This is a genomic window from Streptomyces sp. NPDC030991, from assembly GCF_055571235.1.
The window spans coordinates 56738-112569 of the sequence record NZ_JBVIFR010000024.1; the positions used below are offsets into that span (position 1 = coordinate 56738).

Annotated in this window: 53 protein-coding genes and 1 riboswitch (2 of these 54 running past the window's edge); of the genes, 21 read left to right on the top strand and 32 right to left on the bottom strand. The window is 72.0% G+C overall.

Going from position 1 to position 55832, the window contains the following annotated elements:
- From ACZ45E_RS33240 to rsmH, 4 genes are all read right to left on the bottom strand, one after another.
- Positions 1-101: the 5' portion of a UDP-N-acetylmuramoyl-L-alanyl-D-glutamate--2,6-diaminopimelate ligase gene (locus ACZ45E_RS33240; protein WP_468228127.1), read on the bottom strand. The gene continues 1639 nt to the left of window position 1, outside the view; the window shows 101 of its 1740 coding nt (coding positions 1-101); the start codon lies at positions 99-101; its stop codon lies beyond the left edge, outside the window.
- A 69-nt stretch (positions 102-170) separates the two neighbouring features.
- Positions 171-2135, bottom strand: coding sequence for a peptidoglycan D,D-transpeptidase FtsI family protein (locus tag ACZ45E_RS33245; RefSeq protein ID WP_468228130.1), 1965 nt, complete (start codon positions 2133-2135; stop codon positions 171-173).
- Entirely contained in the window at positions 2132-2764 is a 633-nt protein-coding gene (ftsL, locus tag ACZ45E_RS33250; RefSeq protein ID WP_468228131.1) for a cell division protein FtsL, read from the bottom strand. The genes ACZ45E_RS33245 and ftsL overlap by 4 nt, the downstream gene beginning before the upstream one ends.
- A gap of 25 nt (positions 2765-2789) precedes the next feature.
- A complete protein-coding gene (gene rsmH / locus ACZ45E_RS33255) occupies positions 2790-3746 on the bottom strand; it encodes a 16S rRNA (cytosine(1402)-N(4))-methyltransferase RsmH (RefSeq protein WP_468228133.1) in 957 nt (318 codons plus the stop codon).
- A gap of 344 nt (positions 3747-4090) precedes the next feature.
- Between rsmH and ACZ45E_RS33260 the strand changes: the two genes are divergently transcribed.
- The 4 genes from ACZ45E_RS33260 (at position 4091) to ACZ45E_RS33275 (ending at position 9774) form a co-directional block, all read left to right on the top strand.
- A complete protein-coding gene (locus ACZ45E_RS33260) occupies positions 4091-4696 on the top strand; it encodes a beta-class carbonic anhydrase (protein ID WP_468228136.1) in 606 nt (201 codons plus the stop codon).
- Positions 4697-4922: 226 nt separating this feature from the next.
- Positions 4923-5963: an AAA family ATPase gene (locus ACZ45E_RS33265; protein ID WP_468228139.1), complete on the top strand. Its 1041-nt coding sequence runs from the start codon at positions 4923-4925 to the stop codon at positions 5961-5963.
- The gene (locus tag ACZ45E_RS33270; protein ID WP_468228142.1) at positions 5963-7357 is read left to right on the top strand and encodes a DUF58 domain-containing protein; all 1395 of its coding nucleotides are present in this window, start codon (positions 5963-5965) and stop codon (positions 7355-7357) included. The genes ACZ45E_RS33265 and ACZ45E_RS33270 overlap by 1 nt, the downstream gene beginning before the upstream one ends.
- The gene (locus ACZ45E_RS33275) at positions 7354-9774 is read left to right on the top strand and encodes a transglutaminase TgpA family protein (RefSeq protein ID WP_468228144.1); all 2421 of its coding nucleotides are present in this window, start codon (positions 7354-7356) and stop codon (positions 9772-9774) included. Before ACZ45E_RS33270 ends, ACZ45E_RS33275 begins: the two co-directional genes overlap by 4 nt.
- A 140-nt stretch (positions 9775-9914) precedes the next feature.
- On the opposite strand, the gene ACZ45E_RS33280 is transcribed toward ACZ45E_RS33275, so the two are convergent.
- The 3 genes from ACZ45E_RS33280 to ACZ45E_RS33290 all read right to left on the bottom strand — a co-directional run bounded on the left by ACZ45E_RS33280 (position 9915) and on the right by ACZ45E_RS33290 (position 12155).
- Positions 9915-10319 (bottom strand): DUF3040 domain-containing protein, encoded by a 405-nt coding sequence (locus ACZ45E_RS33280; RefSeq protein ID WP_324768364.1) that lies wholly within the window; start codon positions 10317-10319, stop codon positions 9915-9917.
- Between the two features lie 276 nt (positions 10320-10595).
- The gene (locus tag ACZ45E_RS33285; RefSeq protein ID WP_468228301.1) at positions 10596-11405 is read right to left on the bottom strand and encodes a class I SAM-dependent methyltransferase; all 810 of its coding nucleotides are present in this window, start codon (positions 11403-11405) and stop codon (positions 10596-10598) included.
- Between the two features lie 195 nt (positions 11406-11600).
- A complete protein-coding gene (locus ACZ45E_RS33290; RefSeq protein ID WP_468228148.1) occupies positions 11601-12155 on the bottom strand; it encodes an SAV_6107 family HEPN domain-containing protein in 555 nt (184 codons plus the stop codon).
- 184 nt (positions 12156-12339) lie between these two features.
- Between ACZ45E_RS33290 and ACZ45E_RS33295 the strand changes: the two genes are divergently transcribed.
- From ACZ45E_RS33295 to ACZ45E_RS33315, 5 genes are all read left to right on the top strand, one after another.
- On the top strand, positions 12340-13119 hold the full coding sequence (locus ACZ45E_RS33295) for an ATP-binding cassette domain-containing protein (protein ID WP_468228151.1): 780 nt from the start codon (positions 12340-12342) through the stop codon (positions 13117-13119).
- Positions 13091-15175: a YhgE/Pip family protein gene (locus ACZ45E_RS33300; protein ID WP_468228154.1), complete on the top strand. Its 2085-nt coding sequence runs from the start codon at positions 13091-13093 to the stop codon at positions 15173-15175. The genes ACZ45E_RS33295 and ACZ45E_RS33300 overlap by 29 nt, the downstream gene beginning before the upstream one ends.
- A gap of 35 nt (positions 15176-15210) precedes the next feature.
- Positions 15211-15837, top strand: coding sequence for a TetR/AcrR family transcriptional regulator (locus tag ACZ45E_RS33305; protein WP_468228157.1), 627 nt, complete (start codon positions 15211-15213; stop codon positions 15835-15837).
- A gap of 304 nt (positions 15838-16141) precedes the next feature.
- Positions 16142-16753 (top strand): DUF4126 domain-containing protein, encoded by a 612-nt coding sequence (locus tag ACZ45E_RS33310; RefSeq protein ID WP_468228159.1) that lies wholly within the window; start codon positions 16142-16144, stop codon positions 16751-16753.
- 43 nt (positions 16754-16796) lie between these two features.
- Positions 16797-18293 (top strand): phytoene desaturase family protein, encoded by a 1497-nt coding sequence (locus ACZ45E_RS33315; protein WP_468228161.1) that lies wholly within the window; start codon positions 16797-16799, stop codon positions 18291-18293.
- 31 nt (positions 18294-18324) lie between these two features.
- On the opposite strand, the gene ACZ45E_RS33320 is transcribed toward ACZ45E_RS33315, so the two are convergent.
- The 5 genes from ACZ45E_RS33320 to ACZ45E_RS33340 all read right to left on the bottom strand — a co-directional run bounded on the left by ACZ45E_RS33320 (position 18325) and on the right by ACZ45E_RS33340 (position 22686).
- Complete coding sequence (locus tag ACZ45E_RS33320) at positions 18325-19218, bottom strand: hypothetical protein (RefSeq protein WP_468228163.1); 894 nt, start codon at positions 19216-19218, stop codon at positions 18325-18327.
- Positions 19219-19263: 45 nt separating this feature from the next.
- A complete protein-coding gene (gene metF / locus ACZ45E_RS33325; RefSeq protein ID WP_468228165.1) occupies positions 19264-20184 on the bottom strand; it encodes a methylenetetrahydrofolate reductase [NAD(P)H] in 921 nt (306 codons plus the stop codon).
- A gap of 97 nt (positions 20185-20281) precedes the next feature.
- The gene (gene thiE / locus ACZ45E_RS33330; RefSeq protein WP_468228166.1) at positions 20282-20929 is read right to left on the bottom strand and encodes a thiamine phosphate synthase; all 648 of its coding nucleotides are present in this window, start codon (positions 20927-20929) and stop codon (positions 20282-20284) included.
- 72 nt (positions 20930-21001) lie between these two features.
- On the bottom strand, positions 21002-21367 hold the full coding sequence (locus ACZ45E_RS33335) for an Rv2175c family DNA-binding protein (protein WP_468228169.1): 366 nt from the start codon (positions 21365-21367) through the stop codon (positions 21002-21004).
- An 86-nt stretch (positions 21368-21453) separates the two neighbouring features.
- The gene (locus ACZ45E_RS33340; protein WP_468228171.1) at positions 21454-22686 is read right to left on the bottom strand and encodes an NAD(P)/FAD-dependent oxidoreductase; all 1233 of its coding nucleotides are present in this window, start codon (positions 22684-22686) and stop codon (positions 21454-21456) included.
- A gap of 172 nt (positions 22687-22858) precedes the next feature.
- Positions 22859-22971: riboswitch (TPP riboswitch) on the top strand.
- Between ACZ45E_RS33340 and thiO the strand changes: the two genes are divergently transcribed.
- The 5 genes from thiO (at position 22969) to ACZ45E_RS33365 (ending at position 28382) form a co-directional block, all read left to right on the top strand.
- Positions 22969-24174: a glycine oxidase ThiO gene (gene thiO / locus ACZ45E_RS33345; RefSeq protein ID WP_468228174.1), complete on the top strand. Its 1206-nt coding sequence runs from the start codon at positions 22969-22971 to the stop codon at positions 24172-24174. (Overlaps the previous riboswitch by 3 nt.)
- Positions 24171-24371: a sulfur carrier protein ThiS gene (gene thiS / locus ACZ45E_RS33350; RefSeq protein WP_468228176.1), complete on the top strand. Its 201-nt coding sequence runs from the start codon at positions 24171-24173 to the stop codon at positions 24369-24371. The genes thiO and thiS overlap by 4 nt, the downstream gene beginning before the upstream one ends.
- A gap of 6 nt (positions 24372-24377) precedes the next feature.
- Positions 24378-25172 carry a thiazole synthase gene (locus tag ACZ45E_RS33355; protein ID WP_468228179.1) on the top strand — a complete coding sequence of 265 codons (795 nt, stop codon included), beginning with the start codon at positions 24378-24380 and terminating at the stop codon, positions 25170-25172.
- Between the two features lie 83 nt (positions 25173-25255).
- Entirely contained in the window at positions 25256-27169 is a 1914-nt protein-coding gene (gene pknB, locus ACZ45E_RS33360; RefSeq protein WP_468228182.1) for a Stk1 family PASTA domain-containing Ser/Thr kinase, read from the top strand.
- Positions 27170-27494: 325 nt separating this feature from the next.
- Positions 27495-28382, top strand: coding sequence for a deoxyribonuclease IV (locus tag ACZ45E_RS33365; RefSeq protein WP_468228185.1), 888 nt, complete (start codon positions 27495-27497; stop codon positions 28380-28382).
- Between the two features lie 93 nt (positions 28383-28475).
- On the opposite strand, the gene ACZ45E_RS33370 is transcribed toward ACZ45E_RS33365, so the two are convergent.
- Entirely contained in the window at positions 28476-29108 is a 633-nt protein-coding gene (locus ACZ45E_RS33370; RefSeq protein ID WP_468228188.1) for a sulfite oxidase-like oxidoreductase, read from the bottom strand.
- A 175-nt stretch (positions 29109-29283) separates the two neighbouring features.
- Between ACZ45E_RS33370 and bfr the strand changes: the two genes are divergently transcribed.
- Complete coding sequence (gene bfr / locus ACZ45E_RS33375) at positions 29284-29763, top strand: bacterioferritin (protein WP_324768392.1); 480 nt, start codon at positions 29284-29286, stop codon at positions 29761-29763.
- On the opposite strand, the gene ACZ45E_RS33380 is transcribed toward bfr, so the two are convergent.
- Positions 29760-29996, bottom strand: coding sequence for a (2Fe-2S)-binding protein (locus ACZ45E_RS33380; RefSeq protein WP_468228192.1), 237 nt, complete (start codon positions 29994-29996; stop codon positions 29760-29762). The two genes, bfr and ACZ45E_RS33380, sit on opposite strands and share 4 nt — an antisense overlap.
- Before the next feature lie 174 nt (positions 29997-30170).
- Positions 30171-31523, bottom strand: coding sequence for a class II 3-deoxy-7-phosphoheptulonate synthase (locus ACZ45E_RS33385; protein WP_468228195.1), 1353 nt, complete (start codon positions 31521-31523; stop codon positions 30171-30173).
- 295 nt (positions 31524-31818) lie between these two features.
- Between ACZ45E_RS33385 and ACZ45E_RS33390 the strand changes: the two genes are divergently transcribed.
- Positions 31819-33711: an anthranilate synthase family protein gene (locus ACZ45E_RS33390; RefSeq protein WP_468228196.1), complete on the top strand. Its 1893-nt coding sequence runs from the start codon at positions 31819-31821 to the stop codon at positions 33709-33711.
- Here the strand turns inward: ACZ45E_RS33390 and ACZ45E_RS33395 are convergent.
- The 5 genes from ACZ45E_RS33395 to ACZ45E_RS33415 all read right to left on the bottom strand — a co-directional run bounded on the left by ACZ45E_RS33395 (position 33660) and on the right by ACZ45E_RS33415 (position 38576).
- Complete coding sequence (locus tag ACZ45E_RS33395) at positions 33660-34658, bottom strand: 2-hydroxyacid dehydrogenase (RefSeq protein ID WP_468228199.1); 999 nt, start codon at positions 34656-34658, stop codon at positions 33660-33662. The two genes, ACZ45E_RS33390 and ACZ45E_RS33395, sit on opposite strands and share 52 nt — an antisense overlap.
- 80 nt (positions 34659-34738) lie before the next feature.
- Positions 34739-35767 carry a 6-phosphofructokinase gene (locus tag ACZ45E_RS33400; RefSeq protein ID WP_468228202.1) on the bottom strand — a complete coding sequence of 343 codons (1029 nt, stop codon included), beginning with the start codon at positions 35765-35767 and terminating at the stop codon, positions 34739-34741.
- Between the two features lie 52 nt (positions 35768-35819).
- Positions 35820-36530, bottom strand: a complete 711-nt coding sequence (locus ACZ45E_RS33405; RefSeq protein ID WP_468228303.1) for a response regulator — start codon at positions 36528-36530, stop codon at positions 35820-35822.
- Between the two features lie 64 nt (positions 36531-36594).
- On the bottom strand, positions 36595-37806 hold the full coding sequence (gene macS / locus ACZ45E_RS33410) for a MacS family sensor histidine kinase (protein WP_468228204.1): 1212 nt from the start codon (positions 37804-37806) through the stop codon (positions 36595-36597).
- A gap of 44 nt (positions 37807-37850) precedes the next feature.
- Positions 37851-38576, bottom strand: a complete 726-nt coding sequence (locus ACZ45E_RS33415) for a lysophospholipid acyltransferase family protein (protein ID WP_468228305.1) — start codon at positions 38574-38576, stop codon at positions 37851-37853.
- 200 nt (positions 38577-38776) lie between these two features.
- Between ACZ45E_RS33415 and ACZ45E_RS33420 the strand changes: the two genes are divergently transcribed.
- The gene (locus ACZ45E_RS33420; protein WP_468228207.1) at positions 38777-39595 is read left to right on the top strand and encodes an alpha/beta hydrolase; all 819 of its coding nucleotides are present in this window, start codon (positions 38777-38779) and stop codon (positions 39593-39595) included.
- Positions 39588-40316, top strand: a complete 729-nt coding sequence (locus ACZ45E_RS33425; RefSeq protein WP_468228209.1) for a hypothetical protein — start codon at positions 39588-39590, stop codon at positions 40314-40316. The genes ACZ45E_RS33420 and ACZ45E_RS33425 overlap by 8 nt, the downstream gene beginning before the upstream one ends.
- A 9-nt stretch (positions 40317-40325) precedes the next feature.
- Here the strand turns inward: ACZ45E_RS33425 and ACZ45E_RS33430 are convergent, their stop codons facing one another.
- The 6 genes from ACZ45E_RS33430 to ACZ45E_RS33455 all read right to left on the bottom strand — a co-directional run bounded on the left by ACZ45E_RS33430 (position 40326) and on the right by ACZ45E_RS33455 (position 45170).
- Complete coding sequence (locus tag ACZ45E_RS33430) at positions 40326-41072, bottom strand: endonuclease/exonuclease/phosphatase family protein (protein ID WP_468228211.1); 747 nt, start codon at positions 41070-41072, stop codon at positions 40326-40328.
- 82 nt (positions 41073-41154) lie between these two features.
- Entirely contained in the window at positions 41155-42108 is a 954-nt protein-coding gene (locus ACZ45E_RS33435; protein WP_468228214.1) for an ROK family glucokinase, read from the bottom strand.
- A gap of 53 nt (positions 42109-42161) precedes the next feature.
- The gene (locus ACZ45E_RS33440; protein ID WP_468228217.1) at positions 42162-42608 is read right to left on the bottom strand and encodes a DUF5304 domain-containing protein; all 447 of its coding nucleotides are present in this window, start codon (positions 42606-42608) and stop codon (positions 42162-42164) included.
- A 79-nt stretch (positions 42609-42687) separates the two neighbouring features.
- On the bottom strand, positions 42688-43818 hold the full coding sequence (locus ACZ45E_RS33445; protein ID WP_468228220.1) for an ArsA family ATPase: 1131 nt from the start codon (positions 43816-43818) through the stop codon (positions 42688-42690).
- Between the two features lie 54 nt (positions 43819-43872).
- Positions 43873-44328, bottom strand: coding sequence for an SRPBCC family protein (locus ACZ45E_RS33450; RefSeq protein ID WP_468228222.1), 456 nt, complete (start codon positions 44326-44328; stop codon positions 43873-43875).
- Positions 44329-44408: 80 nt separating this feature from the next.
- Positions 44409-45170 carry a metallophosphoesterase family protein gene (locus ACZ45E_RS33455; RefSeq protein WP_468228225.1) on the bottom strand — a complete coding sequence of 254 codons (762 nt, stop codon included), beginning with the start codon at positions 45168-45170 and terminating at the stop codon, positions 44409-44411.
- A gap of 302 nt (positions 45171-45472) precedes the next feature.
- On the opposite strand from ACZ45E_RS33455, the gene ACZ45E_RS33460 reads away from it, so the two are divergent.
- The gene (locus ACZ45E_RS33460; protein ID WP_468228228.1) at positions 45473-47269 is read left to right on the top strand and encodes an AMP-dependent synthetase/ligase; all 1797 of its coding nucleotides are present in this window, start codon (positions 45473-45475) and stop codon (positions 47267-47269) included.
- Positions 47270-47490: 221 nt separating this feature from the next.
- Here the strand turns inward: ACZ45E_RS33460 and ACZ45E_RS33465 are convergent, their stop codons facing one another.
- Positions 47491-48642: a glycosyltransferase family 4 protein gene (locus tag ACZ45E_RS33465; RefSeq protein ID WP_468228231.1), complete on the bottom strand. Its 1152-nt coding sequence runs from the start codon at positions 48640-48642 to the stop codon at positions 47491-47493.
- Between the two features lie 79 nt (positions 48643-48721).
- On the opposite strand from ACZ45E_RS33465, the gene ACZ45E_RS33470 reads away from it, so the two are divergent.
- Positions 48722-49978, top strand: coding sequence for a glycosyltransferase 87 family protein (locus ACZ45E_RS33470; RefSeq protein ID WP_468228234.1), 1257 nt, complete (start codon positions 48722-48724; stop codon positions 49976-49978).
- Between the two features lie 5 nt (positions 49979-49983).
- Here the strand turns inward: ACZ45E_RS33470 and ACZ45E_RS33475 are convergent, their stop codons facing one another.
- The 5 genes from ACZ45E_RS33475 to ACZ45E_RS33495 form a co-directional block, all read right to left on the bottom strand.
- A complete protein-coding gene (locus ACZ45E_RS33475; RefSeq protein ID WP_468228237.1) occupies positions 49984-51186 on the bottom strand; it encodes a hypothetical protein in 1203 nt (400 codons plus the stop codon).
- Positions 51187-51221: 35 nt separating this feature from the next.
- A complete protein-coding gene (locus ACZ45E_RS33480; RefSeq protein WP_468228240.1) occupies positions 51222-52256 on the bottom strand; it encodes a C40 family peptidase in 1035 nt (344 codons plus the stop codon).
- Between the two features lie 246 nt (positions 52257-52502).
- Complete coding sequence (locus tag ACZ45E_RS33485) at positions 52503-53528, bottom strand: C40 family peptidase (RefSeq protein WP_468228243.1); 1026 nt, start codon at positions 53526-53528, stop codon at positions 52503-52505.
- 293 nt (positions 53529-53821) lie between these two features.
- Positions 53822-55180 (bottom strand): NYN domain-containing protein, encoded by a 1359-nt coding sequence (locus ACZ45E_RS33490; RefSeq protein WP_468228247.1) that lies wholly within the window; start codon positions 55178-55180, stop codon positions 53822-53824.
- A 33-nt stretch (positions 55181-55213) separates the two neighbouring features.
- On the bottom strand, positions 55214-55453 hold the full coding sequence (locus ACZ45E_RS33495) for a hypothetical protein (RefSeq protein WP_404211511.1): 240 nt from the start codon (positions 55451-55453) through the stop codon (positions 55214-55216).
- Positions 55454-55590: 137 nt separating this feature from the next.
- Here ACZ45E_RS33495 and ACZ45E_RS33500 point away from each other — a divergent pair, with 137 nt between their 5' ends.
- Positions 55591-55832, top strand: partial view of a rhomboid family intramembrane serine protease gene (locus tag ACZ45E_RS33500; RefSeq protein ID WP_468228248.1) — the 5' end (the start) only. 502 nt of this gene lie beyond the right edge of the window; the window shows 242 of its 744 coding nt (coding positions 1-242); its start codon is at positions 55591-55593; the stop codon falls past the right edge of the window.

The window sequence follows — 55832 nt, forward strand, 5'->3', positions numbered from 1 at the left end:
GCCCGACGCGGGGCGTCGTCGGCCGGGGGCGGTGACGGGCGGCGGGAAGGAGAGGCGCTTGACGGCCGCTGGTTCCCGGGGTCCGGGGTGATGGTTGTCACGAGCTCTTCACGGTGTCTTCAGTGGCTTCACTGAGTGGAGGTGATCATGGTCACGGCGCGGACCGGCCGTCATGGCTTGAACGTGACGGGCAGTTTCGCGGACTTGGTGCCCGTGGGCGGCACTTGGAGGGTCTTCAGGGCGAACTCCATGACCTGCTTGTAGATGGGGCCGCAGATCTGACCGCCGAAGTAGCTGCCCCTGGTGGCGTTCTGGATGGCGCAGTAGACGGTGATCCGCGGTTTGTCGGCGGGCGCGAACCCGGCGAAGGACGACGTGTACCCCTTGTAGCGGCCGGTAGCCGGGTCGACGCGGTTGGCGGTGCCCGTCTTGCCCGCGACGCGGTAGCCGGGGATCCGGGCCTTCGTACCGGTGCCTTCCTCGTCGTCGACGACGGACTCCAGCATCCGGGCGACCGACTTCGCCGTCTTCGCGCTGACGACCCGGGTCTCCTTGGGCCTGGGCGCGGGGGTGAAGCGGCCGTCGGGGCCCTTCTCCCCGCGCACGAACGTCGGTTCGATCCGGACGCCGTCGTTGGCGATGGTCGAGTACACGGACGCCGCCTGCATGGCGTTGATGGAGAAGCCCTGGCCGAAGGGGATCGTGTACTGCTGCGACGTCGACCACTTGTTCGCCGGCGCGAGGATGCCCGCGGTCTCGCCGGGGAAGCCGAGACCGCTCTGCCGTCCGATGCCGAACTTGTGCAGGTACGAGAAGAGAGTCCGGTTGGCCTGCGGTTGCGTCGCCCCGAGCTCGCCGGAGGCCAGGATCGTGCCGATGTTGCTGGACTTGGCGAGCACGCCGTTGAGGGTCAGGTTCCAGGTCGGGTGGTCGATGTCGTCCTGGAAGAGCCGGTCGCCGCGGTGCAGCCGGTTGGGGACGGTGACGTGGGTCAGCGGCGTGGCCGCGTTCTCCTCCAGGATGGCCGCCATCGACATGACCTTGGCGGTGGAGCCGGGCTCGTACGCGTCCTGGAGCGCGGCGTTGCCCAGGGCCGTCGCGTTGGCCTGCGACAGGTCGTTCGGGTCGAAGCCCGGCGCGTTCGCCATGGCCAGGACCTCGCCGGTCCGCGTGTCCTGCACTATCACGTAGCCGCGGTCGGCCCCGGACTTCGCCACCTGCTCGGTGATGGCGTCCTGCGCCGCCCACTGGATGTCACGATCGATGGTCAGCTCGATGTCGGAGCCGGCCACCGCGGGCTTCTCTGTACTGCCGGCCGTCGGCACCTGCTGGCCGCCGGACTGGGCGTACCGGATCTTGCCGTCCTTGCCCGCGAGATCCTTGTCGAGCTGCTGCTCGACACCGCCGCCGCCCTTGCCGTCGGCATTGACCCAGCCCAGTATCCCGGCGGCGAGGTCCCCGTTCGGGTACACGCGCTTGCTGCTGGGGTCGGCGAGCACCCCGGAGAGCACGCTCGCCTCGCGGCCCTCGGCGTTGGCCTTCTCGTTCAGCGTCGACCTGAGGTCCTTGATCTGCTTCCAGACCTGCGGCGTCTGCCGCGCGGCGATCCGCACGTACCGCGTGTTCCTCGTTCTGAGCTTCGTGGCCAGCTCGTCCGCGTCGACCCCGACGATCGGCGACAGCAGCGCCGCCGCCTGCTCGGGCGCGTCCGGCACCTTGGTGGCCTTCTCCGTGAAGAGCGTGGGGTCCGCGGTGATGTCGTACGCGTCCACGCTCGTCGCCAGCGAGACACCGCTGCGGTCGGTGATGCCGCCGCGCTCGGCGGCGATGGTGTGGCTGACGTACCGGTTCAGCTGGGCCTTCGCTGCGTACGCGCTCGCGTCGACGCCCTGCACCTGGAGGAGACGGACCACGAAGACCATGAGGACGAGCGTGAGGCCCAGGCTGACCATCCGCAGGCGGGGCCGGGGGCTGCCCAGGCGCAGTGGGGTGCGGTCCTTCGACGACGCGGGGCGCCGGCGCCGTGCGGCGGGGCGCGCGCCGGACCCCGAGCGCCGCTGCGGGGCGGGACGGGCCGTTCCGGCGGAGCGCGCGGGTCCTGGTACCCGGCGGCGCGGGGGCTCCCTGTCGGTCATGGCGTCACCTGCCGGAGTTGCTCGGTGGGGAGCGTCGTGGTGGGCGGCTGCGGCGCGTTCGGCGACGTGCTGACCATCTCCGGCGGCGGGGGCGCCGGCTGGTAGCCCGGCGCGGTCAGTGCGGCCGGGCTCGGCTTCCCGCGGACGGTGCCGTTCGGGGCGAGGAACGCGGGGTCGCCGCCCGTGACCATGCCGAGTTCGCGGGCGCGCCGCTGGAGGGCGTCGGGGGCCGAGTAGGAGTCGACGTCGCGCTGGAGCTGCTGCTCGTCGTCGGTGAGTTCGGTGGTCTGCTTCTTGAGCTTGCTGAGCTTGAACGATCCTTCGTTGAGCGACGAGTTCAGCAGCAGCAGCGTGATGAGGCCGCCGCCGAGCAGCAGCACGACGAGGAGGACGAACGGGGCCCGGGCGGCCTGGGCGCCGCCGGCCGGGGTGACCGGGAACAGCCGCGCCAGCCGGGCGGCGCTCCCCCGTGCGGGGCTCGCGGAGCCTGTGGACCTCTGCGCCCCGCCGGTCCCTCTGCTCCCTTTGGCAGCCTGGGAACCTCTGGCCTCCGCGGCCCCTTTGGCGCCGCCGACTCTTCTGGAGCCCTTGGGGTCCTTCGCGTCTTTCGAACCGCTCCTGGCGGTCATGACCACCCCTCCACGCGCGCGTGCCTCACTCGGCGACCTCCTCGCGGATGCGCTGCGCACCCCGCAGCCGTGCCGGCGCGGCCCGGCGGTTCTCGGCGACCTCTTCCTCCGTGGGGAGTTCGGCACCACGAGTGAGCAGCTTGAGCCGGGGCTGGTACTGCTCGGGGACGACGGGCAGACCGGGCGGCGCCGTGGTGGCGGCGCCGGCCGCGAACACCTGCTTGACCAGCCGGTCCTCCAGCGAGTGGTAGGACAGGACCGCGATCCGGCCGCCGACCGCGAGCGCCCGCACGGCGGCCGGGACGGCCCGCTCCAGGACGCTCAGCTCGCCGTTGACCTCGATGCGCAGGGCCTGGAAGGTGCGCTTGGCGGGGTTGCCGCCGGTCCGCTTGGCGGCCTGCGGCAGGGAGTCGCGGATCAGCTCGACGAGCCGGGCGCTGTTGCTGAACGGCTCCTTCTCGCGCTCGCGCACCACGGCCGAGACGATGCGCTTGGCCTGCTTCTCCTCGCCGTACTGGCGCAGGATGCGCACCAGCTCGCCCGGCGCGTACGTGTTGAGGACCTCGGCGGCGCTGACCCCGGTCGTCTGGTCCATGCGCATGTCGAGCGGCGCGTCCTGCGCGTAGGCGAACCCGCGGTCGGCCTCGTCGAGCTGCATGGAGGAGACGCCGAGGTCGAACAGGACGCCCTGGACGCGGGGGATCTCCAACCGGTCGAGGACCTCGGGCAGTTCGTCGTAGACGGCGTGCACGAGGGTGGCGCGGTCGCCGAAGCGGGCGAGCCGCTCACCGGAGAGCCGCAGCGCTTCCTTGTCGCGGTCGAGGGCGACGAGACGGCACGCGGGGAAGGTGGCGAGCAGGGCCTCACTGTGGCCGCCGAGACCGAGCGTGCAGTCGACGACGACCGCCCCCGGCTGGGCGAGCGCCGGGGCCAACAGGTCCAGGCAGCGCTGGAGCATCACCGGAACGTGTCGCTGACTCAAGAGGCCCTCTCAGGTCCGGCGGGCGGTCGCACGCACTGCCGGGTCCCCGCCCGCTCATGAAGGGGATGGTGGTCCGTCGGCGCCGGGGAAGTGACGCCGGCCGACCGGAGCGGGAGGAGGCCGAGCCGTACGTACGCGCCGCGCACGCGGGGAGCGTCCGGCAGCGCCGGGATCTCCGTGTTGCTTCGTTAATGGGGTTCGGCGTCACTTTAGTCCACGGCGCCCCTCGGTCAATCAACCGGCCTGCGCGTCGCGAGGCGCGTCGGCGGACACTCCACGCCCCGCGGATTCACTCGTTCGGTCGAAGAACTTCCACCCTGTGGATTAGCTCACACCAAGGTCCGATGACGTTCTTTGTCCCCTCCCGCAGCAGGCCAGGACCTGCTGCGGCGACTAACGTCAGCACTATGACGACTTCCGTTCCCCGCCCGTCCGAAGACGCCATATCCGTCGACGGCTCCGTGACCGACCGCTGTGTCGAGGCGAACGCGCGGTACGCCGACGCGTTCAGCGACCCCGGGATGAGCGCGCGCCCCGCGTTGCACGTCGCCGTCGTCACGTGCATGGACGCCCGCCTCGATCTGTACGCCGCCCTCGGCCTGGAGGTCGGCGACTGCCACACCCTGCGCAACGCGGGTGGCGTCGTCACCGACGACGTGCTCCGTTCGCTCACCATCAGCCAGCGGGCGCTCGGCACCCGCAGCGTGGTCCTCATCCACCACAGCGGCTGTGGCATGGAGGGGCTCGGCGACGAGTTCCGGCAGGAGCTGGAGCGGGAGGTCGGACAGCGCCCGAGCTGGGCCGTCGAAGGGTTCGGGGACGTCGAGCAGGACGTACGCCAGTCCATCGAGAAGGTGCGCACCTCCCCCTTCCTGCCGCACACCGACGACGTGCGCGGCTTCGTCCTCGACGTGAAGACGGGCCGGCTGCGGGAGATCCAGCCCCGCTGAACCGCCGGTCCGGCATGCCCGGCATACCCTCAAAAGGTCGTAAGACCCGACATATCGCGGCCAGTTATCCACAGGCGAGTGACACGAACCGGTAACGCCAACAAGAATGCGTAGGTGACACCCCGCGCGAGCGACGGAACTCTTCGCGCGTGGTGTCCGTGTTTCGGGGTGGGCCGGTCCGCATCGCAGAGCGTCGGCCCGGCAAAGTAAGGCCGAGGAGGGCCGGGTGACGACCTATGACGATCGAGCGAGCCTCACTGATCTGACCACCACCGCGGAGCGTGTCCGCAGGTCGGTGGAGAGTGTGATCGAGGGCAAGCCGGAGGTCGTACGGCTTTCGCTGACCGTGCTGCTCGCGGAGGGGCACCTGCTCATCGAGGATGTGCCGGGCGTCGGCAAGACGATGCTCGCCAAGGCGCTGGCGCGGTCCATCGACTGCTCGGTGCGCCGCATCCAGTTCACACCCGACCTGCTGCCGTCGGACATCACCGGGGTCTCCATCTGGGACCAGCAGCGTCGGGACTTCGAGTTCAAGCCGGGGGCGATCTTCGCGCAGATCGTGATCGGCGACGAGATCAACCGCGCCTCCCCGAAGACGCAGTCGGCGCTCCTGGAGTCCATGGAGGAGCGCCAGGTCACCATCGACGGGAAGACCTACGAACTGCCCAGCCCCTTCATGGTGGTGGCCACACAGAACCCGGTCGAGATGGAGGGCACGTACCCGCTGCCGGAAGCCCAGCGCGACCGCTTCATGGCCCGCGTCTCCATCGGCTATCCGAACGCGGAGGCCGAGCTTCAGATGCTGGACGTCCACGGGGGCGCCTCGCCCCTGGACGATCTGCAGCCGGTGGCGCACGCCCACGACATCGTGAAGCTGGTCGACGCCGTGCGCACGGTCCACGTCGCCGACGCCGTACGGCGCTACGCGGTCGACCTGGTGGCCGCCACGCGCACCCACCCGGACCTCAGACTCGGCGCGTCCCCGCGCGCGACGCTGCATCTGCTGCGGGCGGCCAAGGCCTCGGCGGCGCTCAGCGGCCGCGACTACGCGCTGCCGGACGACGTGCAGGCACTGGCCGTCGCGGTCCTGGCGCACCGTCTGCTGCCCACCGCGCAGGCCCAGTTGAACCGGCGCACCGCCGAGCAGGTCGTCCTCGACATCCTCCAGCGCATCCCGGTCCCGGCGGCCGACACGCGCGCGCACCAGAGCTACGACCCGGCTCCCCCGATCTACGGCCAGCAGCCGCCCGGCCCGCGGAGGCTCTGATGGCGGTGGGGGGGTACGACGCGGCGGACACCGGGGGCGGTTACACCGAGAGCGACGGCGCGACGAACGACAAGGGCGACAAGAGCGGTCTGCGCACCGCGCTCGCCGGACTGACCACACGCGGCCGCTCGTTCCTGGCGGCCGGGATCGCCGCGGCGATCTGCGCGTACGTCCTCGGCCAGAGCGATCTGCTCCGGGTCGGACTGCTCCTCGCGGTCCTGCCGCTGGTCTGCGCGGGCGTCCTGTACCGCACCCGCTACCGGGTCGCGGGCAGCCGCCGCCTCTCCCCCGCGCGCGTGTCCGCCGGTTCGGAGGCGCGCGTGCACCTGCGGATGGACAACATCTCGCGGCTGCCCACGGGTCTGCTGATGCTCCAGGACCGGGTGCCGTACGTGCTCGGGCCGCGGCCCCGCTTCGTCCTCGACCGCGTGGAGGCGGGCGGGCGCCGCGAGGTCTCCTACCGGGTCCGCTCGGACCTGCGCGGCCGCTATCCGCTGGGCCCGCTGCAACTGCGGCTCACCGACCCCTTCGGCATGTGCGAACTGACCCGCTCCTTCTCCACGTACGACGCCCTGACGGTGATCCCGCGCGTGGAGCCGCTGCCGCCGGTACGGCTCTCCGGTGAGGCCAAGGGGTACGGGGACGGGCGGCAGCGCTCGCTGGCGCTGGCCGGTGAGGACGACGTGATCCCGCGCGGGTACCGGTACGGCGACGATCTGCGCCGCGTCCACTGGCGCTCGACGGCGCGCTACGGCGAGCTGATGGTGCGCCGCGAGGAGCAGCCGCAGCGGGCCCGCTGCACGGTGCTGCTCGACACGCGCGGTGCGGCCTTTCGGGGCGCGGGCCCCGACTCGGCCTTCGAATGGGCGGTGTCCGGCACCGCCTCGGCCCTGGTGCACATGCTGGAACGCGGCTTCTCCGTCCGGCTGTTGACGGACACGGGCAGCACGGTGCCGGGTGAGGGGACGGACGGGTTCGCGGGCGCCGGCCAGGAGTCGGCGGACGCGGCCGGTCTGATGATGGACACCCTCGCCGTGGTCGACCACTCCGACGCGTACACGCTCTCCGCCGCGTACGACGTGCTGCGCGGCGGGAACGAAGGACTTCTGATCGCCTTCTTCGGCGACCTGGACGAGGCACAGGCTGCGGTGGTCGCCAAGATGCGTCAGCGCAGCGGCGGCGCGGTCGCCTTCCTGATGGACAGCTCCTCCTGGGCCCAGGGGCCGGGGGCTCCCCCCTCCCAGCAGTGCGCCGAGCGGTTGCGCATGCTGCGGGAGGCCGGCTGGAACGCGGTGGTCGTGCCGCCCGGCGCGTCGGTCGTGGACGTGTGGCGGCAGGCGGACCGGGAGCGTACGGGGGCATCGGCCCCGATCAGCACAGGGGGTTGGTCATGAGCGGCGGGGCGCGTCTGTCGGTCTGCGCGACGCTGGCCACGTTCCTGGCCGCGTGCGCGCTGCTGCCGCTGGTCGACAAGTCCACCTGGATCTTGCAGGCGGCGATCCTGCTGGTGATCCAGGCCGCGGTGGGCGCGGCGGCCCGCAGGGTCCCGCTCGCCCGGCCGCTGACGGTCGCGGCCCAGGCCCTGGTCTCCTTGCTGCTGCTCACGCTCGTCTTCGCGCGCGAGCAGGCGCTCGGCTCGATCGTCCCGGGTCCGGAGGCGTTCCGGCACTTCGGCCTGCTCCTGGAGGCCGGTGGCGACGACGTCGGCCGCTACATGATCCCGGCGCCGCTGTCCGACGGCATCCGGCTGATGCTGGTCGGCGGCGCCCTGGTCATAGGGCTCGCGGTGGACGCGCTCGCGGTGACGTTCCGCAGCGCGGCCCCGGCCGGACTCCCGCTACTCGCCCTGTACTCGGTCGCAGCGGGGCTCTCCGACGGCGGGGCGGACTGGCTCTGGTTCCTGTTCGCGGCCGGCGGCTACCTTCTGTTGCTGCTCGCCGAGAGCCGGGACCGGCTCTCGCAGTGGGGCCGGGTGTTCGGCGGCACCGCGCGCGTGCCCGCGGGGACACCGGGGCAGGGCAGTGGGGGCGGCGCGATCGCACCGGTGCGCACCGGTCGCCGCATCGGCGTCCTCGCACTGGGCATCGCGCTCGTCGTGCCGCTCGCCCTGCCCGCCCTCGACGGCGGCCTGCTCGGCCCGTCCGGCAGCGGTGTGGGCAACGGTGCGGGTGGCGGCGGCACCATCTCCGCGGTCAACCCCCTGGTCTCGCTGCAGAACAGCCTGAACCAGCCGGAGGACCGGACCGTGATGACGTACCGGACCAACGCCGAACAGACGTCCGACCTGTATCTGCGGATCGTCTCGCTCGACGAGTTCGACGGCACGACCTGGCGGCCCTCGGTGCGCAGCATCACCGATGTGCCGTCCCCGCTTCCGAGTCCGCCGGGGCTCGGCGCGGACATCGGCAGGACCGAGATCAAGACCCGGATCGCGGCAGCCGACCGGTACGCGCAGGACTGGCTGCCGATGCCGTACCCCGCGACACAGGTGTCGATCAACGGGCGCTGGCGGTTCGAGCAGGTCGGCCGGACCCTGGTGGGCGACCACGGGCAGACGACGCGCGGGAAGTCGTACAGCGTCGACAGCCTGATCGTGCGGCCGACGGCGGAACAGCTGGCCAACGCCGGGGCGCCGCCGGCGGATCTCGCGCGCGAGTTCACGAAGGTGCCCAGCTCGCTGCCGGACGTGGTGCGCACGACCGCCCTGCGGGTGACGCGGGGCGCGGCGGACAACTACGAGCGTGCGGTCAAGCTGCAGGACTACTTCGCCGTCAACGGCGGCTTCACGTACAACACCGAGGTGCAGGCGGGCAGCGGTTCCGCCGCCATCGCCCGCTTCCTGAAGCAGAAAGAGGGCTTCTGCGTCCACTTCTCCTTCTCGATGGCGGCGATGGCCCGGACGCTGGGCATCCCGGCCCGCGTCGCGGTCGGGTTCACGCCCGGCTCGCCCGCGGGTGACGGCAGCTACTCGGTGGGCCTGCGGGACGCGCACGCCTGGCCCGAGCTGTACTTCGAGGGCGTCGGCTGGACCCGCTTCGAGCCGACCCCGAACCGGGGCACGGTCCCGGAGTACACGCAGGACAACACCCCGGTGGGCGGCCCGAGCGATCCGGCGGCGCCGAGCGAGTCCGCCTCCTCGGCCCCCTCGGCCTCGCAGCCCTCGTCCTCGGAGAGCTGCTCGGCGGCCCAGCGCAAGGACGGCAGCTGTGGCAACACGGCCCCGGCGGTCGTGGGCGGCTCGACGGACGACGGCCCGCCGTTCGGCTCGATCCTGCTGGTGGCCCTGGCCGTCCTGCTGGTCCTCGTGGTGCCGCTGCTGCCGCTGCTGTGGCGCAGGCGGGTCAGGTCGCGGCGGCTCGGCTCCTTCGGCCGCACGGAAGCCGACGCCGCTACGCGGGCGCTGGCGGCCTGGCGCGAGGTGACGGACACCGCCTGGGACCACGGCATCGCGCCGGACGACGCGCACACCCCGCGGAAGGCGGCCGCGCGCATCGTGCGGATCGGGCAGCTCGATCCGGCGGCCGCCGAGGCCGTGCACCGGGTGGCGGCGGCGGTGGAGCAGGTGCTGTACGCGCCGCGGCCCGCGCCCGCCCCGGGCCTCGGTGAGGACGTGCGGCGGCTGGTCGAGGGGTTGCACGCGAAAGCGAGCCGTCCGGCGAGGCTGCGTGCGACGCTCGCGCCGCGCTCGGCCGTCCGGGTGGTGTGGGAGCTGTCGCGGCGCCGGGAGTCGTTCTCCGTGCGCCTGCGGACCCGATGGTCCTCGGTGCTCGCCCGGTCCTCCCGCTCCCGCCCCTCCGGCCAGGAGAGCTGAGCGCCCTCGGGGCCGACGCCTCGTCTCCGCCCGGGGCCGTTACGCGCAAAGGGTGACCGCCGGTCCGTTACGCGCAAAGGGTGACCGCCGAGGCGGTCACCCTTTCGTACGTGTCGAGAATCCGACGGCGGCCGAGCCGCTCAGCGGCCGCCCTGCTCGTCGCGGCGGCGCTGCCAGCGCTGCTCGATCCGGTCCATCATCGAGCGCTTCGGTTTGCTCTGCCGTCGGGCGGCCGGCGCGCCTGGCACCGCTCCCGCCGGCTGTTCGCCCGGCTTGGGCGCTTTGCGCCACCCCGTGACGGCGAGCACCGCACACCCCAGCATGACGAGGAACCCCACCACACTGATCCAGATCTGCTGCGCGACCATACCTGCCATGAGGAGCGCGATACCCACCAGGAAGCCCGCGACTGCCTGGTAGACCCGACGTCGGGTGTACGTACGCAGCCCGCTTCCCTCAAGCGCTGTCGCGAACTTGGGATCTTCGGCGTACAGCGCTCGCTCCATCTGCTCGAGCATTCGCTGCTCGTGCTCCGAGAGCGGCACGGAGTCCTCCTCATCGTGCAGTCGCCGGGGCGACCGGGGGTCCCCTTCAGGATAGGCAGGGAATCGCCCCCGTGAAACCCGCCCCTCTACGCCAACTTCACCATTGCGGACCGCGTCACGCCGCTCCGGCTCACCAAAGGCGTCATTCCCCGGTGTCCGGCCCGTCATGCCGGGCGGTCCACCCCGATCATACGGCGCGAGGAGCCCGATCGGGGGGCCTGTGGCGTACTCCATCTGCCGCTGCGCCGCTGATCAGCGGTGGGTCACCGCGGTCACTCAGCTCTCTTGCGTCGCCCGCTTCTCGCCCAGCACGTGCAGCTGGGTCGCCACGGCGTGGAAGGCGGGCAGCTCGGCGACGGCCGCCTCCAGCTCCAGCAGCTCCTGGAAGGCCCCGGGCTCGGTGTCCACGAGGACCCCCGGGACCAGGTCGGCGAAGACCCGCACGCCGTGCACCGCGCCGACGTCCACACCCGCGTCGCCGACGAGCCGGGAGAGCTGCTCGGCGGTGAAGCGCCTGGGTACCGGGTCGCCCTCGCCCCAGCGGCCCGCCGGGTCACCGAGCGCCTGCCTGGCCTCCTTGAAGTGACCGGCGAGGGCCCGCGCGAGTACGGCGCCGCCGAGACCCGCGGCGAGCAGGCTGAGCACGCCGCCGGAGCGCAGCGCGCCCACCGCGTTGCGGACGCCCTCCGCGGGTTCCTCGACGTACTCCAGGACCCCGTGGCACAGGACGGCGTCGTACGCGTCACGCTCGACGACGTCGAACAGGCCCGAGACGTCGCCCTGGACGCCGCGCACCCGGTCGGCCACGCCGGCCTCGGCGGCCCGGCGCTCGAGCGCGAACAGCGCGTTCGGGCTGGGGTCGACGACGGTGACGCGGTGGCCCATACGGGCGGCCGGCACCGCGAAGTTGCCGCTGCCGCCGCCGGTGTCGAGGACGTCCAGCGTCTGGCTTCCCGCGGCCTTGGCGCGGCGGTCGAGGGCGTCCTTGAGGACCTCCCGGACCACGGCGGTACGGAGCGAGGCTCGGGATCGCGAGGGGTCGGTGCGCGACGACGTCGTTCGAGGATGGGAGACGGGGGGGCGCATCGGGTCCGACACGGCAGCTGGCTCCTCGGCGTGAACAAGTTCGGGCGCCTCCACCCTAATGGGCGCGGGCCGACGGCCATGCCACGCGCGTACGTGGCCGCGGCTCCGCCCGGCGACGCGTGCGCGCGGCTGCGGTCCCGCCCGGCCGCGGCTCCGCCCGAGGCGTCCCGGGCCCCTCACCCCGTCCCGCGCCCCTCACCCCGCGTCGGGCACCTCCCGCCCCGGCGCCCGGGCGCCGCCCTCCTGGCGTGGCTGGGGCAGCACCGGTTGCAGGACGAGCATCCGCTCGACCAGCCGCAGGAACATCGCCACGTCGCGCAGCAGGTCATCGGCGTCGCGGGCGGTCGCCGCCCCGCGTATGCCCGCCTCCGCGCGCGCCCGGCGGGTGGCTCCGGCGGCGAACAGGGCGCCCCACTCGGACAGTTCGGGCGCTATCTCGGGGAGCACCTCCCAGGCGCTCCGTATCCTCGCGCGGCGCCTGGGCGTGGCCTCGGGCCGGCCTCGGGCCGCGAGCACGGCGGCGGCGGTGCGCAGGGCGGCGAGGTGGGCGGTGGCGTACCGCTCGTTGGGGGTCTCCAGCACGGCCGCCTCGTCGAGTCCGGCGCGGGCCTGGGCGAGCAGGTCGAGGGCGGCGGGCGGAGCGGTCGCGCGGCGCAGCACGGGGTGGACGTCGCTCGCCGGTCCGGTCAGTGAGGGGGCAGGGCCGGTGGTTGCGCGGCGGCGTGCGGCGGCTGCGGGATACCTGGCCATGACGAACCTCCTGTCGTCTGTGTGACGGCGCAGTGGCCGTATGTGCCCATGGTGCGACACACCACTGACAATCGGCGCTGACCAGGTCTTTTTGCTCCGGCAGGGGGTTCGGGCTAACTTTTGCACTGACTGGTCAGTACAAAGAGCTGGTCAGTACAGAAGAGTCGTCGAGGGGGACGTCGTCATGGACGGTCCGGACAGCCCGGAGGGCGGGGCCGCTGTCACCGCCGCGGGGTTCGGGGTGAAGGGCCCGCGCGGCTGGGCGTTCCGCGGTGTCGACATCGAGGCGGCGCCCGGCTCGCTCATCGCGGTCGAGGGGCCCTCCGGCAGCGGCCGGACCTGTCTGCTGCTCGCGCTGACGGGACGGATGCGCTCCGCCGAGGGGACGGCCCGCGTCGGCGAGCTGCGGCTGCCCCGGCAGATGACCGCCGTACGGCGCGTGAGCGCGCTCGCGCACGTGCCGGGGGTGACCGATCTCGATCCGGCGCTCACCGTGGCGGAGCATTTGCGGGAACGGGCGCTCCTGCAACGGCGGTTCGACGGCGCGCTGCGCGGGTTGCTGCGCCCGCGCTCCGAGCGCGTGAGCGAGGCGAAGCGGCGGATCGACACCGCCCTGTCCGGCGCGGGGCTGGACCTCGAAGCCCTGCCGAAGGGTGCCCGTACGGCCGTACGGGACCTGGAGCGCGTCGAGGCGCTGCGGCTCTCCCTGGCGCTCGCGCTCGTCGGCCGGCCACTGCTGATCGGCGTCGACGACATCGACCTGAAGCTCGCGGACGCCGAACGGGCGGAGGTCTGGGCCCAGTTGCGCGCCGTCTCGGCGGCGGGCACCACCGTCGTCGCCGTGTGCAGCGAGGCGCAGGAGAGCGCCGACGTCGTCGTCACCACCGCCCCCGCGCGGGCCACCACCCCGAACGACACCGACAAGGAGACGGCCGATGCGCTCGCCGAAGCTGGCCGCGCTTGAGCTCAGGCGCTTCGGCAGGGGAAAGCTGCCGCGCGCCGCGCTCGTCGCGCTTCTGCTGCTGCCCCTGCTCTACGGCGCGCTGTACCTGTGGTCCTTCTGGGACCCGTACGGGCGGCTGGACAAGATCCCCGTGGCACTCGTCAACGACGACCGAGGCGCGACCGCCGCCGGGAAGAGGATCACCGCGGGCGACGACATCACGAAGGGCCTGTTCGACAGCGACACCTTCCAATGGCACGAGGTCAGCGCGGCGCAGGCCGAACAGGGCGTGGAGGACGGCAGGTACTACCTGTCGCTGACGATGCCCGGCGACTTCAGCAAGCGGATCGCGTCCAGTTCCGGGGACGCTCCCGAGACCGGCGCCCTGCGGGTACGCACCAACGACGCGAACAACTACATCGTCGGGCAGATCTCCCGGACGGTCTTCTCCGAGGTGCGCTCAGCCGCGTCCACGAACGCGTCGCGGTCCTTCCTCGACAAGATCTTCATCTCGTTCTCCGACATCCATGACGCGACGCAGAAGGCGGCGAGGGGCGCGGACGACCTGAAGGGCGGCATCGGCAAGGCCAAGAAGGGCTCGAAGGACCTGGCCGACGGTCTGAAGGACGCCAAGAAGGGCAGCGGCGACCTGGCGAGCGGTCTGACGAAGCTCGACAAGGGCGCCGCCGACCTGGAGACGGGTTCCCGACAGGTCTCCGACGGCACCCAGTCCCTCGCGGACAAGGTCAACGGCGCCGCCGACAAGGTGCTGCCCTTCCTGAAGGGCAACAAGAAGCAGATCGGTGACGCGGCACGGCTCGTCGCCGACTCCGCGAAGGGCGTCCGGCAGAACCTCGACGACCTGGTCACCCTCGCGCCCGCCGCACGCAAGGGCGCCCACGCGGGATCCGACGTCCTTGCCGCGATCTACGAACGGCGCTGCGGGAAGGCGCTGCTCGACGACCCCGCCTGCCCGGACCTGAAGAAGGCGGCGTCGGCGGCGGCGGACGTCGCCACCGTCTCCGACGACCTGAACACGCTCATCCAGGACGAGCACGGCGACCTGGACCTCATGGACAGCCATCTGAAGACCCTCCAGACGCAGTCGGAGGCGCTCGCCGAGCGGGCCCCGACGCTCGACAAGGACGTCGAGGACGCGGTCGCCCAGATCAACAAGCTCAACAAGGGCGCGGGCCAGGTCGCCACGGGTGCGAAGAAGCTGCATACAGGTCTGGGCACGGCACAGACCGGCTCCACCGCACTCGACACCGGTGTGGGCAAGTTGAAGACCGGGGCGAACGACCTCAATGGCGGCATGTTCAAGCTGGCCGACGGCTCGGGGAAGCTGGCGGGCGGGCTGCACGACGGCGTCCGGAAGATCCCCGACTACGACAAGAAGGACCGCGATCAGCGCACCCAGGTGATGGCCGACCCGGTGCGGCTGGCCTCGCAGTCGCTGCACAAGGCGCCCAATTACGGGACGGGCTTCGCGCCGTACTTCATTCCGCTGTCCCTGTGGGTGGGCGCCATGGTCGCCTACATGCTGATCCAGCCGCTGAATCGGCGGGCCCTCGCCGTCGGCGCCTCCTCATGGCGCGTGACACTCGCGGGCTGGCTGCCGGTCGCCGCCCTCGGGCTGCTCCAGGTGGCGGCGCTGATGTCCGTACTGCACTGGGGGCTCGGGCTGCGGATGCTGCACGCGGCCGGGACGGTCGGCTTCCTGTTCCTGGTCACGGCGTGCTTCGCGGCCCTCGTGCAGTGGCTGAACGCGCGCTTCGGTGCGGCGGGCCGCATCCTCGTGCTCGCCCTCCTGATGCTGCAACTGACGTCGGCGGGCGGCACCTACCCGGTGCAGACGAGCCCGGGCTTCTTCAACGCGATCCACCCGTACCTCCCCATGAGCTACGTCGTCGAGGCGCTGCGCCGGCTGATCTCCGGCGGCGGGCTCGGGCCCGTGTGGCAGGCGTGCGCGGTGCTGGCCGGCTTCACGGCGGCCGCGCTCGCCCTCACCGCCCTGACGGCCCGACGCAAGCAGGTGTGGACCCTGGACCGGCTGCATCCGGAGCTGAGCCTGTGAGCGCCCCCGCGCGGCGGCCTGTGAGAATCAGGGGCATGGAAAGCAGCACACGGCGCCAGGCCACCCGGCAGAAGCTCTACGAGGCCGCTGTCACGCTCATCGCGGAGCAGGGGTTCTCCGCGACGACGGTCGACGAGATCGCCGAGCGCGCCGGCGTCGCGAAGGGCACCGTCTACTACAACTTCGCCAGTAAGTCGGTCCTCTTCGAGGAGCTGCTGCGACACGGCGTCGGGCTCTTGACCACCTCCTTGCGGGACGCGGCACAGAAGACGGACGAAGCAGGCGGCAGCAAGGTCGACGCCCTGGACGCGATGATCCGCGCCGGCCTCGTCTTCATCGACGAGTACCCGGCCTTCACCCAGCTCTACGTGGCCGAGCTGTGGCGCACCAACCGTGCCTGGCAGTCCACCCTCGCGGTGGTCCGCCAGGAGGCGGTGGCCGTCATCGAGGGCGTGCTGCGCGACGCGGTGGCCAACGGTGAACTGAGCGACGAGATCGACATCCCGCTGACGGCGGCCGCCCTGGTCGGCATGGTCCTGGTGGCCGCGCTCGACTGGCAGGCGTTCCAGCCGGAACGCTCCCTGGACGACGTGCACGCCGCGCTGTCGCTGCTGCTCCAGGGCCGCGTGGCGGGCGGCCCCGCGCCGACCCGCAAGGCGTGAAAGCGCCGGTCCGGCAAGGCCTGTGGTCTCACTCAGGCCTCACCGGACCGGCGTATCCCCCGATTCCCCCGTGCCTCGCTCCCACCCTCGCGGGCGAGAGGAGCGGCCAAGGGCGCCGCATCCGTTCCGCCGCCCCGTGTCGGCGGTACCGGAGCCGCGCCCCTCTCCGTGGCCCCCACTCTCCTCTCCACGCAGGTCGCGCCCCATCCGTGCACCTACTCATCTCCTCCCTTGAGTACGGATACTCAGCCGTGCGCGCTCATCCTCAGGCACGGAGAGTTCCTTACTGGTTACGATCTTTTCCGTGTCCGTACTCCCCCTGGTCTTCACCAGTGGCTGGGCGAGCGGCATCAACGCGTACGCGGTGGTCCTGCTGCTCGGCATCTTCGGCGCGACCGGGCTGACCGACGAGGTCCCCGAGTCGTTGCAGCGCCCGGACGTCCTGATCGTGGCCGGTGTGCTCTTCCTGTGCGAGGCCGTCGCCGACAAGATCCCTTACGTCGACTCGGTCTGGGACTCGGTGCACACCGTGATCCGGCCGGTGTCGGGCGCGGTCGTCGGGGCGCTGCTCGCCGGGCAGAGCGGTTCGCTGTCCGATCTGGCGGCGGGCGCGGTCGGCGGCTCCACGGCCCTGGCCAGTCACGCGGTGAAGGCCGGCACCCGGATGGCGGTCAACACCTCGCCCGAGCCGGTGTCGAACTTCGTGCTGAGCACCGCGGAGGACCTGGGCGTCGCGGGCATCGTGACGTTCGCGATGTTCCACCCCGAGGCGGCCGCGATCATCGCGGCGGTGCTGCTGGTCCTCGGTCTGCTGATGCTGTTCCTGCTCGTCCGGCGCATCCGCCGGTTCCTGCGCAGACGCGCCCAGCGGCGCGAGGAGAAGCGCCTCGCCCGTGCGGCGCCGCCGCCCCCCTGACCTGCGGGCGGCCTGGTCGGTGACGGCCGCTAGAGTCCCTGCCATGGCACGAATTGCGGTGATCGGCGCGGGGCTGGGCGCCATGGCGGCGGCCGCCCGGCTGGCCGTGGCGGGCCACCGGCCGGTGGTCTTCGAGCGCGCGTCGACGTACGGCGGCGCCGTCGGCCGGTTCGAGCGCGACGGCTTCGCGTTCGACACGGGGCCCGGGCTGCTCCCCCTGCCGGCGGTCTACCGCGACTTGTTCGTCAAGACGGGCAAGAAGCCCCTGGAGGACCTCGTCGGCCTCACCCAGGTGGAGCCCGCGGTGCGCCACGTCTTCGCGGACGGCACGACGACGGACCTGCCGAACGCGCGGCGTGCCGGGGTCGCCGAGGCGCTGGACGCGGTGGTCGGCGCGGGCGCGGGCGAGCGCTGGTCGGCGTTCATGAACCGGGCGCGGGAGGCCTGGGACCGTTCCCGGCGCCCCCTCCTCGAAGAGCCCCTGTGGCCGAACTGGGAGGTGCTCGCCGACCGCGAGCCGTACCCGGCCGTGCCCCGGCGGCGCCTGCTGCGCAAGGACCGCGGAGCGACGACGCTCGCCGAGATCGGCGCGTTCGAGCTGGGCGGGGAGCCGCGCCTGGTGGCACTTCTGGAGCAGTACGCGCTGGCGTACGGCCTCGATCCGCGTACGGCACCGGCGAGCGCGGCCGTGCTGCCGTACATGGAGCAGACGTTCGGCACGTGGGCGGTGAGCGGGGGCCTGCGGGCGCTCGCGGACGCGGTGTACGCGCGCTGTCTGGAGCGCAAGGTCGCGTTCGGGTTCGGGACGGCCGTCACCCGGATCGTGGTGAAGGACGGCCGCGCGGCCGGTGTCGAGCTGGCCGGGGGCTCCGTCGAGGACGCCGAGTTCGTGGTGGCCGGTGTCGCGCCGAGCGTGCTCGACGGGCTGCTGCCAGGACAGCCGGTGCGGGGCGCGGTACCGGCGCGGTCCGAGTCGGCGACGCCCAGCCGGCTCACGGTCCATCTGGCGCTGCGCGGGCCCCGGCCCGAGGGCACGCCGTACCGGACGGTGGTGCACGGGACGGACCGGGGCGCCGAGTTGGCGTGGCTGTTCGAGGGCGGTCCCCGGCCCGCGAGACCGACGGTCGCGGTGCTGCGGGCCGCGGAGCCGTCACAGGTCCCCGACGCCGACCACGAGGCGGTCACCGTGACCGTGACCGTGCCGCCGCACGCGCGCGTGGACGAGACCGATGTGGCAGCGGTCCTCGCGGCGGCCGAGCGCGCCGTGCCCGGTCTGCGTGACCGTCTTCTGTGGCACGAGATCCGTACGCCCCAGGACATCGCGGAGGCGACCGGAGCGGCGGGCGGGGCCGTGCCCGCACCCGCGCTGGCCGCCGCCGGGGGACGTCTGCTGCACCCGGCGAACGGGACGGAGCTGCCGGGCCTCTTCGCCGTGGGCGGCTGGTCGCACCCGGGCGGCGGGCTGCCGCACGCGGGCATGTCGGGAGCGCTGGTGGCGGGGCTGATCGTGGAGGGCCCGGAGTTCCGCGGCTCGCAGTGAACCGCGGCGGGCCGCCCCGGAGGACCGGCTGTCAGTACCGGTACTGCTGCTCGTTGTAGCCGTTGTCGTACCCGGGGTCCGGGTCGTGCTGCGGGTACGCCGGATAGGGCTGCTCGGGCGGCAGTTCTCCGCCGTAACCCTGCTGCTGCTCGTCACCGTTGCGCTGCTGCGGCACCCAGACGCCGCCGGGGGGCGTGTCCGTGCCGTACCCCGCGTCCGCCGCGTACGGGTCGCCGTACTGCTGCTGGCCGGTGGCGTACGGGTCGCCGTACTGCGGCTGCGCCGGATACGTCTGGGCCCCGATGTACGGGTCCGAGTAGGGCGCGGCGTACGGCTGCTGCCCGGCGTCGTAGCCGTAGTTCTGCTGCTCGTAGCCGTAGGCCCCGGTCTCGTAGCCGTACCCCTGGTGGTCCTGGTCGGCCTGTGTCGCCTGGGCGTACGCCGTGTCGCTGTAGACGCCGTACTGGCCGGTGTCGTCGGGCATCGGCTCGGTGGTGGCGTACACCGCGGTGGACTCGGCCGGGGTCTGAGGGGGTTGCGGGGTGTGCGCGTACTCCTGCGCCCCCTGCTCGTACTCCAGGTCGGAGACCTCGAGCGTCGGCTCCTGGCGCGCGGGGTCCTTCCGGCGGCGCTTGCTGCCGCCCCTGCTGCCGCTCTCGGCCCCGCCGGGGGCGTTCTTGAGGGCCCAGCCCGCCGCGAAGCCGCTGCGGAAGGAGAGCGTGACGTACGTCTGCCCGACCGCGAAGGCGATGGCCCCGGCGGCGATGACGAGCACCGAGGGCATCAGAACGCCGAGGACCACGCCGAGGAAGCCGCCGAAGGCGAGCAGGCGCCAGCGCAGTCGTGCCTTGTACTGCAGCAGCACCTCACCGAGGAGCCACAGCGCCACCAGTCCGAATGCCGCATAGAGGACCGCCCAGCCCATGTACGCCCCTCTCGTACGGCCGTCACCCCGTGCGGGTACGGCCGATCAGGCCCGCTGGTCGTGCAGGCCCAGGTTTTCGTAGATCTCCAGCGTCGCAGTGGAGTTGTTGAGCGTAATGAAGTGCAGACCCGGTACACCCTCGTCAAGCAGCTTCGCGCAGAACTCCGTGGCGAACTCGATGCCAATGGAGCGTACAGCGGCAGGATCGTCTTTCGCTGTGAGGATCCGCTCTTTCAGCGCCGGGGGGAAGTCCGCGTTGCTGAGCACCGGCAGACGTTCGAGCATGCGCACGCTCGTCACCGGCATGCATTCCGGGATGATGGGGGTGTCGCAGCCCGCCGCCGCGACCCGGTCGCGCAGTCGCAGGTACTCCTCCGGGTAGAAGAACATCTGCGTGATCGCGTAATCGGCGCCCGCCCGGCACTTGTCCACGAAGTGCCGCACGTCGTTGTCCCAGTCCGCGGAGCGCGGATGCATCGCGGGGAACGCGGCGACGCCGACGCAGAAGTCCCCCGACTCCTTGATCAGCTCGACGAGTTCGGCCGCGTACGTCAGCCCCTCGGGGTGCGAGACCCAGTCGGCCGTGGGGTCGCCCGGCGGGTCTCCGCGCACCGCGAGCATGTTGCGGATGCCGGCGTCGGCGTACTGGCCGATGATGTTGCGCAGTTCGGCGATCGAATGCTCGACGGCGGTGATGTGGGCGACCGGCGTCAGCGTCGTGTCCGCGACGATCTGCTCGGTCTCCCTGACCGTGCCCGCGCGCGTGGAGCCACCGGCGCCGTACGTCACGGAGACGAAGTCCGGCGAGACGGCCTCGACCCTGCGCAGCGCGTTCCACAGGTTGCGCTCGCCCTTCGCGGTTTTCGGCGCGGAGAACTCGAACGAGTACGTGGTCTTCCCGGCCGCGAGCATGTCGCGCACGGTGCGGGCTCGATCAGTCCTGGTGGAAGCGGTGCCAAAGGCCATACGGGCAGGTTACTGACGGAATCCGGTAGCCCCTAATCCCCGTCCACCTTGCGGACAGGTGCGCTCGACGCCGCTTCTCGGCGGCGTTTCCCAGGGGTCACATCGAACGCAGACGCTTGGCGAACTCGGCCGCCGCGGCGGCCGGATCGTCGGCCTCCGTGAGGGCGCGGACGACGACGACGCGCCGGGCGCCGGCCTCCAGGACCTCGTCCAGGTTCCCCAGGTCGATGCCGCCGATGGCGAACCAGGGGCGGTCGGTGCCGAGGCCCGCGGTGTGGCGCACCAGGTCGAGACCGGGGGCGGGCCGGCCGGGCTTGGTCGGGGTCGGCCAGCAGGGGCCGGTGCAGAAGTAGTCCACGCCCTCCTGGACGGCGGCCGCGGCGGCCTCCGTGTCGGCGTGCGTGGAGCGGCCCAGGAGGACGTCCTCGCCGAGGAGGGCGCGGGCCGCGGGGACGGGCAGGTCGCCCTGGCCCAGGTGGAGCACGTCCGAGCCGCTCGCGTGAGCGACGTCCGCCCGGTCGTTGACCGCGAAGAGCTTGCCGTGGCGGCGGGCCGCCTCGGCGAAGACGGCGAGGTGTTCCAGCTCCTCGCCGGCCTCCATGCCCTTGTCGCGCAGCTGGACGATGTCCACACCGCCGGCCAGCACGGCGTCGAGGAACTCCGGCAGGTCGCCTTGGCGCTTGCGGGCGTCGGTGCACAGGTAGAGCCGGGCATCGGCGAGCTGCGCGCGCTTCGGGTCGGCCATGGGACATCCCCCGTTGGTGTCGATGACGTGCGCACCACGAGGCCGTGGTGCGCACGCCGGACGGTTGTCAGGTCAGACGGCGAGCGCCTGGGCGCGACGCTTCACCTCCGTGCCGCGATTCTCGCTCAGGGCCTGCGCGGGCGTGCCCGGCAGGGTCGGGTCGGGGGTGAAGAGCCACTCCAGCATCTCCGCGTCGCTGAAGCCGTCGTCCCGCAGGAGCGTCAGGGTGCCGGTGAGGCCCTTGACGATCTTGTCGTCGTCGATGAAGGCGGCGGGCACGTGCAGCGCCCTGTTCTCACCACGGCGTACGGCGATCACCTGGCCCTCTTTCACCAGCTGTCGCACACGCGTCACCTCGATGCCGAATTGCTCGGCGATGTCGGGGAGGGTGAGCCAGTCGGGGACGAGAGCATCGATCTTTGCGTCAATCTCGGTCACGGGACAAGCGTGCCATCCCGGACTGACAGTCGGAAGCCGGGGCGGGCCGACCAGGTGTTCCAGCCCCGCGGTGGCGGCCCGACCGGTCAGGCCACGGCGGACTTCAGGGGTCGGGCCGGGTCGGCGAGCCGGTCCGGGTCCAGCACGGTGCCCGCGTCGATGAGTTTGCGGCCCTGCGCCAGGTCGCGGGGTTTGCCGACGGCCAGCACGGCCACCAGGGCGCCCTCGCGCAGCCAGCAGACCGACCAGGCCGCGCCGGTGGGGTCGCCGCGCCACACCGTCGTGTCGGCGGCGCCGTGATGGCCCGCGTACTGCACGAAGCGGCCGAACTGCTCGGACCAGAAGTAGGGCACCGGGTCGTACACCGCCGGTGTCTCACCGATGATGTTCGCCGCGACCGTGCGCGGCCCCTGGAGGGCGTTGTCCCAGTGGTGGACCAGCAGCCGCTCCCCGTAGCGCCCCGAGGGGAACGAGGCGCAGTCCCCGACGGCGTACACGTCGGGCAGGGACGTGCGCAGGCTCGCGTCCGCCAGTACCTCGCGGTGGGCACCCAGGCCGATGCCGGAACCGGCCAGCCAGCCGGTGGCCGGGCGGGCGCCGATGCCGACGACGACGGCCCCGGCGGGCAGCCGCGTCCCGTCGTCCAGGACCACGAAGCCCGGCTCGACGCGCTCCACGCGCGCGTGGGTACGCAACCGGGCTCCGGCGTCCGCGTACCAGGCCGCCATGGGCGCCGCCATCTCGGCGGGCAGCGCCCCGGCCAGCGGTCGCCCGGCGGCCTCCACGACGGTGACCCGGCAACCGGCCTCGCGGGCGGCGGTGGCGAACTCGGCACCGATCCACCCGGCGCCCACGACCACCACGTCGCGCTGTTCCGCCAGGACGGGCCGCAGCCGCTCCGCGTCGTCCAGGGTGCGCAGCAGATGGACGTCGGGGACGGCTTCGGTGCCCGGCAGCCGGACGGGTTCGGCGCCGGTGGCGACGACGAGCACGTCGTAGGGGACCGGCCCGGCGGCCGTGTCCAGCTCGTGGTCGCCGGGGCGCAGCCCGGTGACCACGCGGCCCACCTCAAGGGTGACGCCGAGCGCCTCGAAGTCCACGTCGAAGGCGGAACCGTCGGCCTTGCCGAGCAGGACGGCCTTGGAGAGCGGCGGCCGGTCGTAGGGCGGGTGGGGCTCGGCGCCGAGCAGCGTGACGGAGCCGGCGAAGCCCTGTTCTCGCAGGGCCACGGCCGTCTGCACGCCGGCCATGCCCGCGCCGACGACGACGACGCGCCGCTGTCCTGGAGGTGTTCCGTTGCCGCTCCGCTGCTCGCTCATCGGATCACCTTAAGCACCTGATCTTGCGTCAGTCAGCGGCGCGGGCCACTCCCGCGCCGTGACGTCCTGCACACGTGTCACCGGTTTAGCGATCAAGGGGCGCCGCGCCCACGGGTCACGGCCCGCAGGCTCCCTTACTGAGGGTCCTGCGCACGAGTTAGGGTGGCCGACGTAAAGCACTCGCGGGAGCCCGTACGCAGCGGGCTGAGAGGGAGGCTGGGCGGCCTCCGACCGTACGAACCTGATCCGGGTCATGCCGGCGAAGGGAGGGGCTGGACGCCCATGTCGCGCACTCCCACCGAAGCCACCGACGTACTGGTCGTCGGGGGCGGCATCATCGGTCTGGTCACCGCGTGGCGGGCCGCGCAGCGCGGTCTGTCCGTAGCGGTCGTGGACCCCGAACCGGGCGGCGGGGCCGCCCAGGTGGCGGCCGGCATGCTGGCCGCCGTCACCGAACTCCACTACGGCGAGCAGACCTTGCTCGCCCTGAACGTCGAGTCCGCGCGCCGCTACCCCGAGTTCGCGGCCGAGCTGTCCGAGGCCACCGGCCAGGAACTCGGCTACCGCGCGTGCGGCACGCTGGCGGTCGCGCTGGACGCGGACGACCGGGCGCACCTGCGTGAACTGCACGCGCTGCAGAGGAAGTCGGGGCTGGAGTCCGAGTGGCTGTCGGGCCGCGACTGCCGCCGGCTTGAGCCGATGCTCGCGCCGGGCGTACGCGGGGGCCTGCGGGTCGACGGTGACCACCAGATCGACCCGAGAAGGCTCGCGGGCGCCCTTGTGACGGCCTGCGAGCGTGCGGGCGTGGTCTTCCACCGGGTCCGGGCCGACCGGCTCCTGGTCGAACGGGACCGGGCGCGCGGTGTGCTGCTGGCCGACGGCACCGCGCGGGCGGCCGACCGGACGGTGCTCGCGGCGGGCAGCCGCAGCGGGCGGCTCGCGGGGCTCCCGGCCGAGGTGCTGCCCCCGGTCCGCCCGGTCAAGGGCCAGGTGCTGCGGCTGACGGTGCCCCCCTCGTACGCGCCGTTCCTCAGCCGTACGGTGCGCGCGGTCGTCCGCGGCAGCCACCTCTACCTCGTACCGCGCGTCAACGGCGAGCTCGTCGTGGGCGCCACCAGCGAGGAGCTCGGCTGGGACACGACGGTCACGGCGGGCGGGGTCTACGAACTGCTGCGCGACGCCCACGAGCTCGTCCCCGGCATCACGGAACTGCCCCTGACCGAGACCTGCGCGGGCCTGCGCCCCGGCTCGCCCGACAACGCCCCGCTCCTCGGCCCGACGGCCCTGCCCGGCCTCCTCCTCGCCACCGGCCACCACCGCAACGGCGTGCTGCTCACGCCGATCACCGGGGACGTCATGGCCGAGGTCCTGACCACCGGTGAACTCCCGGAGGAGGCCCGCCCGTTCACCCCGGGGCGCTTTACCGGCCAGGGCCCCGGGGGCTCGGGCGACCGCACCAGTGACGCCTCCTTGGAGCAGCCCGCATGAACGTGTCCGTCAACGGTGAACAGCGCGCGGTGAGCGCCGGCACCACTCTCGAAGCCCTCGTCACCACCCTCACCACAGCACACTCCGGCGTCGCCGCCGCTCTCAACGAGACCGTCGTGCCGCGCACCCGGTGGTCCGCGACCGCGCTCTCCGACGGGGACCGCGTCGAAGTCCTCACAGCCGTACAAGGAGGCTGACTCGCCATGGCCGACGACGCTTTCGTCCTCGGAGGCACCACGTACTCCTCGCGCCTGATCATGGGCACGGGAGGCGCCCCGAGCCTCGACGTCCTGGAACGCTCCCTGACCGCCTCCGGCACCGAACTCACCACGGTGGCGATGCGCCGCGTGAACGCGACGGTGCACGGCTCGGTCCTCTCCGTCCTGGAAAAACTCGGCATTCAGGTGCTCCCGAACACGGCAGGCTGCTTCACAGCGGGCGAAGCCGTACTCACGGCCCGCCTCGCGCGCGAGGCCCTGGGCACGAACCTGGTCAAACTGGAAGTGATCGCGGACGAGCGCACCCTGCTGCCCGACCCGATCGAGCTCCTGGACGCCGCCGAGACCCTGGTCGACGACGGGTTCACGGTCCTGCCCTACACCAATGACGACCCGGTCATGGCCCGCAAGCTGGAGGACGTGGGGTGCGCGGCGATCATGCCGCTCGGCTCCCCCATCGGCTCCGGGCTCGGCATCCGCAACCCGCACAACTTCCAGCTGATCGTCGAGCACGCGCGCGTGCCGGTGATCCTGGACGCGGGCGCGGGCACGGCCTCCGACGTGGCCCTCGCCATGGAGCTCGGGTGCGCGGGTGTGATGCTCGCCTCCGCGGTGACCCGCGCCCAGGAACCGGTGCTCATGGCCGAGGGCATGCGGCACGCGGTGGAGGCGGGCCGGCTCGCGTACCGGGCGGGCCGCATCCCCAGGCGGCACTTCGCCGAAGCCTCCTCGCCCACCGCGGGCCTGGCCCGTCTCGACCCCGAGCGCCCCGCCTTCTGAGAGGGTCACAGCTCTGCTGCAGTACGGGCCCGGTCCCGCAGCGGGCCCGGGCCCTGTCAGTCACTCCTCGTACACTCGCCTGCGTGGACACGACCCTTCAGGACCCGTTGCTCGGGCACGTGCTCGACGGCCGGTACCGCGTCGACGCACGCATCGCGGTCGGCGGGATGGCCACGGTCTACCGGGCCGTGGACACTCGCCTCGACCGTGTGCTCGCGCTCAAGGTGATGCACCCCTCGCTGGCGGCCGACGTGACGTTCGTCGAGCGTTTCATCCGCGAGGCCAAGTCGGTGGCCCGCCTCTCGCACCCGAACGTCGTGGGCGTCTTCGACCAGGGCGCCGAGGGCGCGTACGTCTACCTGGCGATGGAGTACATCGCGGGCTGCACTCTCCGTGACGTCCTGCGCGACCGCGGAGCGCTCCGGCCCCGGGCGGCGCTCGACATCCTGGAGCCGGTGCTCGCCGCGCTCGGGGCGGCGCACCGCGCGGGCTTCGTGCACCGCGACATGAAGCCGGAGAACGTCCTGATAGGGGACGACGGCCGGGTGAAGGTCGCGGACTTCGGTCTGGTCCGCTCCGTGGACACCGTCACGACCACCACGGGCACGGTCCTCGGCACGGTCTCGTACCTGGCGCCCGAGCAGATAGAGGACGGCACGACGACGCCCGGCGTGGATGTCTACGCGTGCGGGGTGGTCCTCTACGAGATGCTGACGGGCGGCAAGCCGCACTCGGGCGACACCCCGGCCCAGATCCTCTACAAGCACCTCAACGAGGACGTCCCGGCGCCCTCCGCGGCCGTGCCGGGCCTCTCTCCGGCCCTGGACCACCTGGTCGCGTCGGCCACCGCCCGCTCCCCGCAGGTGCGCCCGCACGACGCGGTGGCGCTGCTCGCTCATGTGCGGGAGGCCCGTTCGGCGCTGACCGACGCGGAGCTGGACGCGGTGCCGCCGCAGGAGCGGGCCGTGGAGCACGCGGGGGCGGACGACCGTACGAGCGTGCTTTCGCGCGCGGTGCAGTTGCCGCTGCCCGCGGAGGAGGACGGGTTCCACCGCACGAGCCGCATGGAGAGCCCGCCGCCTGCCGCCCCGGCCCGTCGCGGGAGCGGCAGGCCACGGCGCGGTACGTTCGCGATCCTCGCGGCGCTGCTCCTGGTCCTCGGTGTCGGCGCGGGCGTCTGGTACATCAACGCGGGCCAGTTCACCAAGGTCCCGCGCCTGCTGGCCAAGTCGGAGGAGCAGGCGAAGCAGCGTCTCGACGAGCTCGGACTGCATCCCGGCGGCAAGACCACGTACAAGTACAGCGACGCGTACAAGCGCGGCACCGTCATGGCGACGGACCCCAGGCCCGATGCCCGTATCCGGGACGACGGCACGGTGAATCTGACGGTGTCCAAGGGCCCCGAGACAGTGAAGGTCCCCGACGTCGAGGGCAAGCCCCTCGCGAGGGCCAGGAGCGGCCTCAAGGACCGCGGCCTGGAGCCCGGCATGGTCACCAGGGCGTTCAGCGACGAGGTCGCCAAGGGCTCTGTGATCAGCACGGACCCGGACGCGGGCGCGACGCGCAGATCGGGCTCCGCGGTAGCCCTGGTCGTCTCCAAGGGCGCTCCGGTGGACGTCCCCGACGTCACGGGCGAGTCCGAGGACGATGCGGTGGCCGAGCTGGAGGATGTCGGCCTGAAGGCGGAGATCGCCACGCAGCGGATCAACTCCGACGAGGACAAGGGCGATGTGGCCCGCCAGTCCCCCGACGACGGTCAGCTGGCCGAGGGCGCGACGGTGACCCTGACGATCTCCAAGGGCCCGCCGATGATCGAGGTCCCGGACGTCACCGGCATGAGCGTGGACGAGGCCCATGCCAAGCTCGAGGACGCCGGTTTCGACGTCGACGACGACCGCGGCTTCCTGGGCCTCTTCGGGGACACGGTCAAGAGCCAGTCGGTGGACCCCGGCGAAGAGGCCCCCAAGGGCTCGACGATCAAAATCACCATCCGCTAAGCCCCGGAGCCAGCACACCTGCCAAGGGGCAGGGCGGCGACCGGCAACGGGCAACCGGCGGCCGGCGGCCGGCAGGATGATCCGACGATCAGACGGCCACGAGACGGAAGGGGCCGACCGGGGTATGTGCGCGCGCAGCACACCAGCACGCGGTAGCAATACCCGAAGCAACCGGCGAGGCCATCAAGATGGCGAGCACGCACATACCCCGGGCGGCCCCGTACCCACCCACACACCTGTCGGAACGAACGGGAAGCCGCGAACGCACCCCGACCGGCCACCCTCCATTCAGGCGCACTCCCGCACGCATGACACCCTGGACCGGGTGAACAGCAGCATCCGCACCCGCAACCCCATCGGCGGCCACGTCCCGGCGGCCGGCGGCCTCGCCACCGTTGGGCTCTCGTACGCCCAGGACGTCCGGGCCGAGACCGTCCAGGTCTTCGTGGCCAACCCGCGCGGCTGGGCCACAAGCCCGGGCAACCCCCAGCAGGACGAGGCGTTCCGCGCCCGCTGCTCCGCCGAGGGCATCCCGGCCTACGTCCACGCCCCGTACCTGATCAACTTCGGTTCGCACACCGAGGCCACCGTGGAGAAGAGCGTCGCGTCGATGCGGCACTCCCTGCGCCGCGCCCGCGCCATCGGCGCGCTCGGCGTCGTCGTGCACACCGGCTCCGCGACCGGCGGCCGGGACCGGGCCGTGGCTCTCGCCCAGGTCCGCGAGCACCTGCTTCCCCTGCTCGACGAACTGACCCACGAGGACGACCCCTTCCTCCTCCTGGAGTCGACCGCGGGTCAGGGCGCGTCCCTCTGCTCACGCACCTGGGACTTCGGCCCGTACTTCGACGCCCTGGACCACCACCCCAAGCTGGGCGTCTGCCTGGACACCTGCCACATCTACGCGGCCGGCCACGACCTCGTGGCCCCGGGTGGTGTGAAGCAGACCCTCGACCTCCTCGTGGAAACGGTCGGCGAGGGCCGCCTCAAGCTGATCCACGCCAATGACTCCAAGGACGTGGTGGGAGCCCACAAGGACCGCCACGAGAACATCGGCTCGGGCCACATCGGGGCCGCGCCCTTCCAGGAGCTGATGGCTCACCCGGCGACGGAGAACGTCCCGCTGGTGGTAGAGACGCCGGGCGGCAAGGTGGACAACGCGGCGGACATCGCCCGCCTCAAGGATCTCCGCGCGGGTATCGCGAACCCGAACTGACCCCGAACCCGAAGGCCAAACCCAAACCCAAACCCGAAGCCGAAAGCCGAACCCGAAAGCCGAAACCGAAAGCCGAAAGCCGAAAGCCGAAGGCTAAAGCTCAGGCCCTTCCCCAGGACCTTCCTGGTAGGAGTACCGCTGCTCCCGCCACGGATCCCCCACGTTGTGGTACCCGCGCTCCTCCCAGAACCCCCGCCGATCCGCGGTCATGTACTCGACCCCGCGCACCCATTTAGGCCCTTTCCAGGCATACAGGTGCGGCACCACGAGCCGCAGCGGGAACCCGTGCTCGGCGGTGAGCAGCTCGCCGCCCTTGTGGGTGGCGAAGATGGTGCGGTCATCGGCGAAATCGGAGAGCCGCAGGTTGGAGCTGAACCCGTACTCGGCCCAGACCATGACGTGCGTGACGGCGGGATCGGGCGGCGCCAGCTCCAGGATGGTGGAGGCGCGCACGCCGCCCCACTCGGCGGCGAGCATGCTGAATTTGGTGACGCAGTGCAGGTCGCCCAGGACGGTCGCGTACGGCAGGGCCGAGAACTCCTCGTGGTTCCAGCAGTGCTTGTCACCGTCGGCGGTGGAGCCGAAAACCCTGAACTCCCACCGTTCGGGCCGGAACTTGGGCACCGGGCCGTAGTGTGTGACCGGCCAGCCGCGCTGCAGACGCTGCCCCGGCGGAAGTTCCGGCTGCACTGCTCCCCCAGACTCGCTACCCACCGGATCACCCATGCCTCCATCCTGACAGAAGCCGGGCGGTGACCATGACCACGAGACCGCCGACGGGCCGTAGTCGATCAACGATCGGGGCAACTCGTACTAAGCGTGCACTTACTGGACGCGTTTGGGCGCCGGTGCGAGGATGCGCGAAATCTGCCGAGTCCACCACGCGGAAGGAGCCTCTGCGATGCAGGGCGACCCCGAGGTCATCGAGTTCCTCAACGAGCAGCTCACGGGCGAGTTGACGGCCATCAACCAGTACTGGCTCCACTACCGGATCCAGGACAACAATGGCTGGACCAAGCTGGCCAAGTACACCCGTGCCGAGTCCATCGACGAGATGAAGCACGCGGACAGGCTGACGGAACGCATCCTCTTCCTCGATGCCCTGCCGAACTATCAGCGGCTGTTCCACGTGCGTGTCGGGCAGACCGTGACGGAGATGTTCCAGGCCGACCGGCAGGTGGAGGTGGAGGCGATCGACCGCCTCCGGCGCGGCATCGACGTGATGCGGGCCAAGGGCGATGTGACATCGGCGCGGATCTTCGAGGACATCCTGGAGGACGAGGAGCATCACATCGACTACCTCGACACCCAGCTGGAGCTGATCGAGAAGCTCGGCGAGGCGCTCTATCTGGCGCAGCAGATCGAGCAGCCGGACAGCTAGGCGGCTTCCGGAAGCCGCTGCGGTGCGCCGGGGTCAGCGAGCGAGCCCTGCTCCGCCGGTCCGGTCCGGGGGTAGGCCCCCCGCCCGAGGAGCGCCTGGATGCGGCGTACACACGAGCCGCAGTCGGTACCGGCCTTGCAGGCGGACGCGATCTGGCGGGGGGTGCAGGCACCGCCCGCGGCGTGCCGCTTGACCTGGTCCTCGGTGACACCGAAGCAGTTGCAGACGTACATGCGGGCTCACCTCCCCGGTCGGGACTCACAGGCGTCGCCGTCCCGATCGCTCGGTGAGGCTAGCCTAACCATACCCGTCGGGCCGGATGCACAAAAGCGCCGTGGGGCGCGGATCGTTGTGATCCGCGCCCCACGGCGCTTTCAGGCGGGAATACGGCGTGCGTCAGAGCGCGGTCACTGGTCCCGGTACATCTCCGCGACGAGGAACGCCAGGTCGAGGGATTGGCTGCGGTTCAGCCGCGGGTCGCAGGCCGTCTCGTAGCGCTGGTGGAGGTCGGCGACGAAGATCTCGTCGCCGCCGCCCACGCACTCGGTGACGTCGTCACCGGTCAGCTCGACGTGGATGCCGCCGGGGTGCGTGCCGAGCGCCTTGTGGACCTCGAAGAAGCCCTTGACCTCGTCGAGCACGTCGTCGAAGCGGCGGGTCTTGTGGCCGGAGGCCGCCTCGTACGTGTTGCCGTGCATCGGGTCGGTGATCCAGGCGACGGTCGCGCCCGAGGCGGTGACCTTCTCGACCAGCTCGGGCAGCTTGTCCCGGACCTTGTCGGCGCCCATGCGGACGATGAAGGTGAGCCGGCCGGGCTCGCGGTCCGGGTCGAGGCGCTCGATGTACTGGAGCGCCTCCTCGGCCGTCGTCGTCGGGCCGAGCTTGATGCCGATGGGGTTGCGGATCTTCGAGGCGAACTCGATGTGCGCGCCGTCGAGCTGCCGGGTGCGCTCGCCGATCCAGACCATGTGGCCCGAGACGTCGTACAGGTTGCCCGTACGCGAGTCGACGCGGGTCAGGGCCGACTCGTAGTCGAGCAGCAGCGCCTCGTGGGAGGCGTAGAACTCGACCGTCTGGAACTCGGCCGGGTCGGTGCCGCAGGCCCGCATGAAGTTGAGCGCGTTGTCGATCTCGCGGGCGAGCTGCTCGTAGCGCTGGCCGGACGGGGAGGACTTCACGAAGTCCTGGTTCCAGGCGTGGACCTGGCGCAGGTCGGCGTAGCCGCCGGTGGTGAAGGCGCGCACCAGGTTGAGCGTGGAGGCGGACGCGTGGTACATCCGCTTCAGCCGGTCCGGGTCCGGGATGCGGGCGGCCTCGGTGAACTCGAAGCCGTTGACCGAGTCGCCGCGGTAGGTCGGCAGGGTCACGCCGTCGCGGGTCTCGGTCGGCTTGGAGCGCGGCTTGGAGTACTGGCCGGCGATGCGGCCGACCTTCACGACCGGCACCGAGGCGGCGTACGTGAGGACGGCACCCATCTGGAGCAGGGTCTTCAACTTGTTCCGGATGTGGTCTGCGGAGACGCCGTCGAAGGCCTCGGCGCAGTCGCCGCCCTGGAGCAGGAACGCCTCTCCCTTGGCGACGGCCGCCAGTCGGGCGCGCAGCTGGTCGCACTCGCCTGCGAAGACGAGCGGCGGATACGACTCGAGGTCCGCGATCACATCGCGCAGAGCCTCGGCATCGGGGTACTCGGGCTGCTGCGCCGCGGGCAGGTTTCGCCAGGTGTTGCCAGCGCTGGCGCTGGTCTTAGCGTTCACGGTCACCTCGACAACATTACGGGGTCGGGTCCGGCGTCCATCCCTCCGCTCATCTTTTGAGACAGCCGAACGGCGTATCCGGGGAACGGGGACCGGCAACCGCTCCACAGGAGCCGGGGGTTCGGGTACGGTGGCGCCCATGTTCGCGCAGCTTCTCAACCGCACCTGGTGGTGGACCGCACATCCGGCGGCCCACTGACTGCGCGTATCCGAGATCGCGAAGGCCGCCCGAGGGGCGGCCTTCAGTGTTTTCAGGACCGGGCCGTTCCTCTCCGACCGACTCCAGGACGAGGAACCCACGATGCAACTCTCCGCACTGCTCGCCGACGACCGCCCCTTCGCGCTGCTCCGCCGCCGCACACCGGGCCGCGACCACGACACGGTCGAGGTCCTGATCGGCTCCGTCGGCGTGTACGACAGGCTCGCGGACATCCCCGAGGGCCTCGCCCTGGTCCCCTTCCGGCAGATCAGAGAGCGCGGTTTCGACGTGCGCGACGACGGCACGCCGCTGTCGGTCCTCGTCCCCGAGGAGTCGTACGAGCTCCCGCTCGCCGAGGCGCTCCGCTCGCTCCCGCTCCACGACGTGGAGGTCAGGGACGGCGGCTTCGACGTCGACGACGAGGCGTACGCGGACATCGTCGGCCGGGTCCTGCGCGAGGAGATCGGGCAGGGGGCGGGCGCGAACTTCGTGATCCGGCGGACCTACGAGGGTGAGATCCCGGGGTTCTCCCGGGTCGACGCGCTCGCGCTGTTCCGGCGGCTGCTCGACGGCGAGCGGGGCGCGTACTGGACGTTCGTGGTGCACACGGGCGAGCGGACGCTGGTCGGCGCGAGCCCCGAGGTGCACGTACGGATGTCCGGCGGCACCGTCGTGATGAACCCGATCAGCGGGACGTACCGCTACCCCGCGGCCGGGCCCACCCCCGACGACCTGCTGGACTTCCTCGCCGACGGCAAGGAGATCGAGGAGCTGTCGATGGTCGTCGACGAGGAGCTGAAGATGATGTGCACCGTCGGCGACATGGGCGGGGTCGTCATCGGGCCGCGGCTGAAGGAGATGGCGCACCTCGCGCACACCGAGTACGAGCTGCGGGGGAGGTCGAGCCTCGATGTGCGCGAGGTGCTGAAGGAGACGATGTTCGCGGCGACCGTCACCGGCTCGCCCGTGCAGAACGCCTGCCGGGTCATCGAGCGGCACGAGGTGGGCGGCCGCGGGTACTACGCCGGCGCGCTCGCGCTGATCGGACGGGACGCGGGCGGCGCGCAGACCCTGGACTCCCCCATCCTCATCAGGACCGCCGACATCGACGCGGCCGGGCGCCTGCGGGTGCCGGTCGGCGCGACCCTGGTGCGCGGTTCCGACCCGGCGGGCGAGGTCGCGGAGACCCACGCGAAGGCCGCCGGGGTCCTGGCCGCCCTCGGGGTGCGCCCCGGGCGCCCGCGCGAGGAGAGCACGCGGCCCGCGCTGACCGACGACCCCCGGGTGCGGGCGGCCCTCGACGGGCGCCGCGCGGCGCTCGCGCCGTTCTGGCTGCGGATGCAGGACCAGGACCAGCGCCGTGGCGAGCCGGCCGGGCACGCGCTGGTCGTCGACGGCGAGGACACGTTCACCGCGATGCTGGCGCACGTGCTGCGCTCGTCGGGGCTCGACGTGACGGTGCGGCGCTACGACGAGGAGGGGCTGAGGGAGGCCGTCCTCGCCCATGAGGGGCCGCTCGTGCTGGGCCCCGGCCCCGGCGATCCGTCCGATCTCACCGATCCGAAGATGCGGTTCCTGCGGTCGCTGACGGCCGAGGTGATCGGCGCGCACCGGTACGGCGTGCTCGGCGTCTGCCTCGGGCACGAGCTGATCGCGGCCGAGCTGGGCCTGCCGATCGTCCGCAAGGACGTGCCGTTCCAGGGGGCGCAGGTCGCCGTCGACCTGTTCGGGCGGCCCGAGACCGTCGGGTTCTACAACAGCTTCGTGGCCCGTTGCGACGACGACGCGGCCGGGGAGCTGGCCGCGCACGGCGTGGAGGTCAGCCGGGACCCGGCCGGCGGCGAGGTGCACGCCGTACGCGGTCCTGGCTTCGCGGGGGTGCAGTTCCACCCGGAGTCGGTGCTGTCGCTGCGCGGCGCCGGGATCGTCCGCGAACTGCTGGCTCAGCTGGCGGCCGGGACCAGCACGTTCTCGGAGCGGCGGCCCGCGAGGTAGTCCAGGACGTTGTGCACCGTGGTGTCGATGATCTGGCCGACCGCGTCGACGGTGTAGTACGCCTGGTGCGAGGTGACCAGGACGTTCGGGAAGGTGACGAGGCGGGCCAGGGTGTCGTCGTCGACGATCTCCAGGGACTTGTCGAGGAAGAACAGGCCCGCCTCGGCCTCGTACACGTCGAGGCCGACGCCCGCGAAGCGGCCCTCGCGCAATTCGGCGACGAGGGCCTTGGTGTCGACGAGGCCGCCGCGGCTGGAGTTGATGAGGATCGCGTCGTCCTTCATCGCGCGCAGGGCGGCGGCGTCGACGATGTGCTCGGTGGCGGGGAGCAGCGGCACGTGCAGGCTGATCAGGTCGGCCTCGGCGAAGAGCCGGTCCTTGTCGACGTACTTCATGCCGAGGGCCGTGCAGTTCGGGTTCTCGGTGACGTCCCAGCCGAGCAGGTTCATGCCGAAGCCGTGCGCGATGCGGGTGAACGCCTCGCCGATCTTGCCGGTGCCGAGGACGCCGACGGTGCGTCCGTGCAGGTCACGGCCGAGCAGGCCGTCGAGGCGGAAGTCGAAGTCGCGGGTGCGGGTGCTGGCCCTGACGATGCGCCGGTTGACGGCCATCGCGAGGGTCCAGGCGAACTCGGCCACCGAGTACGGCGAGTAGTACGAGACCCGGGCGACGGTCAGCCCGAGGCGCTCGGCGACCTCCAGGTCGATGTTGTTGAAGCCCGTGGAGCGCTGGGCGATCAGCTGCGTGCCGCCGGCCGCGAGGCTCTGCAGCACCCGGCTGTTGAGCGTCGCGTTGACGCTGGTGGAGATGATCTCGTAGCCGGCCGCGATGGGCGCGGTGTCCTCGTTGAGGAAGACGTCCAGACAGCGGACATCGTGGTGGCCCTCGAAGGCCTTCTCGATGAGGGGCTTTTCGTCGGACTGCACGCCGAACGCGAGGATCTCCATGGCGCGAGTCTATGGAGGGGCGAAGAGGACGGCACCCCGAACCGGGCGCCGCCCCCTGGCCTGTCCGGAGCGGATCCGGCCTACCCGAAGAAGACCCCGACCTCCTCGTACAGCGCCGGATCGACCGTCTTCAGGCGGGCCGTCGCCTCCGCGATGGGCACGCGCACGATGTCCGTGCCGCGCAGCGCGACCATCTTGCCGAAGTCGCCGTCGTGCACCGCCTCGATCGCGTGCAGGCCGAAGCGCGTGGCGAGCCAGCGGTCGAAGGCCGACGGGGTGCCGCCGCGCTGGATGTGGCCGAGGACCGTGGTGCGGGCCTCCTTGCCGGTGCGCTTCTCGATCTGTTTCGCGAGCCACTCGCCGACGCCCGAGAGGCGGACGTGGCCGAAGGAGTCCAGCGACTCGTCCTTGAGGACCATGTCGCCGTCGCGGGGCATCGCGCCCTCGGCGACCACGACGATCGGCGCGTACGACGACGTGAAGCGGGAGGTGACCCAGGCGCAGACCTGGTCGAGGTCGAAGCGCTGCTCCGGGATGAGGATGACGTTGGCACCGCCGGCCAGGCCCGAGTGGAGGGCGATCCAGCCCGCGTGGCGGCCCATGACCTCGCAGACGAGGACCCGCATATGGGACTCGGCGGTGGTGTGGAGGCGGTCGATGGCCTCGGTGGCGATACCGACGGCCGTGTTGAAGCCGAAGGTGTAGTCGGTGGCGGAGAGGTCGTTGTCGATGGTCTTGGGCACGGCGACGACCTTGATGCCGTAGTCGTCGGCGAGGCGCGCGGCGACGCCCAGGGTGTCCTCGCCGCCGATCACGACGAGGGCCTCGACCTCCTGTTTGGCGAGGTTCGCCTTGACCCGGCGGATGCCGTCCTCGGCCTGGAGGGGGTTGGTGCGCGAGGAGCCGAGGATGGTGCCGCCGCGCGGCAGGATGCCGCGCACCGCCGGGATGTCGAGGCGCAGGGTGTGGTCCTCCAGGGGGCCGCGCCAGCCGTCCCGGAAACCGACGAAGTCGTAGCCGTACTCCTGCACGCCCTTGCGGACGATGCCGCGGATGACGGCGTTGAGCCCGGGGCAGTCGCCGCCTCCGGTCAGTACTCCGACCCTCATCACGTAACTCCCTTGTCACGGCGAGCAGTTGAGGCAACTGTGCCGCGCGGGGTCACTCGTCGTCCAGACCCCGTTCGATCGCGTACCGCACAAGTTCCACCCGGTTGTGCAGCTGAAGCTTCCCGAGGGTGTTCTGCACGTGGTTCTGGACCGTGCGGTGCGAGATGACCAGACGCTCGGCGATCTGCTTGTAGCTGAGGCCCTTGGCGACCAGGCGCAGCACCTCCGTCTCCCGGTCGGTGAGCCGGGGCGCCTTCGGCTCGTCCGTGTCGGCGGCAGGGGCGGGCTCCGAGGCCAGCCGCCGGTACTCGCCGAGGACGAGACCGGCGAGGCCCGGGGTGAACACGGGGTCGCCGGCGGCCGTCCGGCGCACCGCGTCGACCAGCTCGTCGGTGGACGCGGACTTCAGCAGATAGCCGGTGGCGCCGGACTTGACCGCCTCCAGCACATCGGCGTGCTCGCCGCTCGCCGAGAGGACCAGGACCCGGAGCGCCGGGTCGGTGCCGACGAGTTCCTTGCAGACCTGGACGCCGGGCCTGGCCGGCAGGTTCAGGTCGAGGACGAGGACGTCGGGGCGGGCCGCGCGGGCGCGGCGCACCGCCTGCTCCCCGTCGCCGGCCGTGGCGACCACGTCGAAGCCGGCCGCGGCCAGGTCGCGGGCGACGGCGTCGCGCCACATCGGGTGGTCGTCGACCACCATGACCCTGACCGTGCTCTCCGCGCCGTGGGCCGGCTGCTCGCCCGTCCCGCTCGTCCCCGTCATCATGCCGGTCCTGCCTTCCCCCGTGCCGTTCATGCCGTTCCTGCCGTTCACGTTCTGAGAGCCGTCACTTCTTCTTCGGTACGTTCAGTTCGACCTCGGTGCCCTGGCCGGGGACCGAGATCACTTCGGCGGTGCCGCCGATGTCGCGCAGCCGGCCCCGGATGGACAGGGCGACACCGAGCCGTCCCTCCCCCTCGGCCTGGGCGAGGCGGCCCTCCGGGATGCCGGGTCCGTCGTCCCGTACGGTCACGATCACCGCGTCCGGGTCGTCCTCGACCAGGATCCACGCGTACGCGTCCGCGCCCGCGTGGAGGCGCACGTTGTCCAGTGCGGCGCTGACGGCGGCGGCCAGTTCGCGGGCCGCGGCGGCGCGCATCAGGACCGGGGCGCCCGGCTCGGAGAAGGTGACCCGCGCGCCCGCGTGCCCGGCGAGAAGGGGCCGCAGATCGCGGAGCGCGCCCTCGTCCGCCGGGCCGCCGGGTTCGTCGACGGCGCGGACGACGGCGCCCAGCGCGGCGTCCTCGGAGGCGCGGGACGCCGGGGCCAGGCCACCGGCCACCAGGGTGCGCAGCGCGATCTCCTGCTCGCCCGCCATCCGGCCGATCTCGGCGGCGTCACCGCCCAGGGCGTTGCCCCGCCGCTGCACCATGGCGAGGACCTGCAGGACACCGTCGTGGATGTCGCGGGCCAGCCGCTCGCGCTCCCGCGTGGTGGCCTCGATCTCCAGGGCGCGGGCCAGGGTGCGCTCGGAGGCGCGGGCCACCTCGACGACGTAGCCGATGGCGATGGACGCGATGCAGACCAGCAGCACGTTGTGGAGGGTGCTGCGGCTGAGGCCGCCGCGCTGGACCACGTTGGCGACGCCGACGAGCAGGGACGCGGAGGCCGCCCAGCGCCAGCCGCCCTTGAGCGCCCAGGCGAGGACCGCGCCCGCCGTCCATATCGACGGCAGGGTCGAGCCGCCGGTGACGGCGCGCTCGTGGCCTGCGACCGGGGAGAGCAGGATGCCGACCACGGCGACCGCCAGGTCGGCGGTGAGGAACCACCGGGTGCAGCGCGCGGCGCCCGACACCTGCGGCAGCGTCGACAGGGTCCATCCGGCCAGGACGGCGAAGTAGGCGACGGCGACCCATGGCCGCTCGTACACCTCGTACGCGGAGACGAAGAGGCCGATCGCGTACAGCATGGTGAGCACGCGGTAGCCGAGCAGGGCACGCCACAGCGGCTGCTCCACCGACATCCGTACGACCCGTTCGCGCCTGACCGTGCTTCCCATGTCCCCCGCCCCCGTCCGCCCCGCCTTGGGCGCCACCCCCGCCCTCAGGAGCCGCCCCGCTCCTTCTGTGCTTCCTTCTCGGCCTTCGCCGCGTCCGCGAGCTGCCGCTTGGCGGCGGTGGCGTACATGTCGACGTACTCCTGGCCGGAGAGCTTCATGATTTCGTACATGACCTCGTCGGTCACCGCCCGCAGCACGAACCGGTCGTTCTCCATGCCCTGGTAGCGGCTGAAGTCGAGCGGCTTGCCGATCCGGATGCCGGGGCGCATCAGCTTGGGCATCACCTTGCCGGGCGGCTGGATCTTCTCCGTGTCGATCATGGCGACCGGGATGACGGGCGCGCCGGAGGCCAGCGCCACGCGGGCCAACCCGCCGGGCTTGCCGCGGTACAGCCGGCCGTCCGGGGAGCGCGTGCCCTCGGGGTAGATGCCGAACAGCTCGCCGCGCTCCAGGACGTCGATGCCGCTCTTGATGGCGGCCTCACCGGCGCCGCGCGAGCCCGAACGGTCCACCGGGAGCTGACCGACCCCCTTGAAGAAGGCGGCCGTCAGCTTGCCCTTCACACCGGGCGTCGTGAAGTACTCGGCCTTCGCGATGAAGGTGACCTTGCGGTCGAGGACGGCCGGCAGGAAGAACGAGTCGGAGAAGGAGAGATGGTTGCTGGCCAGGATCGCGGCTCCCTCGGCGGGGATGTTCTCCATGCCCTCCACCCACGGCCTGAAGCCGAGCCTCAGCGGCCCCCCGATGGCCACCTTCATTGCGCCGTAGATCAACCCACTGCCTTCCCTCGTCCGAGGTTCAGACCTTAACCCGCGGGGCCGCCCAGGGGCCCGACGACCCTGGTCGGTGTCAGTCCGGTCGCGTACGGTGAAGTGCACGTCCCGCTGCTCGCCCGCGTCCACGCCGTACCGCCCGCACGAACCGCACGTATCTCCCGAATCGCACGAATTCCACGAACTGGAGACCGAAGGTGCCGGACCTTCCCGGAGCCGAGCCGTACCGCCACGAAGGCGGCGAGATCGGCGTCCTCCTCTGTCACGGCTTCACCGGATGCCCCCAGTCCCTGCGGCCCTGGGCGGAGTACCTGGCCGAGCGCGGGCTGACCGTCTCGCTCCCGCTGCTGCCCGGGCACGGCACCCGCTGGGAGGATCTGTCGGTCACCGGCTGGCAGGACTGGTACGCGGAGGTGGACCGGGCTCTGCGCGACCTCACGGACCGCTGCTCGCAGGTGTTCGTCGCCGGCCTGTCGATGGGCGGCGCCCTCGCGCTGCGCCTCGCGGCCCGCCACGGCGACCAGGTGGCGGGGCTGGTCCTGGTGAACCCGGGGAACAAGGTGCACGGACTGGCCGCCCACGCCCTCCCGGTGGCCCGGCACTTCGTCCCCACGGTCAAGGGGATCGCCAGCGACATCGCCAAGGAGGGCTCGCAGGAGGTCGGGTACGGCCGGGTGCCGCTGCACTCCGCGCACCAGTTGCGCCGGTTCTTCCGGGTCGTCGACCGTGAACTGCCGCAGGTGACGCAGCCGGTGGTGGTGCTGCACAGCGTCCAGGACCATGTGGTGCCGCCCGCCGACTCGGCCCGTGTGCTGAGCCGGATCTCCTCCACGGACGTCACGGAGATCCTGCTGGAACAGAGCTACCACGTCGCGACGTTGGACCATGACGCGGACCGGATCTTCGAGGAGAGCTACGCGTTCATCGGCCGGCTCGCTCCCAGTGTCGGCAAGACCCCCAGCGAGGGCGTGAGCGGCCCCGGCGAGGGCGCGGAAGGGACGGCGAGCGGTGGCTGAGCAGGAGCGGCGGGAGCCCGAGATCCCAGACAGTCCGGACAGGCCGGAGAGCCCGGACAGTCCGGGCGGCGGTGAGGGCCGCCCGCCCGAGGAGTCCGGCGCCGGGCCCTCGCGGCCGGACCCGGACCGCGAGGCGGAGGAGCAGGGCGCGTACCCGGTGGACGAGGACGCCGTGTGGGCGCAGATCGTCGCCGGTTACGGGGAGGAGCCACCGGACCCGCCGGGTGCGAAGCCGTTCAAGTCGGTGGAGGATCTGGCGCTCCTGGAGCCGGAGACCAACGCGACGCCGCTGCCCGAGCGGGACGGGGCCGACGGGACGGACGGACCCGACGGACCCGACGGGAAGCCGAAGAAGGACGCCAAAGGCTCCCTCGGCTCGTCGGTCTCCTTCGCCCCGGGCGTCGGCGCCGCCCCCGGGCCCCGCGACCACGCGGTCGCGGAGCCGTCCGAGAGCGACTTCGACGAGGACGACGAGGGCCACTTCGTGCCGCCCGAGCCGCCGCCGCTCCCGGAGACGGACGTGACGGCCCGGTTCGCGTGGCTGGCCGTGATCGGCGGCCCGGTGCTGCTGCTCGTCTCGGTGCTGCTGGGCTGGTCGATGACGTGGTGGCTGACGACCGTCTGCGTCGGCGGCTTCCTGGGCGGTTTCGCCACGCTGGTCGCGCGGATGAGGTCGGACGAGGACGAGGACGACGACCCGGGGCGCGGCGCCGTCGTCTGACGGCGGCGGCTACCGGACGGCGGGAACCTTGAGGGCGGCCAGGACCGGCAGATGGTCCGTGGCCGCCCTCAGCTCGTGCGCAGGCAGCTCCGCCGGGACGCCGCAGCCGAGGATCTCGATGCCCTTGGTGGTGAGGATCGCGTCGATACGCTGATGGGGGTCGGCCGGGGTCGAGGTGTACTCGTTGCCCCAGGGGCGGGTCGCCCAGGCGTCGTTCAGGGTGGTGGCCAGTCGGCGGAAGGTGCGTCCGTCGGGGCGTTCGTTGAGGTCACCGCCGACGACGGCGTGCTCGACGCCCATCGCCTCCAGGTGGTCGAGCAGCATCCCGCCCTGCGCGTACCGCTCGTCCTTCTGCAGGCTCAGATGGCAGCTGATGACGCCGAGCCGTGCGCCGCCGAACCGTACGACGGCGGTGGCGAGGCCGCGCCGGTGCAGTCCGGGCGTGAGCGGCAGCAGTACGTCCTCGGTGCGCTCGACCGTGGCCCGCATCGAACAGAGCAGGGCCGGGCCCGCCGCGCTGCCGCCGCCGGAGAGGACCACCAGGTTCGCGGCGCGGGCGAGCCGGGCGAGCTTCTTGCGCCAGCGGAAGAAGCGCGGCGCCTCCTGGATCAGGACCAGGTCGGGGGCGCACGCCTTCATGACGCGGGCGAGGGCGACGGGGTCGTCGCGCATCGAGCGGATGTTGTAGCTCAGGACGCGGACGACGGCCGAACCGTCGGCCGCGGTAAGCGAGTTGGGGAGCGAGCCGGAGTCCATGACGATCAAGATACGCCGGTGCCCGCCGTCCCCGGGGGGAACGACGGGCACCTGGACCGGACCGGGCTCACCTGCACCGGTCTCACATCACGGGGTCGGGCTCCCGCGCCAGGTCGGCGGCGCCGACCATGCCCGCCTTGTTGCCCAGCTGGGCCGCGATGACGTCGGCCACCGGCCGCCAGTTCCCGCCGACCAGCCAGCGCTTGTACGACTTGCGGATCGGGTCGAGGACCAGCTCGCCCTCGTCCGAGAGTCCGCCGCCGACGATGAACGCGGAGGGGTCGAAGAGCGAGGCGAGGTCGGCCAGACCGGCGCCGGCCCAGCGGGCCAGCTCACGGTAGGAGTCCACGGCGACCAGGTCGCCCTGGCGGGCGGCCATGGAGATGTGCTTGCCCTCGATGCCGTCGGGCGTGCCGTCGCCGAGCGAGAGCAGGTACTCCGCGTTCTCCGGCGTCGCGTTCGCCCGCTGCTTGGCGTAGCGGACCAGGGCGCGCCCGGAGGCGTACTGCTCCCAGCAGCCCTGCGAGCCGCAGCCGCACAGCAGGCCGTCGGGGACCATCCGGATGTGGCCGAACTCGGCGGCGACGCCGAAGTGGCCGCGGCGCAGCTTGTTGCCGATGATGATGCCGCCGCCGAGGCCGGTGCCGAGCGTGATGCAGATGACGTTGCGGTGGCCCTTTCCGGCGCCGAACTTGTATTCGCCCCAGGCCGCCGCGTTCGCGTCGTTCTCCACGACGACGGGCAGGCCGACGCGGTGCTCGACCTTCTCCTTCAGCGGTTCCTGGCGCCAGTCGATGTTCGGCGCGAAGTACACGGTGGAGCGCTGACGGTTGACGTAGCCGGCGGCGCCGATGCCCACGCCCACGATCTCGTGCCCGGCCCTGGCACCTTCCACGGCCGAGGCGATCGCGTCCACGATCCCGTCAGGCGTGGAAGGCGTCGGCACCTTGAACGTGGAGAGGATGTTGCCCTCCTCGTCGACCACGCCGGCCGCGATCTTCGTGCCGCCGATATCGACGCCGATGGTGAGTCCCATGAATCCCTCAGTTCGGTCGAGCCCCGCTAGGGCCCACCGTACCTGAGCAGGATTCAGTCCAGGTCGATGTGTTCCCCGTCGGGGCCTTCGTCCGTGGGGGGTTTCGGGGAGTCGGAGCGCTGGGTCCAGCGGCGCTCCTGGTTCTCGACGGCGGAGCGGTAGGCGGCCAGCAGCTCGGAGCCCGCGGCGGCCAGGTGGTCGAAGACGTCGGAGTTGCGCTCGATGACGGGTTCGACGACGGACCTGGCCTGCCGGACGACCTGCTTGGCGACCTGCTCGGCGGTGCCCTGCGCGACGGCGCCGAGGAACGGGGCCTGTATCCCGGAGAGCTTGTCGGTGACGGCGTCGACGAGCTTGCGCAGCTCGTCGGTGGCCGAGCCGGGGGGTGCCCCGTACTCGGCCCTGCGGCGGGCCTGCTCCGCCGCGAGATCCTCGGCGCAGGCCTGCTCCCAGGCGTCGGCGTCGACCTGAGGTGCGGGCTGCTCGGTGGCGTCGCTCATGACGGCTGACTCCTGCGGAGAGCTGTAGAGGTGCTGAAGCGCTGACGCCTTCGACGGTACCCGAACGGGTGCATGCGCTTCATCGGGTCCGCGGCCACAGATCGGGGTCGGGCGCGAACCGCACACGCAGTTCCCCGTCGGCGAGCGCGGCTCCGGCGACGGTGCAGCGGCGGGGCGCGGAGGGCAGCGGGACGATGCGGCGGAACGGTCCCGCGCCGATGACGATCTCGTCGCCCCGCCGGATCAGCGTGAGCTCCTCGCGGACGGCGCCGGGCAGCGGGATGCGCCAGACCAGCACACCCTCGTCGGCGAGCCGGTCCTCGATCGGCCAGGGGCGGTGGGGTTCGGGGTCGCCGGGAAGCGGCAGTCCGAAGTCGGAGTGGTCGGCGAGATCGGCGAGATCGGCCGGGCGCGGATCGCGGCCGAGGTGGGGTATCTCGTACGCGTCCGGCCACTCGGCGACGATCTTGCGCTGGCGGGCCGCGGCATCGGCCAGCCACGGGTCGGTGGAGCCGTCGGGGAACATCCGGTTGGCGATCAGCGCCTCGGTGCGCAGCCCGTGCAGGGCGAGCCCGGTACCGGCGCCGCGCAGGGCCTCGGCGGCGGCCCGGGTGGGTTCGGCGACGAGGCGTACGAGGGTGGTGTCGGCGTCGATCACGGTCTGCGCGGCGGCGAGTTCGGCGGACCAGCGGGCCGCGGTCTCGTACAGTTGCTCCGCGGGCATCGGCACGCCCGCGAGCCGCCCGAGGACGGGGCGCAGGGCGCGGGCCGCCTGGCGTTCCGCGGGCAGCAGGCGGCGCAGGTAGCGGCACAGCTGGCCGGGCAGGGCGAGGACGGCGACGGCGCGCGGGACGGGCGGCAGGTCGACGACGACCAGGTCATGGGGGTCATCGGCGCTCTCCCGCAGGGCGCGCAGCAGCGCGAGCTCCTCGCTGCCGGGCAGCGGGGTGATCTCGTCGGCGTCGAGCCGGGCGGCCCCGAGCAGGTCGAGCGCGGAGCCTGCCCGGCCTTGCAGGGCGAGGAGCGCGTCCCGGAACTCGTCGGCGGGGGCGAGCCGGGTGAGGGTGACGCCGGGGAGGGTCTCCTCGGCCACGGCGTCACCGGTGATCAGTCGCGTGCGCTGCCCTTCGCGGGCGGCCTTGAGGGCGGTGGCGGCGGCGACGGTGGTCCTGCCGGAGCCGCCGGTGCCGGTGACGAGAAGGGTGCGCATGGTGTGCGAGGCTACTGCGCCGAGGTCACGGGGGTTCGCCCCGGACCCCGCTCCTCAGACGCCGGAGGCGCCGGCCGGGCCGGACTCCACGCGCTTCTTCAGTCCGGCCAGCGCGCGGTCGATGATGACCTTCTCGGCCTTGCGCTTGATCATGCCGAGCATGGGGATCTTCACGTCGACGGTCAGCGAGTACGTGACCTCGGTCCCCGTACCGGCGGGCCGCAGCACGTACGAGCCGTCGAGCGAGCGCAGCATCTGGGACTTGACGAGCGTCCAGGAGACCGCGTCCCCGCCCGTCCAGGTGTACCGGAGGGTCTGGTCGTCCTTGATCGCGCCGGCGTCCATGACGAGGCGGACCTGCTCGGCGCGGCCGGCGTCGTCCGTCGCGAGGACCTCGGCCTCCTTCACCTCGCCGGTCCAGTCCGGGTAGCGGGCGAAGTCGGCGATCACTCCCATGACGTCGGCCGGTGCCGCCTCGATCGTGATGCTCGAGCTGGTGTGTTCCGCCATCGCGGTGGCTCCTCCAGATGCGGTCCGGCGTGCAGGCGTGTGTCTCGCGTGCAGGCTATCGCGCGCGGGCGGCCCCGCCGTCACCACTCCAGGGCCCAGGGGCGGCCCGTGCTCGCGAAGTGGCCGACATTCACGCACTCCGTGGCGCCGATCCGCATGCGCCGGGCGAGCGGCTGGTGGACGTGGCCGAAGAGCGCGTAGCGGGGCCGGGTGCGCCGGACGGCCTCCAGGACGGCGCGGCTGCCGCGCTCGAAGCGCCGCGCGACCGTGTCGTAGACCAGTTCCGGGACCTCGGGCGGGATGTGGGTGCAGAGCACGTCGACCTCGCCGACGGCCTCGATCTTGGCGGCGTACTCCTCGTCGCTGATCTCGTAGGGGGTCCGCATGGGGGTGCGCAGGCCGCCGCCGACGAACCCGAAGACCCGGCCGCCGATCTCGACGCGCTCCCCGTCGAGCACGGTGGTGCCGGGGCCCGCGTACTCGCCCCACAGGTGCGGCATGTCGACGTTGCCGTAGGTGGCGTACGTAGGAGAGGGGAAGGCCGCGAACAGCTCCTCGTACTGTTTGCGCACCGCTTTCTCGATGGCGGGGCGGCGGTCGATGCCCGCCCAGAGCCTGGCTCCGAGGGCCCGCGCCTCGTCGAAGCGGCGGGCGGTGCGCAGCTCGACGAGGCGGTCGGCGTTCTCGACCCCGAACAAGTCGGGAAAAATGCCGCGCGAGTGGTCGGCGTAGTCGAGGAAGAGGACCAGGTCACCGAGGCAGACGAGGGCATCGGCCCCCTCGCCCGCCCGTGCGAGGTCGGTGGAGTTTCCGTGCACATCGCTGACCACATGAACGCGCATGCGATCACCCTAGGACGGCGGCTCTAGGGTGGGTAGAGGGGGTCGGACCTGCGGTTACTTCCGGGTCGGCCGGAGCGTGGACTACTGTGCGCAAAGCACCGCCAGGACGTGTGACGCAGCGAACATCTGACCTGGACCCCCTACCGAAAAAGCAGTACTGGTGGGTAACGTCCGGGCAGTCCAGTCGTGCTCAGTTCAATCAAAGGGTTCGCCGACAAGGTACTGAGCACCTGCCCGATCTTGGACCGCACCGACGCATCGCACAGAGTCGTGGCGCCGGCGCCTTATGAGGAGCAGCAGTCTTGCGCGAGTTCAGCCTTCCGGCTTTGTACGAGGTCCCCGCGGACGGCAATCTGACCGACATCGTCCGCAGAAACGCCGCGCAGCACCCGGATGTCGCCGTCATCGGCCGCAAGGTCGACGGTGTCTGGCAGGACGTCACGTCCGTCCGCTTCCTCGCCGAGGTGCTGGCCGCCGCCAAGGGCCTCATCGCCGCCGGCGTGCGCCCGGGCGACCGGGTCGCCCTCATGTCGCGTACGCGCTACGAGTGGACGCTGCTCGACTTCGCGATCTGGAGCGCGGGCGCGATCACCGTCCCGGTCTACGAGACGAGCTCGGCCGAGCAGATCCAGTGGATCCTCGGCGACTCCGGCGCCGTCGGGATCCTCCTCGAATCGGACGCGCACGCGGCGACCGTCGCCTCCGTCCGCGACGGGCTGCCGGAGCTGCGGCACGTCTGGCAGATCGACGCCGGTGGCGTCGAGGAGCTGAACCGCGCCGGCGGCGAGATCACCGACGAGACCGTGGACGAGCGCAGCGCGGCGGCCAAGGCCGACGACCCGGCGACGATCGTCTACACGTCCGGCACCACGGGCCGCCCCAAGGGCTGTGTCCTCACCCACCGCAGCTTCTTCGCGGAGTGCGGCAACGTGGTGGAGCGTCTCAAGCCCCTGTTCCGCACGGGCGAGTGCTCGGTGCTCCTCTTCCTGCCCGTCGCGCACGTCTTCGGCCGGCTGGTCGAGGTGGCCGCGCTGATGGCGCCGATCAAGCTGGGCCACGCCCCCGACATCAAGCACCTCACCGACGAGCTCGCCGCGTTCCGGCCGACCATGATCCTCGGTGTGCCGCGCGTCTTCGAGAAGGTCTACAACTCGGCGCGGGCCAAGGCGCAGGCCGACGGCAAGGGCAAGATCTTCGACAAGGCCGCGGACACGGCGATCGAGTACAGCCGCGCGCTCGACACCCCGAAGGGCCCGTCGCTCGCGCTGAAGCTCAAGTACAAGACGTTCGACAAGCTGGTCTACAGCAAGCTGCGCGCGGTGCTCGGCGGCCGCGGCGAGTACGCGATCTCAGGCGGCGCGCCGCTCGGCGAGCGTCTCGGGCACTTCTTCCGCGGGATCGGCTTCACGGTCCTGGAGGGGTACGGGCTGACCGAGTCCTGCGCCGCGACCGCCTTCAACCCGTGGGACCGGCAGAAGATCGGCACGGTCGGCCAGCCGCTGCCGGGTTCGGTGGTCCGGATCGCCGACGACGGCGAGGTCCTGCTCCACGGCGAGCACCTGTTCACGGGCTACTGGAACAACGAGGGCGCGACGGAGGAGGCGCTCGCCGACGGCTGGTTCCACACGGGGGACATCGGCACGCTCGACGAGGACGGCTACCTCCGCATCACCGGCCGCAAGAAGGAGATCATCGTGACGGCGGGCGGCAAGAACGTCGCCCCGGCCGTCATCGAGGACCGGATCCGCGCGCACGCGCTCGTCGCGGAGTGCATGGTCGTCGGCGACGGGCGGCCGTTCGTCGGCGCCCTGGTCACCATCGACGAGGAGTTCCTCGGCAAGTGGGCCGCGGACCACGGCAAGCCGGCCGGGGCGACGGTGGCTTCGCTGCTCGACGACGCGGATCTGCTGGCCACGGTCCAGACGGCCGTGGACGACGGCAACGCGGCGGTGTCCAAGGCGGAGTCGGTCCGTAAGTTCCGCGTCCTGGGGGCGCAGTTCACGGAGGAGTCGGGGCATCTGACGCCGTCGCTGAAGCTGAAGCGGAACGTTGTCGTGAAGGATTACGCGGACGAGATCGAGGCGCTGTACCGCGGGTAGCGGTAGCGGGTGCGGGTGCCGGGGCGGGGCCGGGCCGGTGGGGGTGTGCGGGTGCGGGTAGCCCGCTCGCCGTGGGGCGGGTCCTTGTTCCTCGGCCTCCGCGCCGTCGTGGTTGCTCGCGCAGTTCCCCGCGCCCCTGGAGCATGCGGCTTCGCCGCAGCCCCATGAGGGCGCACGGAGTGCGCCTTCATGAGGGGCCCCCTGTGCGGCCCCGGCGACCGCTACAACAGCTCCCGCAACCGCTCCGCCAGCAGATCCCACCGCCATCGCTCCTCGACCCACTCCCGGCCGCGCTCCCCCATCCGCCGCCGCAGCTCCGGGTCGCGCAGCAGCGTCACCACCCGGTCGGCGGCCTCCTCGGGGGAGCCGCCCCTGACGACCCAGCCGGTCTCCCCGTCCAGGACCGCGTCCGGCGCCCCGCCCGAGTCACCGGCCACCACGGGCAGCCCCGTCGCTGACGCCTCCAGGTAGACGATGCCGAGGCCCTCGACGTCCAGCCCGCCGCGGCGCGTACGGCAGGGCATGGCGAAGACGTCGCCGGCGCCGTAGTGCGCGGGCAGTTCCTCCCAGGGGACGGCGCCGGTGAAGCGCACGGAGTCCGCGACCCCGGTGTCCCGCGCCAGCGCGCGGAGGTCCTTCTCGTACGGGCCGCCGCCCACGATCAGCAGCACCGCGTCCGGCACGGCCGCCAGGATCCGCGGCAGCGCGAGGATCAGCGTGTCCTGGCCCTTGCGCGGGACGAGGCGTGAGACGCACACGACCACGGGGCGCCGCGACAGGCCCAGCCGGGCGCGTACCGCGTCGCCGCCCGACCCGGGGTGGAACGTCTTCTCGTCGACACCGGGCGGGAGTTGCGTCATGCGCCCGGCCGCCGCGGGCGTCAGCGCCGAAGCGATCCGGGAGCGCGTGTACTCGCCCAGGTAGGTGATCGTGTCCGTCGACTCGCCGATCCGGCGCAACAGGGTCCGGGATACGGGGAGTTGGGCCCAGCCGGCCTCGTGCCCGTGGGTCGTCGCCACCAGCCGCCGCGCGCCCGCCCCGCGCAGCGCGGGCGCCATCAGTCCGAGCGGTGCGGCCGCCCCGAACCACACCGACGTACAGCCGTGCTCCTTCAGGAGGCCCACCGCGCGCCGGGTCACGCGCGGCGTCGGCAGCAGCATCGTCGTAGCGTCGCGTACGACGGTGAACGGCTGCTCCGCGTCGAACGCGGCGGTCGCCTCGGCGCCTTCGCGGTCGCGCTTCCACGTGGAGGCGTAGACGACGAGCTGCTCGGGATCCAGGCGCAGCGCCATGTTGTGCAGAAATGCCTGGATGCCGCCGGGCCGGGGCGGGAAGTCGTTGGTGACGAGCAGCGTCTTGTTTGTCTTGTGCATCGCCGCAGACAGTACCGAACCGCCCACCCGGGCACGGCACGCCGCCTCGGTCCATGGCCACCACACCGTTCTTCCCGGCATGATGGTTCGAATGAAGAGGCGAAATCCCGCGGCACTCCTTGTCACCTGGGCGTTGACCAGGACGCTGCTGTTGCTGTGCGTCTTCAAGGTCCTCGTCGTCCCGGGCCCGGACGTCACCAGCGATGTGTCCGTGATCTACCAGGGCTGGTTCGACGTCCTGCGTACCGGAACGTTTCCTCTGGACGACGTCACCTGGCAGTACCCGCCGGCCGCCGCGGTCGCGATCCTCTCCCCCGCGCTGCTCGCGTTCCTCCCGTACGCGTCCGCGTTCTTCCTGCTGGCGTTCCTGGCCGACGCCGTCGTCCTGCTGATGCTCCTGTACGTCTCCGAGCGCCGGGGCATGCGGCGGCGCGGGGTCTGGGTGTGGGTGGCGGGCCTGCCGCTGCTGGGGCAGACGGTGTACGCGCGCTACGACGTGATGGTGACGGCGGTCGCGGTCGCCGCGTTGCTGGCGGCGGCCCGGCACCCGAGGGCCGCGGGGGTGATGGCCGCGCTCGGCGCGATGCTCAAGGTGTGGCCCGTGCTGCTGTTGATCGGCACCCGGCGCGGGCGCGCCACCCGCGAGTCGTGGGGCGCCGCGGCGCTGACGGCGGGCGGGCTCGCGCTGACCTTCGCGGTCGCGATGCCGGGCGCGTTCGACTTCCTGACGTTCCAGCGCGACCGGGGCACGGAGGTCGAGTCGCTGGGGGCGCTGGTCTTCCATGTGGCGCGGCGGTTCGGCTGGTCGGGCACGGTGCGGCTGAACTACGGCTCGGTCGAGTTCCTCGGCCCGTACGTGGATCTGGTCAGCGTCCTCGCGCAGGGGCTGACCGCGCTCGCCTTCGGCTGGCTGGTGCTGTGGCGGCTGCGGGCCCGCGCCTGGGGGGCCGGCACGCTCGCCGACGCGGCGCTGACGGCGGTGCTGCTGTTCACGACGACGAGCCGGGTGATCAGCCCGCAGTACATGCTGTGGCTGGTCGGTCTCGGCGCCGTGTGCCTGCTGTTCCGCGACAGCCGGATGGCGCTGCCCGTGTGGCTGGTGCTCGCGGCGACGTTCGTGACGTTCCTGGAGTTCCCCCTCTGGTTCGCCCACGTGGTGGGCAGCGACCCCCTGGGCCTCACCCTCCTGCTCGTCCGCAACGGGCTCCTGGTCGTCGCGACGCTGAGCGCCTGCCGTCGCCTGTGGCGGGCCACGGTGACCGAGCCGCGCCGCGCCGCGCAGCCGCCGGCGCCCGATCGGACCACCCGGGACCGGTCGGTGCCGGCCTCTTCCTGAGCTGATCAGCCCAGTTCGGAGCGGACGTACTGCCGCCAGCGCGCCGCGAAGGTCTTCTCGTCGATCCCGAGGACGCTCTGCAGGGCACCGTCCACGGCGCCGGCCCGCCGCGGGTGCCCGCCGACCGCGGTGTAGAACGCGTTGAGCTTCGCCTCGCCCCACTGATCGGCGATCATCCGACAGGCCAGCCAGCCGCTCTCGTACGCCTGCGCGAGCCTGCTGGAGTCGCCGCCGAAGCCGAAGGCCGCGTCGTCGGGCAGCGTGGCGGGCGGGGTGCCCTCCTGCACGGCCCGCTGGAGCTCGGGCGCGGCCTGTCCGGCTGTGCGGTCCGTGTTCCGGTACCCCGTCCAGTCCGCGTACCCCTCCGACAGCCACAGGGGCGTCGCCGCCGAGGTCACCGCGCGGGTGGCGACGTGCGCGGTCTCGTGGGTGAGGACGACCTGCTTGCCGAAGGCGCCGAGCACGCCGTACGCCTCGGGGTTGATGATGACCCGGTCCGCGGGCGCCGTCCCTGATCCGCCCGCCTCGCCCGTCGTGACGGCGGCGATGCCCTGGTAGCCGGAGGCGGGCGCGCCCAGCAGTCCGCCCATCCCGTCGAGGGACTTGGGGACCAGGACGACGACCCGGCGGGTCCAGCGGTCCCCCCAGGCGTCCGTCACCGCGGGCACCGCGTCGTCGGCGAGGTCCGCGTACGAGCTGAGCACGGACCGCTGCTGCCCCACGCCGAGCACGAGACTGTGGGCGCCCTTGACCACCGTGACCTTGCCCTGCTCCCACAACTGCTGGCCGGACTCCTCGGCCGGCGCGTCGTCGACGACGCGCCAGCGCCCGTCGTCGCGCATCAGCGTCAGCGTCCGCTCGGCGACGACCGGTGCCTTGTCGTACCCGTCGACGCGGTAGCGCAGTTCGGCGGCGGCGGTGACCCGGGACCCCGAGCCGTCGAGCCGCGTCAGCTTGTACGCCCACGAGCCCAGCGGGACCGCGGCCAGGTCGAGCGGCAGATAGGGGTCGGCGCCGCCGGTCGCCCGGTACGCGGCGGAGTCCCCGTCGAGGACGGCGGCCGCCCGCCGGTCCAGGACGCGCTGCACGGCGGCCGAACGGGGGTCAGGGCGGACGGGCTCCGGGGCGCAGCCGCAGACGCCGACGAGCAGGGCGCCGAGCGCCGTCCAGCACCCCGCCCTGCCCACCGCACGCCGTCGACCAGCCATCTTCCTGATCGTACGGTGTCCGGGGCGGGCGGGCCTCAGACCCGGGTCACGGAGGAGACCGGCATCATGCCGACCGGGTCGTAGCGGACCGGGGCGCCCGGGTAGGGCGCGTGGATGACCTGGCCGTTGCCGGCGTAGATGGCGATGTGGTGGGCGTCGGAGCCGTAGGCGACCAGGTCGCCGGGCCGCGCCTGGCTCAGCGGGACCTGCTGCCCCGCGTACCGCTGGGCCTGCGAGGTGCGCGGCAGACCGACCCCGGCCTGCCCGTACGACCACTGCATCAGGCCCGAACAGTCGAAGCCGGAGGGGCCGTTGGCGCCCCAGATGTACGGCTTGCCGAGCGCCGACTGGGCGGCGGCGAGGGCGGCGGCCGCACGGTTTGACGACGCGGGGCCCGCGCCCGCCAGGTCGGGGCGTCCGTCGTCCCGGGAGGCCCGCTCGTAGGCGTCGCGCTCGGGGGCCGCCATCGAGTTGAGCAGCCGTCGCGCCGTGGCCAGCTTCGTCTCGACGCCGCGCTTGTGCCGGGCGACGGCCTTGCGGCTCTTGTCCAGCGCGGCGAGGGTGCGCCGGGCCTCGGCACGCTGCTGGGACAGCTCCCGCTGGGCGCCCTGCAGTTCGGTCAGCTCACCGGCCTGGCGGGCGCTGAGCCGGTTGAGGGTGCTGGCCCGGTCGAGGTAGGCGTCCGGGTCGGAGGAGAACATCAGGGCGAGCGAGGGGTCCAGGCCACCGGAGCGGTACTGGGCGCCGGCCACCAGGCCGAGGGCGTGCCGCATCTTGTTGATCCGCTCCTGGCCCCGGGCCACCTGGTCCTGGACGGAGGCGAGTTCGGTGCGGAGCTTGTCGGCGTGCTCGTCGGCCTTGTTGAACGCCTCGGTGGCTGTCTCCGCCTGCTCGTACAGGCGGTCCACCTCGGCCTTGGTGTCGGCCGGCTTGTCCTGCGGCGCGGCGCCCGCCGGAGCGGCGCCGAGGGCGGCGGCAGCCGAGGCGGCGGCCACGGTCAGGACGGTGACGCGCGTGCTCCGGTCGAGAGCCGAGAGACCAGAGTGCGCGGTGCGGCGATGGGACCCCACAGGTAGCCGCTCTCCCTTCCGCTGGCGACAGCGCTGACGATCCCCGTGATCGGGGAATGCGCGCCGACAGTAGCCGCGTGACCACCTCCCGGCCAATGACCGTCCGGGGCCGCACAACGCGGCGCCCCGCCTATGACGCAGGTCATGGGCGGGGCGTGCGGTCAGCGGAGGGAGCCGGAATTCGCTCGAACGGGCGTGTTTCCGGATCGTGTTGAGACCCGGCTCCCGCCGGGCCTCCTTACGAGATCAGATGCGGACGCCGAACTGGAACGACCCGATCGTGCTCATCGACTCGTACCGGACGACGGCGCCGGGGTGCGGGGCGTGCAGCACCTGGCCGTTGCCCGCGTAGAGGCCCACGTGCGCGAGGCTGTTGAAGAAGACGAGGTCACCGGGCTTGAGTTGGCTCATGCCTATCTTGGTGCCGTCGTTCTGCTGGGTGTACGTGGTCCGGGTGATGCCGACACCGGCCTGGTTGTACGCCCACTGCGTGAGGCCCGAGCAGTCGTAGGAGTTGGGGCCCGTGCCGCCGGAGACGTACGCCTTACCGATCTGGGTGGCGGCCGCTGCCAGGGCGGCCCCGCCGAACTTGGAGCCGGGCGCCTCGTTGCCGAGGTCGACGCGGCCGGCGGAGCCGCGGCTGGCGCGGGCGTCGTCGGCGGCCATCTTCTGCCGCTCGGCGGCGGTCAGGCTGTTAAGAAGCTTCTGCGCGGAGCCCAGCTTGCTCTGGACTTCCTTCTTCTTCTTGCCGAGCTCGGTGCGGGTGTCGGCGAGGTCCTTGAGCTTCTCGGAGGCCTCGGCGCGTTCCTGCGCGAGCGTACGCTGCTTGTCCTGGACCTTCTTGAGCGACTGCAGCTGCTGGGCGCTGAGCGAGTCGATCGTGGACGCCTTGTCGAGGTAGTCGTCCGGATCGGCGGAGAGGAAGAGCTGGACGGAGGGGTCGATACCGCCGGAGCGGTACTGCTGGCTGGCGAGCGAACCGAGGCCCGTGCGCAGCTCGTTGAGGTCCTCCTGGCCGCGGGCGACCTTGTCCTGGAGCTCGCCGATCTCCTTCTCGAGCTTCTTCTGCTTCTCCTTGGCCCCGTTGTAGAGGTCGGTGGCCTTCTCCGCCTCTTCGTAGAGCTTGTCGACCTTGGCCTTGACCTCGCTCTTGTCGGGCTTCGGCGCGGCGCTGGCCGCCTGCGAAGTGAGCGCCACGGCAGCGGCGGCGGTCGCGGTGAGCACGGTCACACGGGTGCGGCTCGGCTGCTTGGGTCGACGGTGGGACGCCACGAAGGCGAGCTCCTTCTTCCTTCAGCCGCCCACGAACACCCGGTGGGCGGTTCCCCTCCACCGTCACACACCTCATGTGAGTGATCACCCGAGCGGAGGTTCGAGGCCTGACCCTAGTGATGTTCTTGTGATCAGTTCAAATCCTGGCGAGAAAAATCTCGGTCACCCACTGCATTCTTTGCACACAACTCACGTGCGGTAATGCTCGTTTGACGCTACGTTGCGTGAAGGTTTCGCCAATTCGGGCATATACGACTGTTGTTGCAGACGCGCCCTATGTGCCGCAGGTGGCATCAACCGTGCGAGAGCCGCTTCAGGAGCATGACCGAGGCGACCGGGCGCGCCCCCGCCTTCGCGACGCCGTCGGCGACCTCGCGGTCGGTCGACACGACGATCACCGGCCGGCCTGGCGGCTCGGCGCGCACCAGCTGGCGAATCAATTCATCAGCGGTGACGCCGGCCTTGGAGAACAGCACCCGCACGCCGCGCGGCGGCGCGAGCAGCACCGGCGCGGCCAGCTCGGCCCCGTCGAAGACACAGGTCACCTCGGCCCCGGTCTGCGCGGCGAGCTGGGAGAGGGAGCCGAGCAGCCGCAGCCGCTGCTTCTCCAGCGGCATCGTGGGATACCCGGTCTTGGTCACGTTGTAACCGTCGACCACGAGGTGGGCCTGCGGCAGCGCGAGCAACTGATCGAGAATGGCCGGATCATGCTCGTGCAGAGCGCGCGCCGCGATGTCCTTGGGCGTCATCCGGCCCGGCTCCACGGCGTCCACGGAGTCGGCGGGCCGCGCGGACAGGGGCGGCAACGCCAGCTCCCTGCGCAGCCCCTGAGCGGCCTCCAGGACCGTGTCGAGCAGCAGCCGCACACGCATGTCCTCGACGCTGCGCCCTTCGCGGGCCGCCCTGCGTGACGCCTCCAGGGTCGCCTCGGCCTCGCCGAGCCGCGCCTTGAGCCGCCGGGTCTCGCTCTCCGCCGCGGACACCTGGGCCTGCCCCTCGGCCCGCACCGCCTCGGCCTCGGCCTGCGCCTTGCGCACGGCGGCCTCGCCGCGCTTCACGTCGCTGAGGGCCGCCCGCAGCTTGCGGTGCACGGCGTCGGCCTCGCGCCGGGCGGTGTCCAGCTCAACGCGGAGCCGCTCCGTCTCGGTCTTGGTGTGGGCCTGCGCCTCGGCGAGCCGGTCGCGCAGCGACTGCAGCTCGGCGCGGGTCTCCTCGTCGGCCCGCTCGGCGTCGGCGCGCTGGGCCTCCTCACCGGCGGCGGCGACCAGCTTCACCCAGCCCACGGGGCGCAGCACGTACGCGGCGGCGGCCACGTCCAGCGGGTCCGCTGCGGGTGGCGGCGAACCGGCGTCGAGCGCGCCGCACAGCTCGGGCTGCGTCTCCCGGAACCGGTCGGCGATCCGCTGCCGGAACAGCGTCTCGTTCTCCACGGCCGCGGCCATCGCGTTGCCGGCGAACTTCACCCGACGTGTCGGGGTGAAGCGCGCATACTGCCGCAACTGAGGCGGCAGTTCGCCGACGGTCAGACCGCCGAAGCCGTCCGAGACGATCTGCACGACCCGCCGCCGTACGCCTTCGGGCAGCGGCCGGTCGAGCACCTCGGCGGCGGCCTGCTCAGCGGCTGCGGCCTCCCCGCCTGTGCTCTCCACCATCCGACACCCCAATGTCGCTGTGGGGCCGCTCCCTCAGGAGTCGGCGCCCGGCCTGTCCACCAGTTCCACCTGATCCACCGCGTTGCACCAACGGCAGCGCACCGACTCGATGGTCTCACTGACCACCTCGCGTTCCTCGACGTTCGGCTCACCGGCGAGGTCGAGGTGCAGGTACTCGACGACCTTCGAGGAGCGGGTCACGTCGAAGCGCGTGAGATTGCCGCAGAGCGTGCAGCGCCAGCGGGTGGTGGCGGTCGGCAGGGGAACCGGCATCGGACTGTCGCCTCTTCCTTCGCGCACGGGCCTCGGCGTATGCGCTTTTCCGTGGTGCGTGGTGCGTGCTTTATTGCCCGTAACCCTACGGCCTGCCGTACACCGCCCGCTCCCCGCCTTGCGTCATGCTCTCTCTCATGATCGGCAACGGACGCGCCGCGATCGGCAGAGTGACCGCATTCCTCAGAGGGCATCCGGCTCCGGTCACGTACGGAATCATCGCCGTCTGCTGCGTGACCTTCGTGCTCTCCCCCTCCTCGGGGCTCAACCCGTCCTACGGCATGGGCGACCATCTCCTCACCGCGCAGAGTGCCTACTTCGAGCGGTGGGGTGTACTGCCCGCCGAACTCTTCACCGGATCACCCCGCGCCGCCCTCAC

Bases quoted from the DNA above. Each gene is read 5' to 3' on its own strand.
- ACZ45E_RS33495 (WP_404211511.1), bottom strand. From the start codon at position 55,453: ATGCCGGTTCCCCTGCCGACCGCCACCACCCGCTGGCGCTGCACGCTC.
- ACZ45E_RS33355 (WP_468228179.1), top strand. From the start codon at position 24,378: ATGGCCGACGACGCTTTCGTCCTCGGAGGCACCACGTACTCCTCGCGC.
- ACZ45E_RS33370 (WP_468228188.1), bottom strand. From the start codon at position 29,108: ATGGGTGATCCGGTGGGTAGCGAGTCTGGGGGAGCAGTGCAGCCGGAA.
- thiS (WP_468228176.1), top strand. From the start codon at position 24,171: ATGAACGTGTCCGTCAACGGTGAACAGCGCGCGGTGAGCGCCGGCACC.
- ACZ45E_RS33440 (WP_468228217.1), bottom strand. From the start codon at position 42,608: ATGAGCGACGCCACCGAGCAGCCCGCACCTCAGGTCGACGCCGACGCC.
- metF (WP_468228165.1), bottom strand. From the start codon at position 20,184: ATGGCCTTTGGCACCGCTTCCACCAGGACTGATCGAGCCCGCACCGTG.
- ACZ45E_RS33395 (WP_468228199.1), bottom strand. From the start codon at position 34,658: ATGGAGATCCTCGCGTTCGGCGTGCAGTCCGACGAAAAGCCCCTCATC.
- ACZ45E_RS33300 (WP_468228154.1), top strand. From the start codon at position 13,091: ATGCGCTCGCCGAAGCTGGCCGCGCTTGAGCTCAGGCGCTTCGGCAGG.
- ACZ45E_RS33245 (WP_468228130.1), bottom strand. From the start codon at position 2,135: ATGACCGACAGGGAGCCCCCGCGCCGCCGGGTACCAGGACCCGCGCGC.
- macS (WP_468228204.1), bottom strand. From the start codon at position 37,806: ATGGGAAGCACGGTCAGGCGCGAACGGGTCGTACGGATGTCGGTGGAG.
- ACZ45E_RS33445 (WP_468228220.1), bottom strand. From the start codon at position 43,818: ATGCGCACCCTTCTCGTCACCGGCACCGGCGGCTCCGGCAGGACCACC.
- ACZ45E_RS33490 (WP_468228247.1), bottom strand. From the start codon at position 55,180: ATGGTGGAGAGCACAGGCGGGGAGGCCGCAGCCGCTGAGCAGGCCGCC.
- thiO (WP_468228174.1), top strand. From the start codon at position 22,969: ATGTCGCGCACTCCCACCGAAGCCACCGACGTACTGGTCGTCGGGGGC.
- ACZ45E_RS33405 (WP_468228303.1), bottom strand. From the start codon at position 36,530: ATGACGGGGACGAGCGGGACGGGCGAGCAGCCGGCCCACGGCGCGGAG.
- ACZ45E_RS33260 (WP_468228136.1), top strand. From the start codon at position 4,091: ATGACGTTCTTTGTCCCCTCCCGCAGCAGGCCAGGACCTGCTGCGGCG.
- ACZ45E_RS33450 (WP_468228222.1), bottom strand. From the start codon at position 44,328: ATGGCGGAACACACCAGCTCGAGCATCACGATCGAGGCGGCACCGGCC.
- ftsL (WP_468228131.1), bottom strand. From the start codon at position 2,764: ATGACCGCCAGGAGCGGTTCGAAAGACGCGAAGGACCCCAAGGGCTCC.
- ACZ45E_RS33470 (WP_468228234.1), top strand. From the start codon at position 48,722: ATGATGGTTCGAATGAAGAGGCGAAATCCCGCGGCACTCCTTGTCACC.
- thiE (WP_468228166.1), bottom strand. From the start codon at position 20,929: ATGGCCGACCCGAAGCGCGCGCAGCTCGCCGATGCCCGGCTCTACCTG.
- ACZ45E_RS33315 (WP_468228161.1), top strand. From the start codon at position 16,797: ATGGCACGAATTGCGGTGATCGGCGCGGGGCTGGGCGCCATGGCGGCG.
- ACZ45E_RS33290 (WP_468228148.1), bottom strand. From the start codon at position 12,155: ATGGCCAGGTATCCCGCAGCCGCCGCACGCCGCCGCGCAACCACCGGC.
- ACZ45E_RS33380 (WP_468228192.1), bottom strand. From the start codon at position 29,996: ATGTACGTCTGCAACTGCTTCGGTGTCACCGAGGACCAGGTCAAGCGG.
- ACZ45E_RS33270 (WP_468228142.1), top strand. From the start codon at position 5,963: ATGGCGGTGGGGGGGTACGACGCGGCGGACACCGGGGGCGGTTACACC.
- ACZ45E_RS33285 (WP_468228301.1), bottom strand. From the start codon at position 11,405: ATGCGCCCCCCCGTCTCCCATCCTCGAACGACGTCGTCGCGCACCGAC.
- ACZ45E_RS33340 (WP_468228171.1), bottom strand. From the start codon at position 22,686: ATGAGCGAGCAGCGGAGCGGCAACGGAACACCTCCAGGACAGCGGCGC.
- ACZ45E_RS33475 (WP_468228237.1), bottom strand. From the start codon at position 51,186: ATGGCTGGTCGACGGCGTGCGGTGGGCAGGGCGGGGTGCTGGACGGCG.
- ACZ45E_RS33295 (WP_468228151.1), top strand. From the start codon at position 12,340: ATGGACGGTCCGGACAGCCCGGAGGGCGGGGCCGCTGTCACCGCCGCG.
- ACZ45E_RS33305 (WP_468228157.1), top strand. From the start codon at position 15,211: ATGGAAAGCAGCACACGGCGCCAGGCCACCCGGCAGAAGCTCTACGAG.
- bfr (WP_324768392.1), top strand. From the start codon at position 29,284: ATGCAGGGCGACCCCGAGGTCATCGAGTTCCTCAACGAGCAGCTCACG.
- ACZ45E_RS33275 (WP_468228144.1), top strand. From the start codon at position 7,354: ATGAGCGGCGGGGCGCGTCTGTCGGTCTGCGCGACGCTGGCCACGTTC.
- ACZ45E_RS33430 (WP_468228211.1), bottom strand. From the start codon at position 41,072: ATGGACTCCGGCTCGCTCCCCAACTCGCTTACCGCGGCCGACGGTTCG.
- ACZ45E_RS33465 (WP_468228231.1), bottom strand. From the start codon at position 48,642: ATGCACAAGACAAACAAGACGCTGCTCGTCACCAACGACTTCCCGCCC.
- ACZ45E_RS33390 (WP_468228196.1), top strand. From the start codon at position 31,819: ATGCAACTCTCCGCACTGCTCGCCGACGACCGCCCCTTCGCGCTGCTC.
- ACZ45E_RS33320 (WP_468228163.1), bottom strand. From the start codon at position 19,218: ATGGGCTGGGCGGTCCTCTATGCGGCATTCGGACTGGTGGCGCTGTGG.
- ACZ45E_RS33400 (WP_468228202.1), bottom strand. From the start codon at position 35,767: ATGAGGGTCGGAGTACTGACCGGAGGCGGCGACTGCCCCGGGCTCAAC.
- ACZ45E_RS33455 (WP_468228225.1), bottom strand. From the start codon at position 45,170: ATGCGCGTTCATGTGGTCAGCGATGTGCACGGAAACTCCACCGACCTC.
- ACZ45E_RS33435 (WP_468228214.1), bottom strand. From the start codon at position 42,108: ATGGGACTCACCATCGGCGTCGATATCGGCGGCACGAAGATCGCGGCC.